Origin of the sequence: Flavobacterium supellecticarium, assembly GCF_004801375.1 — a bacterium.
Classification (GTDB): domain Bacteria; phylum Bacteroidota; class Bacteroidia; order Flavobacteriales; family Flavobacteriaceae; genus Flavobacterium; species Flavobacterium supellecticarium.
In genome coordinates, this window is record NZ_SSNZ01000002.1 from 115343 (window position 1) to 173013 (window position 57671).

At 39.8% G+C, this 57671-nt stretch carries 52 protein-coding genes and 1 tRNA gene (2 of these 53 running past the window's edge); 37 read left to right on the forward strand and 16 right to left on the reverse strand.

Annotated elements, in window-relative coordinates; genetic code table 11:
• The 5 genes from E6C50_RS05270 to E6C50_RS05290 form a co-directional block, all read left to right on the forward strand.
• Positions 1-307 carry the 3' portion of a carboxypeptidase-like regulatory domain-containing protein gene (locus E6C50_RS05270; protein WP_136402170.1) on the forward strand. Its footprint begins 485 nt before the window's first position, so 307 of the gene's 792 nt are visible here — the last part of the coding sequence; the start codon falls outside the window, past its left edge; it ends in the stop codon at positions 305-307.
• Between the two features lie 15 nt (positions 308-322).
• On the forward strand, positions 323-826 hold the full coding sequence (locus E6C50_RS05275) for a DUF6702 family protein (protein ID WP_136402171.1): 504 nt from the start codon (positions 323-325) through the stop codon (positions 824-826).
• A gap of 12 nt (positions 827-838) precedes the next feature.
• Positions 839-3109 carry a M1 family metallopeptidase gene (locus E6C50_RS05280; RefSeq protein WP_136402172.1) on the forward strand — a complete coding sequence of 757 codons (2271 nt, stop codon included), beginning with the start codon at positions 839-841 and terminating at the stop codon, positions 3107-3109.
• A gap of 102 nt (positions 3110-3211) precedes the next feature.
• A complete protein-coding gene (locus E6C50_RS05285) occupies positions 3212-3511 on the forward strand; it encodes a Sec-independent protein translocase subunit TatA/TatB (RefSeq protein ID WP_136402173.1) in 300 nt (99 codons plus the stop codon).
• Positions 3511-4080, forward strand: a complete 570-nt coding sequence (locus tag E6C50_RS05290; protein ID WP_136402174.1) for a phosphatase PAP2 family protein — start codon at positions 3511-3513, stop codon at positions 4078-4080. Before E6C50_RS05285 ends, E6C50_RS05290 begins: the two co-directional genes overlap by 1 nt.
• A gap of 103 nt (positions 4081-4183) precedes the next feature.
• Here E6C50_RS05290 and E6C50_RS05295 read toward each other — a convergent pair whose 3' ends face one another.
• Entirely contained in the window at positions 4184-4825 is a 642-nt protein-coding gene (locus E6C50_RS05295) for an O-methyltransferase (protein WP_136402175.1), read from the reverse strand.
• Between the two features lie 78 nt (positions 4826-4903).
• Between E6C50_RS05295 and rlmN the strand changes: the two genes are divergently transcribed.
• From rlmN to dnaG, 6 genes are all read left to right on the forward strand, one after another.
• The gene (rlmN, locus tag E6C50_RS05300; protein WP_136402176.1) at positions 4904-5953 is read left to right on the forward strand and encodes a 23S rRNA (adenine(2503)-C(2))-methyltransferase RlmN; all 1050 of its coding nucleotides are present in this window, start codon (positions 4904-4906) and stop codon (positions 5951-5953) included.
• Positions 5954-6217: 264 nt separating this feature from the next.
• Positions 6218-7198, forward strand: a complete 981-nt coding sequence (locus E6C50_RS05305; protein ID WP_136402177.1) for a polyprenyl synthetase family protein — start codon at positions 6218-6220, stop codon at positions 7196-7198.
• A 136-nt stretch (positions 7199-7334) separates the two neighbouring features.
• A complete protein-coding gene (locus E6C50_RS05310) occupies positions 7335-7895 on the forward strand; it encodes an RNA polymerase sigma factor (protein ID WP_136402178.1) in 561 nt (186 codons plus the stop codon).
• On the forward strand, positions 7882-8577 hold the full coding sequence (locus E6C50_RS05315) for a hypothetical protein (protein ID WP_136402179.1): 696 nt from the start codon (positions 7882-7884) through the stop codon (positions 8575-8577). The genes E6C50_RS05310 and E6C50_RS05315 overlap by 14 nt, the downstream gene beginning before the upstream one ends.
• A 36-nt stretch (positions 8578-8613) precedes the next feature.
• A complete protein-coding gene (locus E6C50_RS05320; protein WP_136402180.1) occupies positions 8614-9657 on the forward strand; it encodes a hypothetical protein in 1044 nt (347 codons plus the stop codon).
• Positions 9658-9767: 110 nt separating this feature from the next.
• Positions 9768-11750: a DNA primase gene (dnaG, locus tag E6C50_RS05325; protein WP_136402181.1), complete on the forward strand. Its 1983-nt coding sequence runs from the start codon at positions 9768-9770 to the stop codon at positions 11748-11750.
• Here dnaG and E6C50_RS05330 read toward each other — a convergent pair.
• Entirely contained in the window at positions 11747-12376 is a 630-nt protein-coding gene (locus E6C50_RS05330; RefSeq protein WP_136402182.1) for a LuxR C-terminal-related transcriptional regulator, read from the reverse strand. The genes dnaG and E6C50_RS05330 overlap by 4 nt on opposite strands.
• Before the next feature lie 77 nt (positions 12377-12453).
• Positions 12454-13260, reverse strand: a complete 807-nt coding sequence (gene nadE / locus E6C50_RS05335; protein ID WP_136402183.1) for an NAD(+) synthase — start codon at positions 13258-13260, stop codon at positions 12454-12456.
• 148 nt (positions 13261-13408) lie between these two features.
• Between nadE and gldB the strand changes: the two genes are divergently transcribed.
• Complete coding sequence (gene gldB / locus E6C50_RS05340; RefSeq protein ID WP_136402184.1) at positions 13409-14368, forward strand: gliding motility lipoprotein GldB; 960 nt, start codon at positions 13409-13411, stop codon at positions 14366-14368.
• Entirely contained in the window at positions 14368-14706 is a 339-nt protein-coding gene (gene gldC, locus E6C50_RS05345) for a gliding motility protein GldC (RefSeq protein ID WP_136402185.1), read from the forward strand. Before gldB ends, gldC begins: the two co-directional genes overlap by 1 nt.
• Positions 14707-14733: 27 nt before the next feature.
• Here gldC and yihA read toward each other — a convergent pair whose 3' ends face one another.
• Both yihA and E6C50_RS05355 read right to left on the reverse strand, forming a co-directional pair.
• Positions 14734-15351, reverse strand: coding sequence for a ribosome biogenesis GTP-binding protein YihA/YsxC (gene yihA / locus E6C50_RS05350; protein WP_136402186.1), 618 nt, complete (start codon positions 15349-15351; stop codon positions 14734-14736).
• A gap of 69 nt (positions 15352-15420) precedes the next feature.
• Positions 15421-16185 (reverse strand): alpha/beta fold hydrolase, encoded by a 765-nt coding sequence (locus tag E6C50_RS05355; protein ID WP_136402187.1) that lies wholly within the window; start codon positions 16183-16185, stop codon positions 15421-15423.
• A 415-nt stretch (positions 16186-16600) separates the two neighbouring features.
• Here E6C50_RS05355 and mraZ point away from each other — a divergent pair, with 415 nt between their 5' ends.
• The 17 genes from mraZ (at position 16601) to E6C50_RS05440 (ending at position 35296) form a co-directional block, all read left to right on the forward strand.
• Positions 16601-17071 (forward strand): division/cell wall cluster transcriptional repressor MraZ, encoded by a 471-nt coding sequence (gene mraZ, locus E6C50_RS05360; RefSeq protein WP_136402188.1) that lies wholly within the window; start codon positions 16601-16603, stop codon positions 17069-17071.
• Positions 17046-17954 (forward strand): 16S rRNA (cytosine(1402)-N(4))-methyltransferase RsmH, encoded by a 909-nt coding sequence (gene rsmH, locus E6C50_RS05365; protein ID WP_211089519.1) that lies wholly within the window; start codon positions 17046-17048, stop codon positions 17952-17954. The genes mraZ and rsmH overlap by 26 nt, the downstream gene beginning before the upstream one ends.
• A gap of 26 nt (positions 17955-17980) precedes the next feature.
• On the forward strand, positions 17981-18325 hold the full coding sequence (locus tag E6C50_RS05370) for an FtsL-like putative cell division protein (protein WP_136402906.1): 345 nt from the start codon (positions 17981-17983) through the stop codon (positions 18323-18325).
• Positions 18316-20316, forward strand: coding sequence for a penicillin-binding protein (locus E6C50_RS05375; RefSeq protein WP_136402190.1), 2001 nt, complete (start codon positions 18316-18318; stop codon positions 20314-20316). Before E6C50_RS05370 ends, E6C50_RS05375 begins: the two co-directional genes overlap by 10 nt.
• Positions 20313-21776 (forward strand): UDP-N-acetylmuramoyl-L-alanyl-D-glutamate--2,6-diaminopimelate ligase, encoded by a 1464-nt coding sequence (locus tag E6C50_RS05380; RefSeq protein WP_136402191.1) that lies wholly within the window; start codon positions 20313-20315, stop codon positions 21774-21776. The genes E6C50_RS05375 and E6C50_RS05380 overlap by 4 nt, the downstream gene beginning before the upstream one ends.
• A gap of 4 nt (positions 21777-21780) precedes the next feature.
• Positions 21781-23010 carry a phospho-N-acetylmuramoyl-pentapeptide-transferase gene (gene mraY / locus E6C50_RS05385; RefSeq protein WP_136402192.1) on the forward strand — a complete coding sequence of 410 codons (1230 nt, stop codon included), beginning with the start codon at positions 21781-21783 and terminating at the stop codon, positions 23008-23010.
• A 1-nt stretch (position 23011) separates the two neighbouring features.
• Complete coding sequence (gene murD / locus E6C50_RS05390) at positions 23012-24343, forward strand: UDP-N-acetylmuramoyl-L-alanine--D-glutamate ligase (RefSeq protein WP_136402193.1); 1332 nt, start codon at positions 23012-23014, stop codon at positions 24341-24343.
• 19 nt (positions 24344-24362) lie between these two features.
• The gene (locus E6C50_RS05395) at positions 24363-25649 is read left to right on the forward strand and encodes an FtsW/RodA/SpoVE family cell cycle protein (RefSeq protein ID WP_136402194.1); all 1287 of its coding nucleotides are present in this window, start codon (positions 24363-24365) and stop codon (positions 25647-25649) included.
• Positions 25650-25674: 25 nt separating this feature from the next.
• The gene (gene murG, locus E6C50_RS05400; protein ID WP_136402195.1) at positions 25675-26769 is read left to right on the forward strand and encodes an undecaprenyldiphospho-muramoylpentapeptide beta-N-acetylglucosaminyltransferase; all 1095 of its coding nucleotides are present in this window, start codon (positions 25675-25677) and stop codon (positions 26767-26769) included.
• Between the two features lie 24 nt (positions 26770-26793).
• On the forward strand, positions 26794-28149 hold the full coding sequence (gene murC, locus E6C50_RS05405) for a UDP-N-acetylmuramate--L-alanine ligase (RefSeq protein ID WP_136402196.1): 1356 nt from the start codon (positions 26794-26796) through the stop codon (positions 28147-28149).
• Positions 28150-28156: 7 nt separating this feature from the next.
• Complete coding sequence (locus tag E6C50_RS05410; protein ID WP_136402197.1) at positions 28157-28882, forward strand: cell division protein FtsQ/DivIB; 726 nt, start codon at positions 28157-28159, stop codon at positions 28880-28882.
• Between the two features lie 3 nt (positions 28883-28885).
• Positions 28886-30289 (forward strand): cell division protein FtsA, encoded by a 1404-nt coding sequence (gene ftsA, locus E6C50_RS05415; RefSeq protein ID WP_136402198.1) that lies wholly within the window; start codon positions 28886-28888, stop codon positions 30287-30289.
• A gap of 12 nt (positions 30290-30301) precedes the next feature.
• Positions 30302-32257 (forward strand): cell division protein FtsZ, encoded by a 1956-nt coding sequence (gene ftsZ / locus E6C50_RS05420; RefSeq protein ID WP_136402199.1) that lies wholly within the window; start codon positions 30302-30304, stop codon positions 32255-32257.
• A 157-nt stretch (positions 32258-32414) separates the two neighbouring features.
• A complete protein-coding gene (locus tag E6C50_RS05425) occupies positions 32415-32861 on the forward strand; it encodes a GatB/YqeY domain-containing protein (protein WP_136402200.1) in 447 nt (148 codons plus the stop codon).
• Positions 32862-32909: 48 nt separating this feature from the next.
• Positions 32910-32983: transfer RNA gene (locus E6C50_RS05430), tRNA-Arg, on the forward strand.
• 175 nt (positions 32984-33158) lie between these two features.
• The gene (locus tag E6C50_RS05435; RefSeq protein ID WP_136402201.1) at positions 33159-34700 is read left to right on the forward strand and encodes a serine hydrolase; all 1542 of its coding nucleotides are present in this window, start codon (positions 33159-33161) and stop codon (positions 34698-34700) included.
• A gap of 23 nt (positions 34701-34723) precedes the next feature.
• Positions 34724-35296 carry a hypothetical protein gene (locus E6C50_RS05440; RefSeq protein WP_136402202.1) on the forward strand — a complete coding sequence of 191 codons (573 nt, stop codon included), beginning with the start codon at positions 34724-34726 and terminating at the stop codon, positions 35294-35296.
• Between the two features lie 54 nt (positions 35297-35350).
• Here E6C50_RS05440 and E6C50_RS05445 read toward each other — a convergent pair whose 3' ends face one another.
• The gene (locus E6C50_RS05445; RefSeq protein ID WP_136402203.1) at positions 35351-36547 is read right to left on the reverse strand and encodes a porin; all 1197 of its coding nucleotides are present in this window, start codon (positions 36545-36547) and stop codon (positions 35351-35353) included.
• A 17-nt stretch (positions 36548-36564) separates the two neighbouring features.
• A complete protein-coding gene (locus tag E6C50_RS05450; protein WP_136402204.1) occupies positions 36565-37359 on the reverse strand; it encodes a hypothetical protein in 795 nt (264 codons plus the stop codon).
• A gap of 221 nt (positions 37360-37580) precedes the next feature.
• On the opposite strand from E6C50_RS05450, the gene E6C50_RS05455 reads away from it, so the two are divergent.
• The 6 genes from E6C50_RS05455 (at position 37581) to E6C50_RS05480 (ending at position 45679) form a co-directional block, all read left to right on the forward strand.
• On the forward strand, positions 37581-38429 hold the full coding sequence (locus E6C50_RS05455; protein WP_136402205.1) for a zinc-dependent peptidase: 849 nt from the start codon (positions 37581-37583) through the stop codon (positions 38427-38429).
• 176 nt (positions 38430-38605) lie between these two features.
• The gene (locus E6C50_RS05460; RefSeq protein WP_136402206.1) at positions 38606-39664 is read left to right on the forward strand and encodes an efflux RND transporter periplasmic adaptor subunit; all 1059 of its coding nucleotides are present in this window, start codon (positions 38606-38608) and stop codon (positions 39662-39664) included.
• Between the two features lie 31 nt (positions 39665-39695).
• Positions 39696-42773, forward strand: coding sequence for an efflux RND transporter permease subunit (locus E6C50_RS05465; RefSeq protein WP_136402207.1), 3078 nt, complete (start codon positions 39696-39698; stop codon positions 42771-42773).
• 2 nt (positions 42774-42775) lie between these two features.
• Positions 42776-44077: a TolC family protein gene (locus E6C50_RS05470; protein ID WP_136402208.1), complete on the forward strand. Its 1302-nt coding sequence runs from the start codon at positions 42776-42778 to the stop codon at positions 44075-44077.
• A gap of 91 nt (positions 44078-44168) precedes the next feature.
• Positions 44169-44588 (forward strand): CBS domain-containing protein, encoded by a 420-nt coding sequence (locus E6C50_RS05475; RefSeq protein ID WP_136402209.1) that lies wholly within the window; start codon positions 44169-44171, stop codon positions 44586-44588.
• A gap of 71 nt (positions 44589-44659) precedes the next feature.
• The gene (locus E6C50_RS05480) at positions 44660-45679 is read left to right on the forward strand and encodes a T9SS type A sorting domain-containing protein (RefSeq protein ID WP_136402210.1); all 1020 of its coding nucleotides are present in this window, start codon (positions 44660-44662) and stop codon (positions 45677-45679) included.
• Positions 45680-45731: 52 nt separating this feature from the next.
• Here the strand turns inward: E6C50_RS05480 and rpe are convergent, their stop codons facing one another.
• The 3 genes from rpe to E6C50_RS05495 all read right to left on the reverse strand — a co-directional run bounded on the left by rpe (position 45732) and on the right by E6C50_RS05495 (position 48628).
• Positions 45732-46394, reverse strand: coding sequence for a ribulose-phosphate 3-epimerase (gene rpe / locus E6C50_RS05485; RefSeq protein WP_136402211.1), 663 nt, complete (start codon positions 46392-46394; stop codon positions 45732-45734).
• A gap of 229 nt (positions 46395-46623) precedes the next feature.
• On the reverse strand, positions 46624-47487 hold the full coding sequence (locus E6C50_RS05490; protein ID WP_020212501.1) for a sigma-70 family RNA polymerase sigma factor: 864 nt from the start codon (positions 47485-47487) through the stop codon (positions 46624-46626).
• A 181-nt stretch (positions 47488-47668) separates the two neighbouring features.
• Entirely contained in the window at positions 47669-48628 is a 960-nt protein-coding gene (locus tag E6C50_RS05495; RefSeq protein ID WP_136402212.1) for a hypothetical protein, read from the reverse strand.
• Between the two features lie 103 nt (positions 48629-48731).
• Here E6C50_RS05495 and E6C50_RS05500 point away from each other — a divergent pair, with 103 nt between their 5' ends.
• A complete protein-coding gene (locus E6C50_RS05500) occupies positions 48732-49517 on the forward strand; it encodes an LA_2272 family surface repeat-containing protein (RefSeq protein WP_136402213.1) in 786 nt (261 codons plus the stop codon).
• A gap of 44 nt (positions 49518-49561) precedes the next feature.
• On the opposite strand, the gene E6C50_RS18020 is transcribed toward E6C50_RS05500, so the two are convergent.
• The 6 genes from E6C50_RS18020 to E6C50_RS05525 all read right to left on the reverse strand — a co-directional run.
• A complete protein-coding gene (locus E6C50_RS18020) occupies positions 49562-49687 on the reverse strand; it encodes a hypothetical protein (RefSeq protein WP_262712804.1) in 126 nt (41 codons plus the stop codon).
• Between the two features lie 150 nt (positions 49688-49837).
• Complete coding sequence (locus E6C50_RS05505; RefSeq protein ID WP_136402214.1) at positions 49838-51553, reverse strand: hypothetical protein; 1716 nt, start codon at positions 51551-51553, stop codon at positions 49838-49840.
• Positions 51550-52746: a DUF4249 domain-containing protein gene (locus tag E6C50_RS05510; protein WP_136402215.1), complete on the reverse strand. Its 1197-nt coding sequence runs from the start codon at positions 52744-52746 to the stop codon at positions 51550-51552. The genes E6C50_RS05505 and E6C50_RS05510 overlap by 4 nt, the downstream gene beginning before the upstream one ends.
• Positions 52747-52761: 15 nt before the next feature.
• Positions 52762-55539, reverse strand: a complete 2778-nt coding sequence (locus E6C50_RS05515; RefSeq protein WP_136402216.1) for a TonB-dependent receptor — start codon at positions 55537-55539, stop codon at positions 52762-52764.
• Positions 55539-56288, reverse strand: coding sequence for a hypothetical protein (locus E6C50_RS05520; protein ID WP_136402217.1), 750 nt, complete (start codon positions 56286-56288; stop codon positions 55539-55541). The genes E6C50_RS05515 and E6C50_RS05520 overlap by 1 nt, the downstream gene beginning before the upstream one ends.
• A gap of 175 nt (positions 56289-56463) precedes the next feature.
• Positions 56464-57671 carry the 3' portion of a polyribonucleotide nucleotidyltransferase gene (locus E6C50_RS05525; protein ID WP_136402218.1) on the reverse strand. It continues 955 nt past the right edge of the window, so only the last 1208 of its 2163 coding nucleotides appear in the window; the start codon falls outside the window, past its right edge; the stop codon is at positions 56464-56466.

Genomic DNA, 57671 nt, shown 5'->3' on the forward strand with positions numbered 1-57671 from the left:
AATGGGCGTCGACTTTATTAAGGTGGGAGAAATGATGGGACGCCTCTTCAAATCCAAACGCAAAACCGATACCGGAACTGCAACTTTTGTAACCGATAAGATTTTTGCTGATGCGGTACGGGAAAGAGTTTCAACGCCGTTTTTTACCGATGTTTTAAAACTTAAAAAAGACGATATCGGTCCATTTTTAACCTATTGCGATCAGGGTGCACTTACTCGCGAATTATTGGAGCCGCAACACGAATTTGAACTGATCGATTATCTGATCAGTAAAAGTAAAACGTATCAACAGGCGAAAAAGAAATAATACTATCTTTGGAGGATGACAAAGTTGTTGCGATACGGTTTTTTATTCCTGTTATTGTTGAGTCTTAGCGGGGCGGGATTTCATAAATTCTATGTCTCCATTTATCAGGTCAACTATGCGCCGGAAAAAAAAGCCTTGCAGATAACCGCGCGGATTTTTACGGACGATTTGGAAAAAGCCCTGGAACGAAAAGTAAAGAAAAAGATTTATCTGGCCACTACAAAAGAAGCACCGGAAGCAGAAGAACTTTTAAAAAAATACCTGACCGATAAACTGCATATCCGCATTAATAATTCGGAAAAAGCGATCCGGTTTCTAGGGCGGGAAACCGAAGACGATGTTGTAATTTGTTATCTGACTGTGCCGGTAACCGAAAAAATTACATCGGTAGAAGTATACAATACGGCATTGACGGAAATATATCCGGATCAGCAAAATATCATTCATACGAATATAAATAGTAACAAAAAGAGTCTTTTGCTGACCAATAGTAATCCAAAAGAAAAAATTGAATATTAGACTGTTATAAACATGAAAAAATCGGCATCTGTTTTTTCAATACTGGCTTTGGTAATTCCCTTGATGACCATGGGCCAGGATACAAAAAAATCGGGTAAAAGAGAACCCGGACATTACGACACGAACAAGTTTAGCCAGATGTATACCCAGATGGCGACGCCAAACATGTTCCGTACCGCATCCGGTGCACCCGGACCGGCCTACTATCAGCAACAGGCAGATTATAAAATAAAAGTTGAACTCGACGATAAAAATACCCGTCTGAGCGGCGAAGAAACCATCACCTATTATAACAATTCCCCCGATCCGTTGGATTATTTATGGGTGCAATTGGATCAGAATGAAAAGAAACCGGACTCCAAATCGCCATTGGTGGAAAACCAGCGAATGGATGGCGCGATGAAGCCCGATGGATTTACAAAAAAATTCATGCAACAACCGTTTCAGGGTGGTTATAACATTGAATTTGTAAAAGATGCTAAAGGGAATCCGATGAAATATACGATCAATCAGACCATGATGCGTATTGATTTGGATAAAACCCTTAAAAAAGGTGAAAAAATCTCATTTTCAATAAAATGGTGGTACAACATCAATAATTATAGAGTGGACGGAGGTCGTTCCGGATACGAACATTTTGATAAAGACGGAAACAACCTGTATGTAATTGCGCAGTTTTATCCGCGTATGGCCGTTTATAACGACGTAGAAGGATGGCAAAACATGCAGTTTTGGGGCGAAGGAGAATTTGCCTTGCCGTTTGGTAACTTTGAAGTAAGTATAACCGTTCCGGCCGATCACGTAATGGAGGCCACCGGTGAACTGCAAAATCGCAAAGAGGTTTTTACAGCCGAACAGTTAAAACGCTACCAACAGGCCGAAAACTCCTATGAGAACCCGGTTATCGTAGTGACGCAGGCCGAAGCCGAACAACGATCCAAAACCGTTTCGGATCAGAAAAAAACATGGAAATTTAAAGCGACCAACGTACGGGACTTTGCTTTTTCGACGTCGCGAAAATTTATTTACGATGCAATGGCGGTAAAAATTGGCGGTAAAAACGTCATGGCCATTTCCTTATATCCGCCGGAAGCCAACCCGTTATGGGAACAGTATTCTACTCGTGTAGTAGCGCATACACTAAAAAGTTATTCCAGCTATACCTTTGATTATCCGTATCCGAAAGCCGTTTCCATTTCGGCCGAAGATCAGGGAATGGAATACCCGATGATCTGTTGGAATTATGGGCGTCCTGATGAAAAAGGCTTTGTGAGCGACCGATTAAAATACGGAATGATGGGTGTAATTATCCACGAAGTAGGACACAACTTTTTCCCGATGATCGTTAATTCCGACGAACGCCAGTGGACCTGGATGGACGAAGGATTAAACACCTTTCTGGAATACCTTACCGAACAAAGTTGGGATAAAAACTTCCCGTCAAGCAGAGGGCCGGCGGCTAAAATCGTACCGTATATGAGTGGAGATCAACGATTTTTGGAACCGATTATGTCCAATTCGGAAACCATTCATCAGTTTGGTGCCAATGCCTACGCGAAACCGGCTACCGGATTAAATATACTACGCGAAACCATTATGGGGCATGAGTTGTTTGATCATGCATTTAGAACCTATGCCAACCGTTGGAAATTCAAGCATCCGACACCGGAAGATTTTTTCCGTACGATGGAAGACGCCTCGGCTGTTGATCTGGATTGGTTCTGGAGAGGTTGGTTTTATTCGACCGATTATGTAGATATTGGAATCAAAAACGTAAAACAATTCTATGTGTCGGAAGAGCCAACCAAAGAGATGAAAGACTTTGCGGCCAAAAGAGGACGTTTTCTACAAGATAATGGACCATTTGTGTATTTGGTGTCCGATAGTAGTGAAGATTTTAAACCGGGCATGAAAAAACCGTTTGTCATTCAGGATGTAAAACTGTTGCATGATTATGTGGAAACGCTGTCACCGGAAGATCGAAAAAGTCTGAAAACACCGAAATATTTTTATGAAGTCGAATTCGAAAAACCGGGAGGGATGATGATGCCAATCCTTGTGGATTTAGAATTTGAAGACGGAACAATTCAAAATTACGTATTTCCGGTACAAATCTGGCGCAAAGGAAACGAAGTGGTAAAACGCGTTTTTGCGACCGAAAAACCGGTTAAAAAGATACAACTGGATCCAAAACTGCAAACGGCTGATATCGATGTGACCAACAACGTATGGCCTAAAGAAACACCAAAATCGAAGTTTGATCAGTTTGAAAAAAACGAATAGAAGCACTCGAAAGAGTGCTTTTGTGTTAATAAAAGTCAAAAACCGGGAAATAAAACCGGAACTTCGTAAATTTGCTACTTATAACTTTCAAACTTATAGACAATGTTTGGTATCGGAGGCGGAGAAATATTCCTGATTATATTAGTCGTTTTAATGTTATTTGGTTCGGATAAAGTGCCGGAAATCGCGAGAACCCTTGGAAAAGGGATGGCGCAGATTAAGCACGCAACCAACGACATTAAAAACGAAATTCAAAAAAGTGCCGAAGAAAACGGCTTAACCAAAGATTTGGATTTTACCAAAGATTTGGATTTGGATCTCACCGGCGGTATTCGAAAAGAAATCGATAAAGCCAAAGAGGATATTGAAGATATTTCCGGACCGATAAAACGACAAATGTAATCTTGGAGCATTTTATTCAACTCGACAAACAACTACTGGTTTTCTTAAATAGCCTGGGTTCCGAACGTTTTGACGGACTCTGGCTGATCATTACCAAACAAGCCTATTGGACACCAATATTTCTGTATGTATTCTACCTGTTGTATAAAAAACTGGGTTGGAAACATATGCTATTGGTGATTTTGTCGCTAGCGTTATTGATCGCATTTACCGATCAGATGACAAATCTGGTAAAAAACAGCGTACAGCGTTTGCGCCCGTGTAACGATCCGGAAACCAAAGATATTATCCGTCTGGTTAAACAAAGTTCGTCGTTTAGTTATTTTTCGGGACATGCAGCCAACTCACTGGCATCGACTACGTTTATCGTATTGATTCTACGGAAATACTATAAATATGCGTTTTTGTTTTTCCTCTTCCCGTTGATTTTTGCGTATAGCCGTATTTACCTTGGATTGCATTTCCCAGGTGACATTCTTTCCGGTTATATTTTCGGAATGGGAACCGGTTATTTGTTTTCAAAAATATATGAAGTCTATCGGAAAAAATACTTTCCGGATAGTCTATAATTTTAGACCTGACAGGTTTTTTTGCAAACCGCTGAGAAACCTGTCAGGTCTGCTTCGTATCTAACCCGAAAAGGGATTACAAATTTGTAATCCCTTTTCGGTTTTAAAGTACACGACTAACGGTCAATCCGTCGCGGATCGGCAATAAAACCGTTTCGACTCTTGGATCGTCTTTTAGCAGCTGATTGTACTCCAGTAATATTTTAGTACTCTTATCATTGGCTTTTACCGTTTCCAGAATTTTACCGGACCACAATACATTATCCGATAAAATAACACCGCCTTTATTCATTAAAGGAACGATCATCTGGAAATAGTTGATATAGTTTTCTTTATCGGCATCAATAAATACCAAATCAAATTTTTTGTTTAAGGTTGGAATAATTTCCAAAGCATTCCCTAAATGCTGGTGAATCTGATCTTTCCATTCTGATTGATCAAAATATTTGCGCTGGAAATCGAATAACTCCTCGTTGATATCGATAGTATCCAAAGTACCGTTTTCAACCAACCCTTCGGCCAGACATAACGCAGCATAACCGGTATAGGTTCCGATTTCCAGAATAGTCTTCGGGCGAATCAATTTGGAAAGTATACTCAAAACGCGCCCTTGAAAATGACCGCTCAACATACGGGGTTGCAGGATTTTCTGATGGGTTTCCTTATTTAAGGCGGCCAGCAAAGCCGGTTCGTTTTCGGAATGTGCCGCTACATAATCTTCTAAAGTCTCGGAGATAAAATGCATAACGTAAATTTTTTACAAAATTACAAATTACCAAAAGCAGAAACGGCCAATTATACAAATAGTTACTAACTTTGTGCCATGCAAACGGAAAAGAAAGATATTAGAGCGTTAAGTAAAGAGCAGTTACGCAATTTTTTTGTAGCTCAGGGCGACAAAGCATTTCGCGGGAACCAGGTATACGAATGGCTATGGAATAAAGGCGCGCATAAATTTGACGATATGACCAATGTCGCCAAAGCAACGCGGCAGATGTTGGAGGATAATTTTGTGATCAATCATATTAAGGTCGATCAGATGCAACGTAGTGAAGACGGTACGGTAAAAAATGCGGTTCGTTTACACGATGGATTGATAGTGGAAAGTGTTCTGATTCCGACGGAAACGCGAACAACGGCCTGCGTATCCAGTCAGGTGGGATGTAGTCTGGATTGTAACTTCTGTGCTACGGCGCGTTTAAAACGAATGCGAAACCTGAATCCGGATGAGATTTACGATCAGGTTGTGGCAATCGACAACGAAAGCAAACTGTATTTCGACCGTCCGTTGTCGAATATTGTATTTATGGGAATGGGAGAACCCTTGATGAACTACAATAACGTAATAAAAGCGATCGACATGATCACTTCTCCGGAAGGTCTGGGAATGTCGCCAAAACGAATTACCGTTTCGACGTCCGGGATTCCAAAGATGATCAAAAAACTGGCGGATGATGAAGTAAAATTCAAACTGGCGGTTTCATTACACTCGGCTGTCGATGAAATCCGTTCGCAGATTATGCCTTTTTCCGAAAATTTCCCGTTAAAAGATTTACGTGAAAGCTTAGAATACTGGTATTCCAAAACCAAAAGCCGCGTAACCTACGAATATGTGGTTTGGAAAGGAATCAACGATGATAAAAAATCGATCGATGCCTTGGTTAAATTTTGTAAATACGTACCGTGTAAAGTAAACCTGATTGAGTACAATCCAATCGATGATGGTGAATTTCAACAGGCTCCGGCAGCGGCAATCGAAGCCTATATTAGCGCGTTGGAACGAAACGACATTGTAGCAAAAGTGCGAAGAAGTCGCGGAAAAGATATCGATGCCGCTTGCGGTCAGTTGGCCAACAAAGAAGCAGAAGCATAAAAAAAGCCCCTCTAAGGGGCTTTTTCAATGGTAATAACCATGTAATCTAAAGTGATAATCGAAGTTTTTTTTCCGGGATAAAGCTGTTACACCCTATATATTGATCAACATAAAATCATTTCAACAACTGCATCAATCAGGTTGTTTTTCCTGTAAAAAAGAGGAAATGATTTGTTGGTAATTATATACTAACGTAAAAAAATAAAGTTTAGTATAAAAATTATCATTTTTTACTTTCCGCCCAAATTGGTATATTTGGAACCGATGAAAATTGTAGAGCAAATAAAACAGCCGATCGGTACGGAAATGGAACTTTTTGAAAAGAAGTTTCATGAATCGATGTCTTCAAAGGTTGCCTTGCTCAACAGAATTACCTACTACATTGTAAACCGTAAAGGGAAACAAATGCGACCAATGTTTGTTTTCTTAACGGCAAAAATGGTATCCGGTGGCGAAGTAAACGAACGTACGTATCGCGGCGCGTCGGTAATCGAATTAATTCATACGGCTACTTTAGTTCATGACGACGTAGTAGACGACAGTAACCGTCGCCGTGGCTTTTTTTCGATCAATGCTTTGTGGAAAAACAAAATCGCCGTTTTGGTGGGCGATTACCTGTTGTCCAAAGGATTGTTGCTTTCGATTGACAACAATGACTTCGATTTGTTAAAAATCATATCTGTTGCGGTTCGTGAAATGAGTGAAGGCGAATTGCTTCAGATCGAAAAAGCAAGACGACTGGATATTACGGAAGCGATTTATTACGAAATAATCCGACAAAAAACAGCGACGCTTATTGCGGCTTGTTGCGCCCTGGGAGCCTGTGCCGTAAAACCCGAAGATGCGGAAGTGGTAGAGCGGATGCGGAAATTCGGAGAATTGATCGGAATGGCATTCCAGATCAAAGACGATCTTTTCGATTATACCGATGAAGCTATTGGTAAACCGACGGGAATCGACATCAAAGAACAAAAAATGACACTTCCGTTGATTTATGCACTTAACAATTGTACGACCAAAGAAAAAAACTGGTGCATTAATTCCATCAAGAACCATAATAAAGACAAAAAACGCGTTCGCGAAGTCATTGCTTTTGTAAAAGAACGGAACGGACTAATCTACGCCGAACAAAAAATGGTGCAATTCCAACAGGAAGCACTTTCATTACTACAAAATTTCCCGGATTCACCTTATAAAAACGCACTAACGTTAATGGTGAACTACGTGATCGAAAGAAAAAAATAATTTTTTTTAAAAAATAATAGCGCTGTAAACGCTTGTTTTTCTGTGTTTTTTTAAAAAATTTAATTTTTTTGTATATCCCATACAACCATTTGCCAATCAAGCCCGTCTATAGTAATAGAAACATCTGATAATTATTTTGAGAGTAATCAACCTACATCAGGAAGAAAAGGAATTAATCGCTATGGCAGTCGAAAACAATCGGCATGCACAGCATAAGATTTATTCGCTTTTTGCTCCGAAGATGTTAAGTGTTTGCCGACAGTATTTAAAAGATGTTCACCTGGCGGAAGATGTAATGATCACCGCTTTTATGAAAGTGTTTACCAATTTAAAAACATTCGAACATAAAGGCAGTTTTGAAGGATGGATCCGACGGATTATGGTTAACGAATGTATCTCACACATCCGGGTACAAAAACCGGTAAAATTTACCGAAGACGAAAGTTATTTCGAAGAACGTTTTAATGATATCGAAAGCCAATTGTCGGTAGACGATATCCAGTTTCTGATCGATAAATTGCCCGACGGTTACCGTATGGTTTTTAACCTTTATGCGATTGAAGGTTATAAACATCAGGAAATTGGGAAAATGTTGGGAATTAGCGAAGGAACATCGAAATCACAACTTTCGCACGCCCGCAAAATGTTGCAGGATCAAATTAACAAACTAAAAAATTATCAAAATGGAACCGAATAAATTAGAAGAGGATTTCAGAGATAAGTTGAATTCAAGAACGATTCAACCCTCCGAAATGGCATGGGACAGATTGGATGCGATGCTTTCGGTTTCCGAAAAGAAAAAGCCGAAGCGTAGCTACAAATGGTTGTCTATGGCGGCAGTTTTTGTCGGAATGTTGTTCGTAGGAACTTTATTAATGGAACAGCAAAAAGAAGATTTGAAAATAAAGGAAACCATAAAAACGGTTGTCAAACAGCAACAGGATTCAATAACGTCGGAAATAAATACAACGCCTTTGGCAACAGAAGAAGTTGTTTCGGAACCCGTTAAAAAGAGAATGAACAACATTGTAACCGTTGTGAAAACGAATGTAAAAGGAGCAACAAAAGTACAATCTGCTTCCGATATCGGACAACAAACAACAACCGCTCCGGAAACACAAATTGTTGAAGTAGCACCGCCAAAAGAAATTAAAAAGATAACTACTACAGTAGATGTAGAAAGTTTACTGGCATCGGTGGATAAAAATGCTCCAACAAAAAGTACGATTAAAAAAGGGAATGTAAAAGTCGACGCCAATTCCCTTTTAAGTACTGTTGAAGGAGAAATCACTACCGACTACCGCGAAGGTGTATTTCAGACGATCAATCGGAATTTTAAAACCGTAAAATCGGCTGTAGCGAATCGCAATACCGAATAAATCAATCAATAAATCGAATAGTTAAAATTTAGAATTATGCAGAAAATTATTTTTTATGTAGTGGCTTTCGTATGCCTGGTGGTGACGAAAATCCACGCTCAGGAAAACTTTGAAAACCGTGCTAAAGTAATTGCAGCCAATATCGAGAGAATTACCAAAGAGGAAAAAGCCATTCTAAAAAACAAGGTTGACAGTATTAATGCACGTTGGGAGCAAAATCAGATTACCCGTGAAGAAGCCGATACGCAAAAATTAGAAGCCGCCAATTACCACGCCAAGCGAATCGAAGAACGGGTAGCCGTAGAGGAAGCGAACTTAAATCTTTTGGTAAAAGAACAGGTAGATGGTAAAATCAAAGAGCGTGACACAACGAAAACCGATGAAGAAGGTTATTTCGTATTAAAGTATAAAAAAGGGAAAAATAAATTTAAATCCGGCGAAAAAAGAACAACAACACAGTTGGTCGTTGCGGGAGGTGTTAACAATGTGATGACCGATGGTGCTTTGGCAAACTCAAAATTCAGATATTGGGGATCCCATTTTTATGAAGTCGGATTAACGTTGAATACGCGTTTGGCAAAAAATGATAACCTGTTACATTTAAAATACGGATTTTCGGCGGTGTATAACAATCTGAGACCTTCGGATAATCAGCAATTCGTAAAAAGCTACGATCAAACGGATCTTGCGCCTTCATCAGTATGGTTAAAAGAATCCAGATTGCGCAACGTACAACTAATCTTCCCGGTGCATCTGGAATTTGATTTTACACCGGTTAAGACGAACGATAAAGGCGAAAAAGTTTTTAGAACGCATCAAAATTTTCGTGCCGGAATTGGAGGATATATCGGTGCCAATCTGAATACCAAACAGTTTTTGGAATACGAACGCGATGGTTATGATATTGAAGAGACTCAGAATAGCGGTTTTAACACCAACGGTTTTATATACGGTTTGAGTACTTATGTGGGTTATCGTTCGATGTCGCTATACCTGAAATACGATCTGAATCCATTATTTAAAGATAATGCTACCAAGCAAAACAACATTTCATTGGGATTGCGTTTTGACTTCAATTAAAGTTTAGGTTAGTTATACTTTTTTATCAGGTGCTCATAACGGGCACCTTTTGTTTTTTAGCCGATACAAATTTGTAAAAAATAACTCCCGTATCGTATCTTTGCCGGACTATGATTGCACAGAATACTATAGATACCGTTTTCGAAACAGCCCGGGTTGAGGAGGTAATTGGCGATTTTGTCCAGTTAAAACGAGCGGGAAGCAACCTAAAAGGGTTGAGCCCGTTTGTAGACGAAAAATCTCCGTCTTTTATGGTCTCACCGGTTAAGCAGATCTGGAAAGATTTTAGTTCCGGAAAAGGCGGAAATGTAGTGACGTTTCTAATGGAGCACGAACATTTTTCCTATCCGGAAGCTATTCGTTACCTCGCGAGAAAATACAATATTGAGATCGAAGAAACGGAGCAATCCAATGAAGAAAAGGAAGAAGCCAATGAAAAAGAAAGTATGTATCTGGTTTCCGAATTTGCACAGCAATATTTTCACAATATACTGACGCTTTCTGAAGAAGGAAAAGCCATTGGTTATTCATATTTTAAAGAAAGAGGATTTACGGACGAAACAATCAAAAAATTTGGATTGGGATATTCGCCTGAAACCTGGGATGCTTTTACAAAAGAAGCGCTCGGTAAGGGATATCGTTTGGAATATCTGGACAAAACTGGACTTACAATTGTAAAAGACGACAAACAATTTGACCGTTTTAAAGGACGGGTGATGTTTCCGATACAGAGTATGTCGGGGCGTGTATTGGGATTTGGGGGACGTATATTGACCAACGATAAAAAAGCGGCCAAATACCTCAACTCACCCGAAAGTGATATCTATCATAAAAGTAAAGTACTATACGGAATCTTCCATGCCAAACAGGCCATTGCCAAACAGGATAACTGTTATCTGGTGGAAGGGTATACCGATGTGATCCAGTTTAATCAGGCTGGAATCGAAAACGTAGTGGCTTCGTCCGGTACGGCTTTAACACCCGATCAGATTCGATTGGTGAACCGTCTGACCAAAAATATCACGGTTCTTTTTGATGGTGACGCGGCCGGTTTACGTGCCTCTGTTCGCGGGGTGGATCTTATTCTGGAAGCCGGAATGAACGTAAAAGTATGTTCGTTTCCCGATGGAGAAGACCCGGATAGCTTTGCTAAAAAAACGCCATATGACGAATTAGTGCATTATCTGGACGAAAACGCGAAGGATTTTATCCAGTTTAAAGCTTCCCTTTTAATGCGGGAAGCCAATAACGATCCGATTAAAAAAGCCGAGCTGATTCGCGACATGGTTACGAGTATTTCCAAAATTCCGGATCGTATCAAACGCGAAGTATATATACAGGAGTGTTCCCGAATTATGGACATTTCTGAACAGGTTTTGGTCGATACGCTGGCGCAAATGGTGCAAAAAGATGTGGCCGATGCCGGAAAAAAACTAAAACAGGAACAAAAGGAAAAAGTTTTTGAAGTAGTTAAAAATCAGGAGGGAATAGCGGCGTCCAAAGTGGATGTACAGTACGAACTGGAGCGAAAACTGATTGAAATCCTCTTGCTATATGGAAATGCTGTTGAAGAATTCGAAGACGTCATGTTGAAAACGAATGAAGAAGGTGAGATGACGGAAGTGAGTGAAATGAATAATTATAAAGTGTACCACCGAATTTATCTGAGTTTACAGGAAGATGAGGTTGAATTGGCTAACGAATCGTTCCGGGCGATTTATAATCACCTGATCAATTATTACCATCAGAATGAAACCTTCGAAATGGAACAATATTTGATGCGACTGGAGCCGGAACTGGCCCGTGAAGTGACCAATATTTTAATGGAAGAAGAGCGGGAATCCTTACACAATTGGGAAGTACAACAGATCATTGTAAAACAGAAAAACCAAACGATAAGTCAATACGTTTCAGAAACTATACTGACTTTACGTTGGTTTTTAGTAGACCGGATTATCAACGATCTTAAAAACTCCCTTAATAGAGAAGTCACGGCAGATAATTCGGAAATCCTGATGATGGCAGTAGACTACCAAAAATTGATCAATACTTTTTCGAAAAAACTGGGACGCGTCATGTCGCGTTACAGTTAGACGATTTCTAATGTTTTGGCCTTATTGACCAAGTCTACCAGATTCGTTACATGTAATTTGGTTAGTAAACGAAGCTTGTAGGTGCTAATTGTTTTCTCGTTTAAATTCAACAGTTTGGCAATCTCCTTGTTTTTCTTTCCATCGCTTAAATAGCGTAATACTTCGATTTCCCGGGATGATAATTTGCGGTAAAGTCTGTCAGTTTTACGTCCTTTGTTTAGAAGTGCAAGGTTTTTACGAACGGCCTCACTAAAGATAATGTTCCCGACAAAGACGCTTTTTATGGCAAACTCTAATTCTTCCAATTTCGAGTTTTTATGCATATAGGCCGAAACGCCGGCTTTTAATGCATTGGGTGCGTAAATTTGTTCAGCTAAATTTGTAAAAATAACAATCTTAGTGTTCGGGTACTCTTTGGTTAAGGTTTTTACGGTGCTAATGCTGGTTAAACCGTCCAATTCCAAATCTAAAACAACGACATCTACGTTTTTTTTCCGTAGTAATTCCTCAAGGCCATATAAATTACTAACAACTCCGACAAAATTGATCTCCGAATTATCCTTGAAAAAGGATTTCACCCCATACTGAACGACGGGATGATTATCTGCTAAACAAACTTTTATCATCTTCAATAGGTTTTAATAGTAATTATCTGTAAAGTTACTAAAAAAAATATAAACGATTGATAATCAGTGAAAGAAAATTATTTCAAATCTTCGGGGATGTTGCAAACCGGTATTGGGTTCATTTTGTGTTGATTAGCGGTGTTAAGTCTGTGGTAAATTCTCATAACTTCGTGTTCTCTTCCTACAAAATCGTTTTCAGTCTTACCATTTTTGTATGCTAGCATAGCAAATTCCAATTCATCGTAGCTCGCGCCCAACTGATCTTCGTCACTTCGATCGTCTCCAAACAATCCGTCTGTAGGTTTTGCCTGAATAATGCTCTCGGGTACATTGAGGTATTGTGCCAGTAAACGAACTTCCGATTTCATCAGGTCGGCAATCGGACTTATATCGACACCGCCATCACCGTATTTTGTAAAAAAGCCTACACCGAAATCTTCAATCTTATTTCCGGTTCCGGCTACCAAAGCACTGTGTAATCCGGCAAAATAATAAAGGGTAGTCATTCGTAGCCGGGCGCGTGTATTGGCCAGAGTAAGGTTTAAAATGGCTTCGCTATCCGAAGAGGGTACGTGTTGTTTGAAATTTTCGAAAACCGGAGTCAGATCAGAAATCACACTGGAAACATTCTCAAAGCGTTTTTTAAGCTGATCAATATGTTCCTGACCTCTTGAAACCTGACTGGCGGCCTGGTGGATTGGCATCTCTACACATAAGGTCGGTAAACCGGTCTGTGCACATAGTGTAGAGGTCACAGCCGAATCAATCCCACCGGATATGCCTACAACAAAACCTTTAACGCGGGCTTTAGTGGCATAATTTTTTAACCAGTTTACAATATGCAGGTTGATTTTTTCAGCTTGGAAGGAGTTTGTTGGAACCATAGAAATATTATGAAGATTTTATAAAACGGTAATGTTATATTTGCAAAAAAATAATTGCGATAAAAATAACAAAAAATTAGCCGTGATTATCCGAGTGATGTAATCAAATAGGAATAGGGCTAAAACGTAAATATAAATTCACAGAGACATGAAAAAATATTTGACAGGGGTTTTTATGATTTTGGTGCTGATCGCCTGTAAAAAGGAAGATAAAGTGGCAAAGGAGGTGGATAAGATCCCGGTGAAGGTGGAGATCGAACGGTTCGATAAGGTTTTTTACGAATCTCCGGTTTCCGATTTCCCAAAAATCAAGCGGGAATTCCATTATTTTTTTCCGGCTGGAAACCCCGATTCGGTTTGGACCAATAAAATGCAAAACCCGTTATACCGCGAATTATATGCCGAGGTAAAGAAAAAATATCCAAACAACAATGCCTTTGAAGGTGACCTGGTGGATTTGTTTAAGCACATTCAGTACTACTTCCCGCAATATAAAACGCCAAAAGTAGTCACATTGGTGTCGGAAATGGATTATGAGAACAAAGCTATTTTTGCAGATAGTTTAGTGATCATCTCATTAGATATGTATTTGGGAAAAGACAATCGTTTATATGAGTTCCCGCAGTATTACAAACAAAACTTCGAACCGTCTCAAATGATGCCGGATATCGTAGCAAGCTTGGCAACTAAAGAAATAAAGACAACTGACGATCGTTCCTTATTGGCGCAAATGATCTATTTTGGAAAAGAGTTGTACATGAAAGATCTGCTGCTGCCGGATATGTCGGATGCTGATAAAATTGCCTACACCGAAGAACAGCTAAAATGGTGTCAGGAAAACGAATCGGAAATGTGGAAATACCTGGTAAACGAAAAATTGTTGTATGATACCAATCCAAAACTAACACAGCGTTTTATATCGACGGCGCCTTTTTCCAAATTCTATCTGGAAATCGATGCTGAATCGCCTGGAAGAGTAGGAACCTGGTTGGGATGGCAAATTGTGCGCTCGTATATGAAAAACAATCCGGACGTAAGCCTGCAGCAATTACTGGTGAAAGATGCAAAAGAAATATTTGATAACTCAAAATACAAACCCAAAAAATAATGGCAAAGAATATTAAATCCGAAATAAAAATACAAATCGAACTGGACGAAAACCGCGTTCCGGAAAAACTAAAATGGAAAGCAGCAGACGGCGGTGTAGAATCGGCCGAAGCCAAAGCAATGTTGTTGGCCATGTGGGATAGTAAAGTGCAGGAGACTTTACAGATCAACTTGTGGACAAAAGACATGCCGGTAGATGAAATGAAAGTGTTTTTCCATCAGACTTTAGTGGCTATGGCGGATACCTATCACCGTGCTACAGACGATGAGAAAATGACGGATACCATGCGGGACTTCTGCGATTATTTTGCAGAAAAACTCGAATTGGGTAAAAAATAAAAAAAAGCGGTTGAAAAACCGCTTTTTTTATAGATCATTATTTTTAAAAATACCATCGTTCACGCCATCGATAAAATCCAATAGCGGTTCGCGGCCAACAACGTCCAGTGAGGACGTGATAAAATGTTGTGGCATTTCTTCCCAGTTGTTGGCTAATAATGCTTTGCGGTATGCCGCAATATTTTGTTCCACTTTTCCTTTGCTGATTTTGTCGGATTTGGTAAAAACGATACAAAACGGAACTTCAATTTCACCAAGGTAGTTGATAAATTCCAAATCGATTTTCTGGGCTTCCAGTCGGATGTCAATTAAAACAAAAGCACAAACCAATTGTTCTCTTTTCTCGAAATAATCGGTGATAAATTGCTGGAACGTTTCTTTTGCTTTTTTTGAAACACGTGCATAGCCATAACCCGGTAAATCGACTAAAAACCAATTATTATTGATTTTAAAATGGTTAATCAATTGTGTTTTTCCGGGTCTTCCCGAAGTTTTTGCCAGATTCTTATGGTTGGTTAGCATATTGATCAACGAAGATTTTCCCACGTTGGATCGTCCGATAAAAGCGTATTCCGGTAAAGGTTCTTTCGGGCATTTGCTTACTTCGGAATTACTGATCACAAATTCGGCAGTATTAATTTTCATGGTTTCCGGATTTCAGATTTGTATTAAAAAAGCATTCGGTACTTTTTTGGAGTACCGAATGAAAGTATATTATAAGTTGGCTTTTTTGAGCCACTCCAACATGAGTCGGTTAAATTCGTCCGGATGTTCCATCATCGCGGCATGTCCGCATTTGTCAATCCAGTATAAATCGGAATTTGGCAAAAGTCGGTTAAACTCTTCGGCTACATCCGGTGGCGTAACTTTGTCGTTTCGTCCCCAGATAATTCCGGTAGGCGTATCCATTTTTGGAAGATCTTTAGCCATATTATGACGAATCGCACTTTTGGCAATTGCCAGTGTTTTTAAAAGCTTCATTCGGTCGTTAACGGTCGCATACACGTCGTCAACAATTTCTTTAGTAGCAACTTTCGGATCGTAAAAAACATCCTCGGCTTTTTTTCGGATATACTCATAATCGCCGCGTTTCGGATAGCTTTCGCCCATAGCGCTTTCATAAAGTCCGGAACTTCCTGTAATCACTAATCCGGCCATTTTTTCCGGATACATTTTAGTATGATATAAGGCGATATGACCGCCAAGAGAATTTCCTAAAAGGATTACTTTTTCATAACCTTTATACGTAATAAAGTCTTTTACAAACTTTGAAAAAGCCTTCACATTGGTTTTTAAAATACTGTTGGTGTAAAGTGGTAACTCGGGAATAACAACCTTGTAACCTTGTTTTGGAAAAAAATCAGCGACTCCGTCAAAGTTACTCAGTCCACCCATTAGTCCGTGTAAAATAATGATAGGCGTGCCTTCTCCTGCTTCAAAATAACGGTATTTGCCCTCTTTTTTTAACGTATGCTCCATGTATTTATGATACGGTTTCAAATTCTCACAAATATAGGACTTTCTAAAGAAATAAGAAGTTTTGATAGGTAAAATCGAAAATACTTTGCCTTTAAGAAATTGTAACGCGTTTTTGTAACAGTAACCTGTTAATTATCAGCTGTTTTTTAGTAGTAAAAATCAAAAAAAGGTGATTTGTTTTACGTTTTGGCCGATTATTAAAAATGTACATAAAAACAGTACTTTTTTTAAGGATAATGATGTGATTGATGGAAAACAATGCAATATTCTTAATGATTAGAAATGAGAACATTAGTGAAATTTCCTATATTTTAGGTTTTGAGTGTAAAAACTTATCAACAAAGTGGGAAGATGTGGTAAAAAGTGGTAAAAAAATCTGTACTTTTGCTATAAATCAAATCAAAAAGAGCGAATCTTGACCAATATAATCGGGACATATGAGTGTAAAATTGATTCAAAAGGAAGGCTAATGGTGCCGGCTCCTTTGAAGAAACAATTGCCTGCTCCAACCGATGGTTTTGTGTTAAAACGCTCCATTTTTGATCCGTGTGTAGAGTTGTGGCCTAAAGCGGAATGGGATATCATGATGTTGAAAATCAACAAGCTGAACCGTTTTGTGAAAAAGAATAACGACTTTATCCGAAAGTTTATGGCTGGTGTGAAAATGGTGGAGATCGACGATGCCGGACGACTATTGATAACAAAAGATCTGATTGAATATGCGGGAATTTCCAAGGATTTGGTTTTGACCTCAAAGGTAAATATCATCGAGATCTGGGACAAGGATTTGTATGAAAAATCAATATCAGGAGACGATATGGATTTTGCAGACTTGGCCGAAGAAGTAATGGGTAATTTAAATGACGACGAAAATGGAATATCATAATCCGGTATTATTAAAAGAAACGGTTGGTGGGTTGAATATAAAACCGGATGGTATTTATGTGGATGTAACCTTCGGTGGTGGTGGTCATTCACGGGAAATCATGCGTCATCTTGGGCCAAACGGAAAGTTGTTTGCCTTTGATCAGGATGCCGATGCTTTGGCAAATGTGATCGATGATGAGCGATTTACACTGATCAATGAAAACTTTCGCTATATCAAACGGTTTTTGCGTTTTCATGGCGTAAAACAAGTCGACGGAATTTTAGGTGATTTAGGGGTTTCGTCTCATCAGTTTGATGTTCCGGAAAGAGGATTTTCAACCCGATTTGATGCCGAACTGGATATGCGAATGAATCAAAAAGGGGAATTGAGTGCTTTCCATGTCGTAAACGAATACGATGAATCGGATTTAAAACGGATGTTCTTTGATTATGGCGAATTGAAAAATGCCGGAGCGCTTGCGAATACTATTGTAATGGCGCGTAAAGAAAATCCGATCCGCAATACCGAACAATTAAAAAAAGTGTTAAGCCGCTTTTTACCGGCACACAAAAGCAATAAAATTCTGGCACAAATCTATCAGGCGATACGTATAGAGGTAAACCAGGAAATGGATGTGCTAAAAGAATTTTTGGAGCAGTCGCTGGAACTATTAAAGCCGGAAGGGCGTTTGAGTGTGATATCGTATCATTCGCTGGAAGACCGACTGGTAAAACGTTTTATGCGAAACGGAATGTTTGAAGGAGAACCGGAACGCGATTTCTTTGGAAGATTTGAAGTTCCGTTCCAGTTAATAGGAAAACTGATCGTGCCTTCGGAAGAGGAAATTGCAGTAAACAACCGGGCGCGGAGTGCTAAACTAAGGATCGCTGAAAAACGCTGAAACAAACGAAAATACGAAGAATCATGATGAAAGAAGGCGTTTATAGTTTGTTAAAAGCAAAGTTCCTGATTAGCGATGATGCGTTGAAAAATTGGCGCTTTATCGTTTTTCTGATTTTATTGGCTATGATAATGATTGCCAATTCGCACCGATACGAACAGAAAACATTCCGAATTACGGAACTGACAAACGAGGTAAAAGAATTGCGATCGGAGTTTGTAGATCGCAGATCGGAATTGATGGAGCTCAAAATGGAATCCACCATATCAGCCGAAATGGAAGCAAAAGGAATTCAGCCGTCATCGGTTCCGCCGAAAAAGATAAAAGTTAAAGAAGAAGAAAAGAATATTCTAAAAAAAATATGGCAGTAGAAGATAAAAATATCTCTTACCGAATCTATCTGGTGGCCTTCGCGATTTTCGCGATGGCTATTTTCGTTGCTATAAAGCTAACGAATATCCAGTGGGTGGAAGGGGAATATTATCGGAAACTGGCCAAAGAGCGTACGGTAAAAAATTTTGTTATTCCTGCGAATAAAGGAAATGTATATTCAGCAGACGGAAGTTTGCTGGCGACCTCAATTCCGAATTATACGATTCGCTTCGATGCGGTAGCGCCGAAAAAAGAAGATTTTGACAAAAATGTAAAACCGCTGGCGGATTCGCTTTCCGGATTATTAGGAAAACCGTCGAGCTATTTTCAAACCGAACTGCGCAGAGCCCGTGCCAACAAAAACCGCTACTATCTGTTAGCGCGTAAGCTAAGCTATACGCAATATATGAAAATGAAAAGTTTCCCGCTTTTTAATCTGGGAGCGTATAAAGGAGGAATGATCACCGAACAAAAAACGGTAAGGGAGCATCCGATCGGAAAAATTGCCGAGCGAACCATTGGTTATGAGCGTCAGGATGAAGGTGGAAAAGAAACACGAGTGGGAATTGAAGGGGCTTTTGGAGCGTATCTGAATGGAAAAGACGGTCAGCGTTTGATGCAGAAAATTGCCAAAAATCAATGGAAACCGATTAGTGATAATAACGAAATAGAACCACGCGACGGTTACGATATCATTTCAACGATCGACGTGTATATTCAGGATATTGCGCACCATGCCTTATTAAAACAACTGGAATTATACGAAGCCGATCACGGTTGTGTGGTGGTGATGGAAACGAACACCGGAGAGATCAAGGCGATTTCCAACTTAGGAAGAACCAGCGACGGTAGTTATTACGAAACGATCAACTATGCGGTGGCCGAATCGCACGAACCGGGATCAACCTTTAAACTGGTTGACCTGATTGCATTACTGGATGATCGAAAAGTAGATACCAGCAAAGTATACGATTCCAAAGGTGGCGATATTACGTATTACAACCGTCACGTTCGCGATTCCAAAAGAGGTGGATATGGAAAAGTTAGCCTGGCCAAAGGATTTGAAGTATCGTCGAATACAGTAATGGTTCAGGCCGTTTACGACAATTATAAAGACAATCCGCGTCAGTTTGTAAACCGAATCAACAACTTGGGATTGGACCGTCCGTTAGGATTGCCGTTTAAAGGAGAAGGGAGACCGTTTATTCCGCAACCGGGCGAAAAAGGATGGTCGGGAGTGGCCTTACCATGGATGGCTTTTGGTTACGGGGTTTCGATTACGCCTTTACAAACATTAACGTTGTACAATGCGGTGGCGAATAACGGTGAAATGGTAAAACCGCAATTTGTAAAAGAAATCAAAGAATGGAATAAAACCATCAAAAAATATGATAAACAGGTGTTGAATCCAAAAATATGTTCGGATGAGACCCTTAAAAAAGTACATGCCATTCTGGAAAATGTGGTAAAACGCGGAACGGGTTCCAAATTGTATTCCAAAGATTTTTCGATGGCCGGAAAAACAGGTACCGCTCAGGTAGATTACCACAAAGGCGACGGACAAATGTATTATGCCTCATCGTTTGCCGGATATTTCCCGGCCGACAAGCCAAGGTATTCCTGTATTGTAGTCGTACACAAACCGAATACGTCAAAAGGATTGTATTATGGAGCCGATGTAGCCGGACCGGTTTTTAAGCGTATCGCGCAAAAAATATTTACCGATGTGCCATCGACAAACGAAGTGAAAAAATTAAACCGCAAAATCCTGAATCAGGAACAAAGCTATGCGGCTTACTATGATAAAGTACAGAAAAAAGAAAACATCGTGCCGAATGTAAAAGGAATGACCGGAATGGATGCGGTGGCGTTGTTGGAAAATTTCGGACTTAAAGTGAAAATAAAAGGAATAGGAAAAGTAAAACAGCAGTCCATTTTACCGGGACAAGTATTTACGAAAAACCAAGTAATAACATTAGAATTATCGTGACAGCCCTAAAAGACATATTATATAAAGTAGCGATCGAAGCGGTAAAAGGTACGACCGATGTATCGGTTGGCAAAATTGAATTCGATTCCCGAAAGATAGAATCGGACGATGTATTTGTTGCGATCAGAGGAACCGTTTCCGACGGGCATGATTTTATTGAAAAAGCAATCAGCCTGGGTGCGATAGCGGTAGTTTGTGAAGTAGTGCCGCAAACAACCCACGACGGAATTACCTATGTTCAGGTAGCAGATACGAGTTTGGCGTTGGCCTATATGAGTGCCAACTATTACGGCGATCCGTCGGCCAAATTAAAACTGGTTGGTGTTACCGGAACCAATGGGAAAACAACCATCGCGTCCCTGTTATATCAGCTGTTTAAAAAGGCCGGTTATAAAGTAGGATTATTATCAACCGTAAAAATTTTAGTCGACAATAAAGAATACAAAGCCACACATACCACACCGGATTCATTAACCATTAATTACTATATGAATGAAATGGTTGAAGAAGGTTGTGATTATTGTTTTATGGAAGTGAGTTCGCACGGGATTCACCAGAAACGTACCGAAGGTTTGCATTTTACCGGAGGCGTTTTTACCAACCTGTCGCACGACCATTTGGATTACCATCCGACATTTGCGGAATACCGCGATGTTAAAAAATCATTTTTTGACAACCTGCCGAAAACCGCTTTTGCGATCACGAATATCGATGACAAAAACGGCCCGGTGATGTTGCAAAACACCAAAGCTAAAAAACGCACCTACGCACTAAAAACTTACGCCGATTACCGTGCGCAGATCTTAGAAAACCAGCTTTCTGGTTTGCTGTTAAAAGTAAACGAACAGGAAGTGTGGGTTCGCCTGATCGGTTCGTTTAACGCCTATAACCTTTTGGCGATTTATGGTGTGGCCATCGAATTGGGGATCGAAAGTCAGGAAGCATTGCGACTGTTAAGCGAACTGGAAAGTGTTTCCGGGCGTTTTCAGTATATCGTATCGGCGGGAAATATCACCGCTATTGTCGATTATGCCCATACGCCTGATGCCTTAGAAAACGTATTAAAAACGATAGAAGATATCCGTACCAAAAACGAACAACTGATCACGGTTGTGGGATGTGGCGGAGATCGCGATACCACCAAAAGACCTATCATGGCCAATATTGCGTCAACAATGAGCGATAAAGCCATTTTTACGTCAGATAATCCGCGAAGTGAAAAGCCGGAAGCCATTATCGAAGACATGGAAAAAGGTGTGGAACCGCAAAACTATAAAAAAACGGTATCGATTGTGGATCGCAAACAGGCCATCAAAACGGCTTGTCAGCTCGCACAACCCAATGATATCATCCTGATTGCCGGAAAAGGACACGAAACCTACCAGGAAATTCAGGGTGTACGTCACGATTTTGACGATATGAAAACGGTAAAAGAACTATTAGAACAACTTAATAAATAACCAGATGCTGTATTATTTCTTTCAATATTTAGATAAAACCTTAGATATTCCGGGAACTGGAGTGTTCCAGTATATCACGTTTCGATCAGGTTTGGCTATTATTTTGTCGCTAATGATCTCCACGATTTTCGGAAAACGAATCATCAATTTTCTGCGAAAACAACAAATCGGAGAAACCGTTCGTGAATTAGGACTGGAAGGTCAGAAAGAAAAAGCGGGAACGCCAACGATGGGAGGATTGATCATTATCTTCTCCACGTTGATTCCGGTGTTTTTATTAGCAAAACTGGATAATGTCTATGTAATGTTGCTAATCGTAACCACGCTTTGGATGGGAACCATTGGCTTTATCGACGATTATATCAAGATCTTTAAAAAAGATAAAGAAGGATTAAAAGGTAAATTTAAAGTTGTTGGACAGGTTGGATTGGGAATCATCGTAGGTTCGGTATTGTATTTCCATCCGGGTGTTACGGTGCGTACCGACACCGCTACCAGTAATATTTTTCAGACGCCGGGAACGACAACCATTGCTCCGACGCCAACAGAAGAAAAATCAACAGCAACTACGATTCCGTTCTTTAAAAATAACGAATTCGATTATGCCGAATTATTAGCCTGGACTGGTGATGGCTACGAAAAATATGCCTGGTTGATTTTTATTCCGGTTGTGATTTTTATCATCACGGCGGTTTCCAACGGTGCCAATCTTACCGATGGAATCGACGGGCTGGCAGCGGGAACATCGGCCATATCGGTGCTCACGCTCGGGATTTTTGCCTTCGTTTCCGGTAATATCATCTTTTCGAATTACCTGAATATTATGTATATCCCAAATTCCGGGGAAATGACGGTCTATATCGCGGCCTTTGTAGGGTCGCTCATCGGTTTCCTCTGGTACAACACTTATCCGGCAAGCGTATTTATGGGCGATACCGGAAGTTTAACCATCGGAGGGATTATTGCGGTTTTGGCAATCGCGGTACGTAAAGAATTATTGATCCCGGTATTATGCGGAATTTTCCTTGCCGAAAACCTATCCGTAGTAGTACAGGTGGCCTATTTTAAATATACAAAAAAGAAATACGGCGAAGGAAGGCGAATCTTCCTGATGTCGCCTTTACACCACCATTATCAGAAAAAGGGCTATCACGAAAGTAAGATCGTAACCCGTTTTTGGATTGTGGCGATTTTGTTAGCAATTTTCTCATTGGTTTCATTAAAATTAAGATAGTATGAGACTAGTAGTATTAGGAGGCGGAGAAAGCGGTGTTGGCACTGCAATCTTAGGAAAGAAAAAAGGATATGAAGTGTTTCTGTCTGATTTCGGAAAAATTAAAAACAACTATAAAGAAGTGTTGATTCTGAACCAGATTCCCTGGGAAGAAGAAACCCATACGGAGGATTTGATTCTGAATGCCGATGTGGTGATGAAAAGCCCCGGTATTCCCGACAAGTCGCCGATTGTAAAAAAACTAAAGGAAAAAAATATTCCGATTATCTCGGAAATCGAGTTTGCCAACAAATTTACAAATGTCGTAACAGTTGGAATTACCGGAAGTAATGGAAAAACGACTACGACCATGCTCACGCATCACTTGCTAAAACAAGGCGGATTAAATGTAGGTTTGGCCGGAAACATCGGAAAAAGTTACGCCTGGCAGATCGCCGAAAACAAATTTGAAGCCTATGTTTTGGAATTAAGTAGTTTTCAGCTCGACGGCGTTATCGATTACAAACCGCATATTGCTGTAATCACCAACATCAGCCCGGATCATTTGGACCGCTATAATTACGACTACAGTCAGTATATCGAAGCCAAATTCAGGATTACGAAAAACCAGACAGAAGACGATTACCTGATTTATGATGCCGATGATGAAGCCATAACCGACTGGCTGAGCAAAAACAAAATACGAGCAAAAAAAGTTCCTTTTTCACTCACAAAAACATTGGAAGAAGGCGCTTATATTAAAGACGATACGATTTATACCAACATCAACAACGAGACATTTATCATGCCAATAAACGAACTATCATTAGAAGGAAAACATAACGTAAAAAATGCAATGGCAGCAACTACAGTAGCGCAATTGATGCGTATCCGAAAAGCAACAATCCGCGAAAGCCTGTCCGATTTCCAGGGAGTAGAACATCGTTTGGAAAAAGTACTGAAAATACAAAATGTACAGTATGTAAACGATTCCAAAGCGACCAATGTAAATGCAACCTTCTTTGCTTTGGATAGTATGACGACGCCAACCGTATGGATCGTTGGAGGTGTGGACAAAGGAAACGATTATGCTGAATTAATGCCGTTGGTACGCGAAAAAGTAAAAGCAATTGTTTGTTTGGGTGTGGATAATTCCAAAATCATCGAAGCCTTTGGTAACGTAGTGGACGTAATGGTGGAAACGACCAGTATGACCGAAGCGGTGAAGATTGCTCAGAAAATGGCCGAAAAAGGGGATACGGTTTTATTATCACCGGCTTGTGCCAGTTTCGACTTATTTGAAAGTTACGAAGACCGTGGAAAGCAGTTTAAAAACGCCGTACAAAGTCTTTAAAAAATAAAAAAGAATAACAATGAAAGCATTATTAACCAATTTAAAAGGAGATAAAGGGATCTGGGCATTTGTGTCCCTGTTGGCCCTGTTTTCTTTTATGCCGGTTTTTAGTGCCAGTACGAACCTGGTTTATGTGGTGGGAAAAGGTTCAACCATCGGATACCTGATGAAGCACCTGGTGCATATTTTTATCGGTTTCTGCCTGATCTATTTCGTACATAAAACACCCTACCATTATTTTAAGGCGATCTCGAAAGTAGCCTTGCCGATAGTGGTGTTATTACTGGCCTACACAATGGTTCAGGGAACGACCATTGGCGGTGCAAATGCCAGTCGTTGGATTCAGGTTCCGTTTATCGGAGTCAGTTTTCAGACCTCGGCATTGGCGCTCATTGTGCTTATGGTATATGTGGCCCGTTACCTGTCGAAAATCGAAGGAAAAGAATATACATTTCAGTCGTCACTTTTTGAACTTTGGTTACCGGTTTTTTCAGTAATAATATTAATTTTGCCGGCCAATTTTTCCACAGCGGCCTTGATCTTTTCAATGGTGTGTATGTTGGTTTTTGTAGGGAAATACCCAATGAAATACCTCGGAATTATTATCGGTGCGGGATTAGTAGGATTGATCATGTTCGTTCTGGTAGCGAAAGCCTTTCCGGATGCCATGCCCAACCGTGTGGATACCTGGATGAGCCGTATCGAACGATTCAGTTCGGATGAGCCGAATGAAGACGATTATCAGATTGAGAAAGCAAAAATTGCCATCGCTTCCGGGAAAATTTACGGATTGGGACCGGGGAAAAGCGTACAGAAAAACTTTTTACCACAATCGTCGTCCGATTTTATTTTCGCGATTATCGTGGAAGAATATGGACTGTTAGGCGGATTGGCGATTTTGTTTATGTACCTGATGTTGTTCTTTCGTTTTTTGATCACCTCACATAAAGCACCGACCATGTTCGGGAAATTGCTAATCGTAGGCCTCGGCTTTCCGATTATTTTCCAGGCCTTGGTGAATATGGGCGTAGCGGTGGAATTACTACCTACAACCGGTCAGACCTTACCGTTGATCAGTAGCGGGGGAAGTTCGATCTGGATGACCTGTATTGCAATCGGGATCATTTTGAGTGTGACGAAAAAAGAAGAGGAAATCGCTCAGGAAGAAGAAGAAAAACGGCAACGGGAAGAAATTTTGCAGCGCCTTATCGATAAGGAAATGGAGGAGAGCAAAGAAGTGGAAGAAGATTATTCCATCGAAACAGTGGGTGATAACCCGATGAATGCCGTTTTAAATAAAGAATAATAGTTGTAAGCAACACCAAAATAAAATGAAAGAGAACCCTAAATTCATAATTAGCGGAGGCGGAACCGGAGGACATATCTATCCGGCTATTGCTATTGCCAACGAATTGAAAGTTCGCTTTCCGAAAGCAGAAATCCTGTTTGTGGGCGCGAAAGATAAAATGGAGATGCAAAAAGTACCACAGGCTGGTTATCCGATTAAAGGATTGTGGATTGCGGGAATTCAGCGAAAACTGACATTGCAAAACCTGATGTTTCCGTTAAAACTGATATCGAGTTTAACCAAATCACGCGGGATTTTAAAACAATTTAAACCCGATGTGGTTATCGGAACCGGAGGTTTTGCCAGCGGAGCCGTATTAAAAGTCGCTGCCGGAATGAATATTCCAACCGTGATTCAGGAACAAAATTCCTTTCCGGGAATCACCAATAAATTGTTGGGAAAAAAAGCCAATGCGATATGTGTGGCTTACGAAAATCTGGAGCGGTTTTTTCCAAAAGATAAAATCCGGTTAACCGGAAATCCGGTGCGTCAGGATCTGATTTCGGTAGCCGAAAAAAGAGAGGAAGCTATTACGTATTTTAAACTCGATCCAACCAAAAAAACACTATTGGTGTTAGGAGGAAGTTTGGGTGCCAGACGAATCAACCAGTTAATCGCAAAAGAGATCGATTGGTTGCTGGAACAAGGAGTTCAGATCATCTGGCAATGCGGAAAACTTTATTTTGAAGAATACAAACACTTTTCTGAAAAAGAAAATGTACAGGTTTTGGCTTTTATTGATCGTATGGATTTGGTATATGCGGCGGCCGATATGGTGATTTCCCGTTCGGGGGCGTCATCGGTTTCGGAGCTTTGCATCGTGGGGAAACCGGTTGTTTTTATTCCGTCGCCCAATGTAGCCGAAGACCATCAGACCAAAAATGCCAAAGCGATTGTCGATAAAAAAGGAGCCTTGTTGCTAAAAGAATCCGAACTGGACAATCATTTTGAGAACACGTTTAAAGGCTTGCTGGAAAACGAAGAACAAAGAAAACAATTAAGTGACACGATTAAACAATTGGCTTTACCCAATGCAACAAAGCAAATTGTGGATGAGATTGTCCGATTGATACGATAACCAAAAGAAATTGATCGCAGGAGCATGAATTTACCGCAAATACATAACGTCTATTTTATCGGAATTGGAGGCATCGGAATGAGTGCTTTGGCCCGTTATTTTAAAAACATCGGGAAAAATGTAGCCGGATATGATAAGACACCGACGCACCTTACGGCCGAATTGGAAGAAAGTGGTATTGCGATCCATTTTGAGGATAATGTGTCTTTGATTGACGAAGCTTTCCGAAATAAAGAAAATACGCTGGTGGTGATTACGCCGGCAGTTCCAAAACAGCATGCGGAATGGAATTATTTTCTGGATAACGGATTTGTGGTTAAAAAAAGAGCGGAAGTATTGGGAATCATTACCAAAGATACCTTTTGCTTTGCGGTAGCCGGTACACATGGAAAAACCACAACCTCCAGTATTTTGGGACATGTGTTGTATGAAAGCGGCGTCGATATGACAGCCTTTTTAGGTGGAATTGTGGAAAACTATAATTCCAACCTGATTGGAAACGGAAAAACGGTAACCGTAGTGGAAGCCGATGAGTTTGATCGTTCGTTTTTGCATTTACATCCGGATATCGCTTGTGTGACGTCGATGGATGCGGATCATTTGGATATCTATGGCGACAAAGCTTCGATTGAAGCTTCTTTCGTGGAATTTGCGAATAAAGTAGCCGATAAAAAACAACTGTTCGTGACCAATGGACTGCCAATCGAAGCGATAACGGTAGGAATTGAGGACGACGCACAGTTTACGGCAAAAAATATACGAATTGTAGACGGTTGGTATGTGTTTGATGTAGATACGCCTACCGGTGCAATAAAAGATGTGAAGTTCGGATTACCCGGCCGACACAATCTGACGAATGCTTTGTTGGCATTGGCGATGGCAAAAACCTACGGGGTTTCCGATAGCAATATCGCCAAAGCCCTGTTGAGTTTTAAAGGTGTGCGAAGACGTTTTTCGTTCCAGATTCGCAAACCGGAGTTTGTGTATATCGACGATTATGCGCACCATCCGACCGAAATCAATGCGGTACATCAGGCGGTTCGCGAATTGTATCCGGGGAAAAAAGTACTGGCGGTGTTTCAGCCGCATTTGTACAGTAGAACCCGCGATTTTGCAGATGATTTTGCCAAAAGTCTGTCGCAATTTGATGAAATCCTGTTATTGGATATTTATCCGGCGCGGGAATTGCCAATGGAAGGAATTACCTCCGAATGGTTATTAGGGAAAATCGAAAACAGTACCAAAAAACTGATTTCAAAAGAAGTCCTGATTCCGGCACTCGAAAACAGCGATGCACCGGTAATTGTAACGATAGGAGCAGGTGATGTGGGGGAAATGGTACCCGATATTCGAAAAGCATTAGAAGTAGTAAAAAAATAACAAAACGATGAAAAAAATAAAATGGACAGATGTAAGATTGGTACTCATGATTGGAGTAGTGATTTTCCTGTACTCATTTTCATCGAAGCGAAATGAAACCCGTTATCTGCAAAAAACAGAGGTTCGGTTTAAAGGTGAAAACAACCTTTTTATCACGCCGGAAACGGTTGATAACTTGTTAATACAAAATTTTAACAAAGTTACGAGCATACGGAAAGATAAGCTAGATTTGAATAGATTGGAGCATATTCTCGACAGTAATGAAATGATAGCCAAAGCAGAGGTCTTCGCCACTATTGACGGGACTTTAGAGGCAGTCGTAACACAGAAAACACCGGTAGCACGGGTCGATGACGGAGAGCGTTCTTATTATATTGACTATGAGGGAAATCAGATGCCGTTGTCGGATAATTTTGCAGCACGGGTTCCGTTAGTTTCTGGTGAAATAAACACCGAAAACAAAGGCAAACTGACCGAAGTACTCCGGAAAATTTATGACGATGATTTTTTGAAAAAAAACATCACCGGGATACAAATTTTGCCCACAGGAAGTCTGATAATGACCAACCGGAATTACAATTATCAGATCCTTTTCGGAAGAACGATAAATGTTGACAAGAAGTTTGACAACTATAAGGCCTTTTTTCAACATGCGATAAAAGACACCCTTATCGGGAATTATAAAACAATTAATCTGAAGTTTACACAACAAGTAGTGTGCACCAAATATTAGAGTATGGAAAAAGAAAGTATTGCAGTAGGTTTGGATATTGGGACAACCAAAATTGTCGCCATGATCGGCAAGAAAAATGAGTACGGCAAATTAGAAATTTTAGGGGTTGGAAAATCCAAAAGCCTTGGTGTGGCGCGCGGAGTTGTAAACAATATTACGCAGACAATTCAATCCATTCAGCAGGCCGTTTTGGATGCAGAGACGGATTCGGGATATAAAATCAACGATGTGGTAGTAGGCATTGCCGGTCAGCACATTCGCAGCATTCAGCACAGCGACTATATCAGTCGTCACAATCCGGAAGAAGTGATTGGCGATGCGGATATTGACTTATTGATCAATCAGGTGCACAAACTGGCCATGTTGCCGGGAGAGGAAATCATCCACGTGTTACCACAGGAATTTAAAATCGACGGACAATCGGAAATCAAAGAACCTATCGGGATGTATGGTGGCCGACTGGAAGCGAGTTTCCACGTGGTAGTGGGACAGGCATCTTCGATCCGTAACGTGGGACGATGTATTAAAAGTTCCGGTTTGGATTTGTCCGGTTTAACATTGGAACCATTGGCATCGGCTGATGCGGTGTTAAGTCAGGAGGAAAAAGAAGCCGGTGTAGCGTTGATTGATATCGGAGGCGGGACAACCGATCTGGCCATTTTTAAAGACGGTATCATTCGCCATACGGCAGTAATCCCATTTGGAGGAAATGTGATCACCGACGATATTAAAGAAGGTTGTTCGATTATTGAAAAACAAGCCGAGTTATTAAAAGTAAAATTCGGATCCGCCTGGCCGGGTGAAAACAAAGACAACGAAATTGTTTCGATACCGGGATTACGAGGACGCGAACCGAAAGAGATATCGTTAAAAAACCTTTCGAAAATCATTCACGCCAGAGTGGTGGAAATTGTAGAGCAGGTTTTCGCGGAGATCAAAGCCTACGGGCATGAAGATCCGAGAAAAAAACTGATCGCCGGAATTGTATTAACAGGAGGCGGTGCTCAGTTAAAACACATCAAACAATTGGTGGAATATATCACCGGAATGGACACCCGGATCGGTTATCCGAACGAGCATCTGGCTGGAAATTCCGACGAAGAAATCTCCAGTCCGTTATATGCCACGGCAGTGGGATTGGTGATGAACAGTATCCGGAATAATACGAAAAGTGCAACGCCACTGGCCGAGATTAAAAAGGAACAACCAAAAGTGGAAAGCAAACCACAACCAGTGCGAATCGAACCGGAGCCGGAAGTGATAGAAGAAGAAATAGCAGCAGCACCGATAAAGCCAATTAATGTAAGAAATGACGTAGATTCAGAATCTACCAAAGAAAAGATCAAAAGAGGCTTTTTTGACAAGTATATAGATAAGATTAAGGAATTTTTAGATAACGCAGAATAAAACCGATACGATATGAACAGCAACTCAGAATTTGGAAGTATTGCATTTGATTTGCCAAAAAACCAATCAAATGTGATTAAAGTTATTGGTGTAGGTGGCGGTGGTAGTAATGCCATTAACCACATGTTTAAACAAGGGATTAAAGGAGTAGATTTCGTGGTTTGTAATACCGATTCACAGGCATTGCAAAGCAGTTCGGTTCCGAATAAAATACAACTTGGCGTTAACTTAACAGAAGGGCTTGGCGCCGGAGCGAATCCGGAAGTAGGACAACAGTCGGCTTTGGAAAGTATCGAGGAAATTGAAAAAATGTTGGACGTAAATACCAAAATGGTATTTATTACGGCTGGTATGGGTGGTGGAACCGGAACAGGAGCCGCACCGGTAATCGCACAATTGTCCAAAGAAAGAGATATCCTGACCGTAGGGATTGTAACGATTCCATTCCAGTTTGAAGGGAAAGTACGTCAGGAACAAGCCTTATTGGGAGTAGAAAGACTTCGCAAACAGGTGGATTCATTAATCGTTATCAACAACAATAAATTAAGAGAAGTATACGGTAACTTAGGATTCAAGGCTGGATTCTCCAAAGCGGATGAAGTATTGGCAACCGCTTCACGAGGAATCGCCGAAGTAATTACGCACCACTATACGCAGAATATCGACTTAAAAGATGCGAAAACCGTATTGTCCAACAGTGGAACCGCTATTATGGGATCGGCTGTTGCAAATGGTGAAAACAGAGCAAAAGATGCGATTGTGGATGCATTGGATTCTCCGTTGTTAAACGACAATAAAATTACCGGTGCTAAAAACGTATTGTTATTGATTGTATCCGGAACCAACGAAATCACGATTGACGAGATCGGAGAAATCAACGACCATATCCAGGAAGAAGCGGGGCACAATGCCAACATCATCATGGGGGTTGGTGAAGACGAATCGTTAGGGGATGCTATCGCAGTAACCATCATTGCTACGGGATTTAACGTAGAGCAACAGGCGGAAATCGTAAATACAGAGCCAAAAAAAATTATTCACACCTTAGAGGGTGAACAAAAATTGGTTCAGGATTTATCGGCAACCGGATTTGTACCGTCATTTGACTTCTCAACTCCGGTTGAAAAAGCAACCGCACAAGCGATGATCAACGATATTATTGCTGAACAACCGGAAGAAAAAATCGTTTTCGCTTTAGAAGAAGTGGAAGAAGAAGTATACGAAAAAAAACAACCGGAAGCAGTAATTGAAGACGAATTGCCATCGGCTGATTTTATCAATAACCTGGATGTATTTTTCGAAATCGTTTCACCGGTAAAAGAGGAAGCTCCGGCTCCGGTTATGAGAGATGTACGCGAAATTGAGGTGATCGAGCCGCAATATGTGTTGCCAAAAGTTGAAGAGCAAATCGCCTTTTCATTCGACTTACCGGTAACAGCAGCTCAGGACAGAGTTGTTTTCGATCTTAGCAATGAAACCAAAGACATCAAAGTAAACCAACCGGTACAGGTGGTTCCGGTAACGGAAGTAAACCAGTCGGGAGTGGTGAAATACTCTTTGGAAGATTATATGGAGAAAGAAAACGAATTATTAGCTTCCAAAGCGGTTGAACCGGTAAAAGAAGAACCGGTTGCTGAAGAGTTAAACTTTACGATGCGAAAAGTGGAGCCGGCTCAGGTACAATCCAGCTTTGACGAGATTTCTCCGGTTGAGATGACCATCGAGGAAACCTTGCGAATGAGAGCCGAAGAGCGTAAAAGAAAAATGAAAGAGTTCAACTACAAATTCAATAACAGTGCATCACGCGTTAATGAATTGGAAAAAGAACCGGCATATAAAAGAATGGGAGTTGATTTAAACGCCACTTCTGTCGATAATAGTAAATCGCGTATGTCATTGGGAATGGATAGTAACGACGACTTACAGTTGCGTTCGAACAACTCTTTTCTACATGACAACGTAGACTAACTAACCTATATTTGAGAAACCTTTAACCCGAAATCAAACCCGATTTCGGGTTATTTTTTATATCTTCGCAAAGCATACCGGAATAGCGAATGTCATACAAATGGCATTCGCGAAATCACTTTTCCGGATAAATAAACGAAAATTAAACCATTAAAATATGAGCTTACAGACTAAGATCATGGACGAAATGAAAACGGCCATGAAAGCTAAAGATACCGTAGCGCTAGAAGCCTTACGTGCCATAAAATCAGAAATCTTATTAGCACAGACTTCCGGAGCGGGTCAGGAATTAAAAGAAGAAGACGAAATAAAAATATTACAAAAACTGGTAAAACAACGAAAAGACAGTGCGGCTATTTTTAGCGAGCAGGGTCGTGCGGATTTAGCAGAGCCGGAATTGGCTCAGGTTGCCGTGATCGAAAAGTTTTTACCGGTGCAATTGTCTGAAGCAGAAGTAGAAACAATTATAGCAAAAATTATTGCCGACGGTGGATTTTCCGGAATGGGAAGCATGGGACAGGTAATGGGCGCAGCCTCTAAAGAATTGGCGGGTAAAGCCGACGGAAAAACAATTTCAACAATTGTAAAAAAGCTGCTGACATAATTTGCAAAAATCAAATCAGATTGTTTTCTTTGCAATCGGATTAATAATGGCCGCGTAGTTCAACTGGATAGAATATCAGATTTCGGCTCTGAGGGTTGGGGGTTCGAACCCCTCCGTGGTCACAAAAAAGCCTGCAAAATTTTTGCAGGCTTTTTTGTTGGACAAAATCAACGGCAAATTTATAGGTGAAATCTTGTTTTTATGGCACTATTGTTTACATATTCTATACTGTAATTCCTTGAAAAATAGTTTTTTAAACGCGAAAAAAAGTGTAGTTTTGGGAAAACATAAAGCCTTATGAAGTTTTCGTTAGCCTGCCTTTTTAGTTTGCTTATTTCTCTTTCCGGACTTGCTCAAGTTCAAAAAGCAAGTCAGAATAGTGATCCATTTTTCCATATTGATTCCGTATTAACAAGTGTTTTAAAAGACCAGCATATTGCCGGTTTTGCGGTAGCGGTGGTAAAAGGTGATCAAGTGATTTACAGCAAAGGTTTTGGCTATCGCGATGTCGAAAACAAAAAACCGGTCACAACCAACACCCTTTTTGCGATCGGTTCCAGTAGTAAGGCTTTTACGGCTTCCTTATTAGGGCTTCTTAGAAAAGAAGGCAAGTTGACATTCGAAGATAAGGCCGTCGATGTGCTACCGCAGTTGCAATTTTATAATGATGAAATGAATAATCAGATTACTCTAAGGGACCTGATGGCGCATCGATCAGGATTGTCCCGGTATGATTCGTCGTGGTTTCTATTTAATACCAAAGATAGAGACAGCATTATTGCACGTGTCAAATATATGCAACCTAAGGTGGGCGTACGCGAAAAATGGTTCTACAACAATTTTATGTACCTGGCGCAAGGGATGATTGCAGAACGATTTAGTGGCAAGACATGGGAACAAAATATTCAGGAAAAGTTTTTTACCCCATTGGAAATGACCCGTTCGAATACCGATATTAAAACGTTTCAGAATGATAGCGATGCCGCTTTGCCCTATACGCTAGAAAAAGATAATACGATTAAAAAGATCGATTATTACAACATTAACGGAATGGGACCGGCAGGAAGTATCAACAGTAGTGTAAACGACATGGCCAACTGGTTAAAGGTTTGGATTAACGACGGATCTTTTAAAGGAAAAGAAATCGTACCAAAAAACTACATCACCGAAGCGATGAGTTCTCAAATGGTTATGAGTGCTGATCTGCCGGATAAGCATAGCGATATTTTTTTAGCCAATTATGGTTTGGGTTGGATGATCGGTTCCTATAGAGGACACTACCTAGTAGAACATGGCGGAAATATTAACGGGTTTTCGGCGAATGTTGCCTTTTTTCCTTCGGATAAGTTAGGGATCGTTGTCCTGACAAATCAAAATGTATCGAAAGTTCCGATGATAGTTTGTAATTCTATTGCCGATAGAATGCTCAATTTAAAACCGGAAGACTGGAATGGCGAAGTAAAAGCTGCTGCGGCAGAAAAAGCACTTCAGGTAAAAAAGGAAACTAAAAAGATGCCCGCCCCAAATACAAAACCATCCCATCCTTTAAAAGAGTATACTGGTTCTTACACGAATCGGGCCTACGGAACCATTAAAATAACCTTTAACGGTAAGGATTTGTACACCAGGTTAAAAGGCGAAAAAATCATATTCAAACACTTTCATTATGATGTTTTTGATCCAAGAGCGATCGATAAAAATGGGAAAGTGGATACCGATCAAAGTGATTTGATGTTTAATTTTACTACAAATGTAGAAGGTAAAATCCAGGGGATCGAACTTTTTCTGGATGGTAACGAAAAACCGGTGCTATTTGATCGGGATGCCGACAAAAAATAAAAAGCTAATTAGTTGCTGAAATTATGTCAGAACACTACAAAAAGACAGTCATAACCCTGAGCGTTTTTCTAATCCAATTACTTGTTTTTGGGCAGGAAAAGCAGATAAAAGATATGGATAACGACGGTGTAAAGGATACGATTAAGTTTAATAGAGCCGAATTAACAATAGTTTGTAAGCTATCGACCCATAATTTCAAACCGTTGTTAAGTAAGCAAATTAAGACTATAGGCATGAGTTATTCAGCGGGTATAGAAACGACCCGGAACGGCTTTACGTTTTATATTGATTATGAGAATGGAGGATTTAAAAATCGATTTCGATACAACCCCAAAACAAAAAAAGTCCAACTGATAGGGATAAGTCTGTATGAACATGAAAAAGACAAAAAGCAGGTTGAGGCGAAATCAAACGTAAATTTACTTACAGGAGACTTTATAGGGAATACAACTTTTTACGGAGTTGAGAATTTGCGAACGATTAAAGCAAAAATGCATTTCAAGACAATTAATCTGGGAGATTTTAGCGACAAAACATTTTTTGATTACAGTGAAAGATGTAGGGAATTATATGAAAAGACAAAGACTATTAATTAAAATAAAATGATACAAAAAGTAGTCAAAATACGTGTTATAAAGTACCTTGTTTTATTACAAACCAAACTTCTTTTTAAAATCGGTAGCAAGGTCAATTTTCATACCTAAGGTAAAAACACTGTTTTCGCGTATTCCGGAAGCGATGCTACCGGTCGAAATCCGTTGTTCGCTATAAAATTGAACGAATGGTACCGGTTGGTAGGTAATCCCGGCAATAAAATCGTTTCGTTTAAAGCCTCTTTCAACAGGAAGCTGACCGTTCAAAATCGGAATATGGGAAGTTATCGGGGCATAATGGTTGTAACCTGCCAAAATTGCCAGTTTGCTAAATTTATATTTTCCAAAGATTTCAAGACCTTTTGCGTCGAAAACAATCGTAGGTGTTATCGTATTTCCTTGAAGATCGGTGTAATTACCTTGCGTGAAATCCCCGTTTTTTTGAAGTACTCCTACGATACTGAAATCCACTTTTGATCCGATAAATTTACTTCCTATGGCCATATAAATGGGTTGTCCGTTTAGCCCTACGATTGTTCCGCTGTTGATTAGATTTTCGCTTACATACGCTTTGTTAAAGGCCGCACCTATAAAAAAATCGGATGCAATTTCCAATTGTGCTGATAACCCAAAACCATCCACAAAAGAAGTATTGTTTTGGCCGCGCGCCTGAATTTGTCCGCCAAACCGAAAAGAGCCTATTTGATTCCGGTAAATTATCGATTGATCCGCACGACCCGTTCCGTTTTCACCACCATCGGTTCCACCGATAAATGTAGCCGATGCCCGCGCGCCAAAAACACTAAACCGGTCGGTATAAGCCGTGATATCGCGATACACACTCCATTGTTTTCCAATGGTAATCGTACCAAATTTGTTCAGATCGAGACCTAAATAGCCCAAACGATTTCCGAACACCTGTTTGGTTTGTACCGATTGGACGTTTTGATAGCCACCGGTAAGACCACCGTCGGCACTAAAAGAAGTATTGCCGTGAAACAGATTTACCTGTACTTCGACACCGGCAATAAAAGCAATCGTTTCCTTTTTTATTTTTATCTCGGCACCTATTCGGGAGGCATTCTCCTGAAGTTCCATTTTGTTGTTATAAATAGCTGTATGCCCCCTAAGACTTGTATACGGTCGGAACGCTATTTCGATGGAATCTTTTGATTGCTCTTGCGCATAGAGCGGTTCCATAAAAGCGAATGCGATTAAAAACAGTAGTATAGGATTGATTTTAGTGATTTGCATTTTAAAGAGGAACGGTTTTAATTAAAAAAGGCTCTTAGTCTTTGAAACAGATTTTTATTGGACTCGGTTTTGGGAGCATGAGCTTCATGGACAGCATCACTTTTTTCGGGACTTTTAGCATTTTTATCTTTCTGTAAACTTTCGGAAATAGCCGCTGCGTTTTGCTGATAATAGTCTGAAAAACACTGATTCAGCTCGTGAATTAATGGATTTTCGTCCTGATATTTCTGAACAATTGTATGTATGGACTGGAGTCCGGTAAGCCAATTTTGATATTTTTTCCGGATATACGCTTCGGAATCGGCAATGTTCTGTGGAACAAAATAAAAACTGGCCGGATGATTTGTAAGCGTTTGTTTGAAAAAGATATTCATAAGCTCCGTAAAACTACCGGTACGGATAGCGAGATTTTCACCCTTTTCAGTATCATCCCAGTATTCACTCATAATCCAGACCTTTGGATTGTCGCCTTCGGCATAAATTAGAGAGATATAATCATTGCGACGTTCGGAAATAACGAAAAAATCCTCTTTTGGAGGCCTCGCATTATTTTCGAATACTTCGTTTGCAAAGTTGTTGATATAATCCAAATCCTCAAAAGCCATGTTTTCAGCATCCATAAATTCAAACAAAAACTTTTTTCCAAGGCTTCTCAGATAGGCTTCATAAGCCAAAGGAATTGGCCCTTTTTCACTTCTAAGGGTATTGATTTCGGCTTCACTACAGCCAACAATTCCGCTACGGGAATCGATTGCTAATAACACTAAATATTTTTTTAAGGTTTCAAAATAGTCATGGTAGATTTTTGTCATCGCAATAATGAGAAGATTATATTAATATTTGAAAGAGATACTTACAAATATATTGAAAAGCGAAATACCTTGTGATATCGGATAGGACTATAACGGGAAGAATAAATTTTGTTTTACGGGAATGAAACGGTAAAGGGAGCGCGCCCTTGATAGAAACAAATAAAAATCATTTCTTTGTAAGAATCCGTAACATACCCTTTTAATCTCCTGAAACGATTGCTATGATAGCACTTTATTTTTTAGTGGCGACATCCACAGAAGAAGCCGATTTGCGCGCAATGTGGAGTGTGATGGCAATTGTGCTGATGATCCTGTTATTTTATGGGATCCGATTGTTAGAACTAGTGTATGCTTACTTTTGTAAAAAGCCTTTTTACGTTCATTTGTATCTTTTTCCAAAGCGATTAACGAATGAACAATTATTTGTATTGCAAACGCAATTTCCGTTTTATCAGAAATTGACACCCAGGTACCAGGCCTATTTTGAACATCGGGTAAGGCGTTTTATTTTAAAATACCGGTTTATCGGTCAACAAGGACAACCAATTACGGATGAAGTCAAAGTGTTGATTGCCGCCACGTCGGTGATGCTCACTTTTGGAATGCGCAACTACCTGTATACCGTTTTTACTAAGATTGTCGTCTTTCCGTCAAAATACTATTCGGCAGCCACTCAGGCGTATCATATTGGGGAATTTAACCCGGCATTAAAAACAATCGCTTTTTCCTGGGAAGATTTTGTAGCCGGTTATCAGGATGCGCACGACAACCGCAATCTGGGATTGCATGAGTTTAGCCATGCACTGCATTTTCAGTGTGCTAAAAGCCATCATGTGAGTGCGATACTATTTGAAAAAATGTTTGTAAAAATCTTACAGGAATTAAAAAATCCGGAGTATAGTGAGCAACTCCGGGAATCGGGTTATTTTAGGGCATACGCTTTTGAAAACCGGTATGAATTTCTGGCCGTATTGCTGGAACACTTTTTTGAAACCCCGGAAACATTCCGAAACCATTTCCTGGTTTTATATGATCATATTCAAAAGATGATTAATTTTAGAGATCGTTAAACGTGAATTGAAAAAACAACAAAAAGATGCGGAAATGTTGTGACTACATTATCAGATATTTAAAATTCTAAAAATAGTGTTAAATTAAATTTAATGTAGTGACGAATACAGTATTTAAAAATTAGCTTTGTTGTTTATACAAATAAAGCAATACAAAAAAACTACATTACGATACTATGAAAGGTAAACATATTGTATATCTCGTTCTGATTATAGTGTTGGGCGGAATGATATTCTATCGCGTTTCGGCTAATAAAGAAAAAGGGGATGGCGGTAAAAAAGGCGAAGGTAAAAACGCTACAAAAGTCTCCGGAATTGTGTTGAAACCACAGGTGTTTTCCGATAATTTATCCTTGTCGGGTTCCATTGAGGCCAACGAACAGGTGGAAATCAGAAGTGAAGTTTCCGGAATCGTGGAAAGTATCAATTTTAACGAAGGAACTCCGGTAACTCAGGGACAGGTGTTGTTTAAAATTAACGATAGCGAACTGCGGGCGCAACTGGCGCAGGCCAAAACCCAACAGGCATTGGCTGCCGAAAACGAAAGAAGAGCCCGCTTGTTATTGCAAAAAGAAGCCATCAGTCAGGAAGAATACGATACGGCCAACGCCACACTGCGTTCTACTCAGGCGCAAACCCAGCTGATTCAGGCGCAATTGGCCAAAACCAGTGTAAAAGCTCCTTTCTCCGGAAAAATAGGACTACGGGCGATTTCAAAAGGAACCTATGTCACGCCAACAACCGTAGTGGCAAACCTGGTCAACATGAATCAGGTAAAAATCACCTTTTCAATACCGGAAAAATACGCAACCCAAATGAAAAAGGATGCGACGATTTCGTTTACGATAGCCGGATCAAAAGACGTCTTTAAAGCCAAAATATATGCCATTGAGCCGGGTGTGGATGTTGCGACCCGAACGCTTCAGATGCGCGCACTGGCACAAAATCCGGATGGGAAATTACTGCCGGGAACCTATGCCGATGTGGCACTTCCGCTGGAAAGCATCAACGATGCCTTGTTAGTGCCAACCGAAGCGCTGATTCCAATTCAGAACGGTAAAAAAATATTTATAGCCGAAAAAGGTAAAGCCAAAGAAGTTGTTGTAGAAACCGGACCGCGTACGGCCAAAGATATCCTGATCACATCGGGCTTAAAAGTGGGCGACACGGTACTAACCAGTGGAGTGATGACTCTTAAGAATGATATGCCGGTTAAAGTCGCGATCAAAAACTAATGCGAAGCCTCACCTCTTAAAGCACTGAAACATGAGTTTATCTACGACAAGTATCAAAAGACCGGTTTTAACGATCGTAATCAACCTGATGTTGATTTTGTTCGGAATCATCGGATATACCTATCTGGGTGTACGGGAATTCCCGTCGATAGACCCGGCACAGATATCCGTTCGAACCAGTTATACCGGAGCCAATGCTGATATCATCGAATCGCAAATTACCGAACCGCTCGAAAAAGCGATCAACTCGATCGACGGGATTCGAAATATCACTTCCTCCAGTAATCAGGGAAGTAGTAATATCACGATTGAGTTCAACCTTGATAAAAATCTTGAAGAAGCCGCAAATGACGTACGGGACAAAGTATCCCAGGCGGTACGAAGCTTGCCACAGGACATCGATGCGCCGCCGGTAGTTTCGAAAGCCGATGCCGATTCGGATCCGATCATTACCATGACGGTTCAGAGTGATAATAAAAACGTACTCGAACTAAGTGATTATGCAGACAATGTTATTGCACAACGGTTACAAACCATTCCGGGGGTAAGTAGTGTACAGATTTGGGGACAACGAAAATATGCGATGCGTTTGTGGATCGATCCGGTAAAACTGGCGTCCTATGGTTGTACGGTTTCCGATGTGCGCGATGCACTAAACAAACAAAATGTAGAACTCCCTTCAGGGAAACTAACCGGAGATAATACCGAACTTACGGTAAAAACGATCGGAAATTTATCGACCGAAGAAGAATTTAATAAAATTATCATTCGTGCCAATGGTGATAACATCGTTCGTTTGAGCGACGTTGGAAAAGCCTCTCTGGAAGCCGAAAACCTGGAAACTAAACTGAGCGATTCCGGTCAGCCGATGGTTGGTTTGGCGATTATTCCACAGCCGGGAACGAATTATCTGGACATTGCCGAAAAATTTTATGTGCAATACGACCAGCTCAAAAAAGACTTACCGAAAGATTTTAAACTGAATATCGCCATCGATAATACAGTTTTTGTAAAAAAAGCGATTTTGGAAGTAGCCGAAACCCTGTTGTTATCGGTTATTCTTGTAGTATTGATCATCTATGTGTTTTTCCGGGATTGGGCGATTGCCTTCCGACCGTTGATTGATATTCCGGTATCGCTGGTCGCGACCTTCTTTATCATGTATATTTTCGGATTCTCGGTTAATGTATTAACCCTGTTAGCGATCGTTCTGGCAACCGGATTGGTAGTTGATGACGGTATCGTAGTAACCGAAAATATCTTTAAAAAAGTAGAAGAAGGAATGTCGCCGATTGAAGCGGCTGTAAAAGGTTCCAACGAAATCTTTTTTGCTGTGATCTCGATTTCGATTACGCTGGCCGCGGTATTTTTACCGGTAATTTTCCTCGAAGGATTCGTAGGACGTTTGTTCCGGGAATTTGGAGTGGTGATCGGTGCGGCGGTATTGATATCGGCCTTTGTATCGTTAACGTTAACCCCAATGTTAAATGCCTACCTGATGAAAGGAGGCGAACAGAAAAAAACAAAATTCTATAAGCTGACGGAGCCGTACTTTGAAAAAATGAACAAAGGTTACGCTGCGTCACTGGTAAGCTTTCTAAAACGCAAATGGTTGAGTTTTCCAATTTTGATCGGATGTATCGGATTGATTGTGCTGTTCTTTAAAACTTTACAAAAAGAAACGGCACCGTATGACGATCGTAGTTATATCACCATGCGGGTAACCGCACCGGAAGGAGCGACCTACGATTATATGGATCGTTTTATGAGTGAATTAACCGATTTGATTAATGACTCTGTACCGGAGAAAAAAGTTAGTTTGATCATCACATCACCCGGATTTGGATCGGCTTCTGTAAATAGTGGTGTGGCGCGTTTGTCATTGGTAGAACCGGATCAGCGAAAACGATCCCAAAAAGAAATCACCGACGATTTATCGAAATGGACCCGACAGTATTCCGAAGCCAAAGTAGCGGTTTCCGAATCGCCTACAATTGCTGTAAACCGTAGAGGAGGACTTCCGATACAATATATTATTCAGGCACCAAACTTTAAAAAACTGGAAGAAAAAATTCCGGAATTTATGGACGAAGTGGCCAAAGATCCGACGTTCTCGATTACGGATGTAAACCTGAAATTCAACAAACCGGAGATTTATGTGAGTATCGATCGTGAAAAAGCGGAGAGTATGGGGATTTCGGTTATTGATGTAGCACAGACCTTACAACTTTCATTAAGTGGTCAGCGTTTTGGTTATTTTATGATGAATGGAAAACAATACCAGGTAATGGGGCAATTCGACAAAAAAGATCGTAGTGCGCCAATGGATCTGACATCGATGTTTGTACGTAACAAAGACGGAAAGCTAATTCAGTTGGATAACGTAGTGAAAATTGAAGAGCAAAGCAGTCCGCCACAGCTTTACCATAACAACCGCTATATGTCGGCTACCGTTTCGGCGGGATTAGCACCGGGTAAAAGTCTTGGTGATGGTATCGAAGCGATGGAACGGGTAAAAGCAAAAGTGCTGGACGATACTTTTACAACCGATTTGGGTGGAGAATCCCGTGACTTTGTGGAAAGTAGTTCGAATACATCATTTGCTTTCGGACTAGCTTTATTACTGATTTTCCTGATTCTTGCCGCGCAGTTCGAAAGTTTTATCGACCCGTTTATTATTATATTAACCGTTCCGATGGCGGTTGCCGGAGCCTTATTTTCGTTATGGCTATTTGGTCAGACGTGGAATATATTTAGTCAGATTGGTACGATTATGCTAATCGGACTGGTAACGAAAAATGGTATCCTGATTGTCGAATTTGCGAACCAACTCCGGGAACAGGGTAAGAGTAAATACGATGCGATTGTTGAAGCCGCCGAATCCCGTTTACGTCCGATTTTAATGACCAGTTTGGCCATTGCATTAGGTGCGTTGCCGATTGCGTTATCGTTGGGAGCTGCTTCGCAGAGCCGTATGGGAATGGGAGTGGTTATTGTGGGAGGGACCATCTTTTCGTTAATATTGACATTATTTGTGATTCCGGCGATTTACCTGATGTGGTCGAGAGCGCGTAAACACCGCCCGGAGTTTGATACTATTAAAGACTAATTATGAAACAGTATCTGTTCGTTATATTTGCAATTGCAACGACAAATCTGGTACAGGCACAGGAAATGCTTACAGCCAAAGAAGCCGTTGAGATCGCGTTAAAAAACAATTACGACATTCTGATCGCGACAAATCAGGCGAAGATCAGTGAGAAAAATGTAGGGATTGCCAATGCCGGAATGTTGCCAAGGTTGGATGCGACGTTGACCAAAAATAACAACCTGCAAAATTCAACGCAAACACAGGCCGATGGTACACAAAGAGAACTGAATAATGCTAAAAACAACAGCTTGAACTATGGTGTTACTTTGGGTTGGACCATATTCGATGGTTTACGCATGTTTGCACGCTATGATCAATTAAAAGAACTTGAAAAACAAGGAGAAACACAATTAAAATCGGCTATTGTAACCAAAGTGGCCGATGTGTTGTCAACCTACTATGATTTGGTACAACAACAACAAATGCTGGCTACGTTGGATACTGCCGTTGTGATTTCGAAACAACGATTGCAAACAGCCGATAATCGTTATAAAATTGGAAAAGCATCCAAATTGGAAGTTTTAAATGCTCAGGTCGATCTCAATACCGACGTAACGAATCTGGTTAAGCAAAAGCAATTGTATGCCAATACTATAACCCAGTTAAACGAATTACTCGTTCGCGACCGAACCACGACGTACCGAGTTGAAGAAACCGTTCACATTGATAGCAAACTGGAATTAAAAAACCTGATGCGTTTGGCAGAAAAGCAAAATCCGGATATTCAGTTGGCTATTATTAATAAAAGAGTCGCCGAACTGGATTTGAAACAGGTGAAGGCTAATAGGTATCCTGTGATCAAATTAAATACGGGTTATAATTTTGCCGAAACGGAATCCAGTCTTGGTTTCGTTACCCAATCTTCTTCCAAAGGATTTAACTATGGATTAAGTGCGACTCTGAACATTTTTAACGGGTTTCTGCAACACCGAAACGAAAAAATTGCAAACCTTCAGGTTGAGAATACACAATTTCTTTTGGACAAACAAAAACAAATCCTGAATACACAATTAACGACCGTATTTCAATCCTATCTGACCAATTTGGAGTTAAAGGAACTGGAGGCAAAAAATGAAGATATAGCGCGCCAAAATCTGGATATTACCCTGGAAAAATTCAGAATAGGAACGATTACTACAATAGAATTCCGAAACGCCCAATTAAACTACATTACTGCCCGAACCCGTCATAATGCGGCGCGTTATCAGGCGAAAATTTCAGAAGTAGCTTTAAAAGAACTAACCGGATCAGTAACATTTTAATGAATATATAAAAGATTACAGAATATGATTTTTGTCAATGTTTTTGTAAATTTATAAGGTTAAATTAGCTCATAATCAAAAACATATAGTTATGAAACATCGTGTTCCTGTATCGTCTATTATGACTAAAAATGTGGTTAAACTCAATCTTACTGATGATTTGACCAAAGCCGAAATGCTCTTTAAAAAAAATAACATCAGACATATACCGGTGGTGAATGGAAATAACATCATTGGAATGCTGAGTTATACCGACTTGTTACGTATTTCGTTTGCCGACGCTGTAGACGATGACGAAGAAATTATTGATACTACGGTGTATAATATGTTTACAATCGAACAGGTAATGGCTAAAAGACTGATTACCATTGCTCCCGAAACGACCATTAAAGAAGCGGCCGAAATATTGGCAACAAAAGAGTTTCATGCTTTGCCGGTTGTTGAAGGGGATTTGTTGGTTGGAATTGTGACAACTACTGATTTAATTAAATATTTGATACAACAGTATTAATTTTAATAAAATACGGAATAATATTCAAAATAATTGTTAATTTTAATTAATCAAACAATTAATTGGATATTATGAAAAAAACTACTCAAAAGAATTTTTTGGCCGTGTTAACACTGGCTTTACTGGGACTGACAGCTTCTGCGCAGGGGTTTTATACAAATGGTGGACTCACTACGGGAACGACAACCGCTAACGGTTCGACTACATCACCGGCGGGTTATACCTGGAGTGAATTGCAATCGGTAGGAGGTTCGACAAATACTAATTTAGGGTTTGGGGCTATTTTTAATACTGCCGCTACCACGAATTTACGTATTGCAGATAATTTTACAGTAACATCTACCATGAATCTGACAACAGTGGATTTGTTCTGTTATCAGACAGGTTCTACAGGAACAACACCTCCGATTGATCAGATGCGTGTTCAAATCTGGAACGGAGACCCGTCTTCAGGAACGGCTACCGTAGTAGCGGGTAATATGACTGCTAATATCTACAATGCTGCCGGTAGTGGTGAGGCCAATATGTACCGTATAGGGAACAATACACCGGGTACTACCCGTAAAATATGGCGCATTAGCGGAAACCTTACTGCGACATTGGCTCCGGGAACTTACTGGGTCGATTTCCAGGTGCATGCGACAAATGATGGCTCTATCTTTTTCCCGGCTGTAACCATTCCAGGTGCGCTTACAGTTGCAGGCTCGAATGCAAAACAGTATAGTGGTACGGCTTGGGCTGGAATTGTAGATGCCGGATCGACTCAGGCGATGGATATGCCTTTTATTCTGAACTATCAGGCTTTCTTAGGAACTGAAAGCTTTATAACGAATAATAAAATGCTGTTATATCCGAACCCGGCTACAAATGTGTTACATCTTAAAGTAAATTATAATGCGACTCAGGCAGTTCCGGGGCGTGTTGAAATTTATGATTTGAAAGGGGCAAAAGTACTGGATCAGAAATTGGTTCTGGCGGAAGCAGATAATTACCCTGTAAATGTTGAGTCATTAAACAGAGGAGTGTATCTTGTGAAGACTTTTGATGTCGATAATAACGAAATCGTAAAAACAAAACTGGTAAAAGAGTAATTGTTTTAATATGATCAAATAAAAAAGCAGCCTTTTCGGGCTGCTTTTGTTTTTATAATGCGGTGATCTTTTTTAAATCGGCAATCGTTGCAATGGGATCGGAAGCTTTAAAAACGTAGCTGCCGGCTACCAGTACATCGGCTCCGGCTTCAATAAGCTGTCGGGCGTTTTGATTGGTTACACCGCCATCGATTTCGATTAAGGTTGAAGCATTGTTGCGGGTAATGATTTCTTTTAGCTGTTTTATCTTTTTATAGGTATTCTCAATAAATGACTGACCGCCAAATCCGGGATTAACACTCATCAGGCATACCATATCGATGTCGTTGATCACATCTTCCAGTAAAGCGACATTCGTATGAGGGTTTAAAGCAACACCGGCTTTCATGCCTTCAGCTTTTATGGCTTGTAACGTACGGTGTAAATGGGTACAGGCTTCGTAATGAACTGTAAGAATATCGGAGCCAAGATCTTTAAAGGTTTTAATATAACGGTCCGGATCGACAATCATCAGGTGAACGTCTATTGTTTTACGGGCATGTTTGGTGATGGCGTCTAAAACCGGCATTCCAAAAGAGATATTAGGGACAAAAACGCCGTCCATAATATCAATATGAAACCAGTCGGCCTCACTGTTGTTGATCATTTCGATGTCGCGTTGCAGATTGGCAAAATCGGCTGCAAGGACAGAAGGGGCAATTATGTTATGTTTCATTGTGTTGTGTTTGTTTGCAAAGATAACGAAATGTTGGATTATGATTGTTGGAGAACGAAAGAATTGCTAAAGAAGAAAAAGGGTGAAAAAACAAAACTCCGGTAATCAGCCGGAGTTTCAATCATCAATCAAAAAACGAACAGTTATTGAAACTGTTGTTGCGTTCAATATTTTTAGTACGAATGTTCAATTTTATAAAGATAATAAACATTCTGTTTTTTCCTAATTTTTATCCTAAATATGTTTTTAGGATTTTACTTCTGGATGTATGTTTTAATCTGCGGATCGCTTTTTCTTTAATCTGACGTACACGTTCACGAGTCAGGTCAAAAGTTTCGCCGATTTCTTCCAGTGTCATTGGGTGTTGATCACCTAAACCGAAGTAGAGACGAACCACATCAGCTTCACGAGGTGTTAAGGTTTCTAACGCTCTTTCGATTTCAGTACGTAGCGATTCGTGAATCAATTCCCGATCCGGGTTTGGTGATTCACCGGAACGCAATACGTCGTAAAGGTTAGAGTCTTCTCCTTCAACTAACGGAGCATCCATCGACAGGTGACGACCGGAGTTTTTCATACTCTCCTTAACGTCATTAACGGTCATGTCCAGTTCTTTTGCGATTTCCTCTGCAGAAGGAGCGCGCTCGTTAGACTGCTCTAACAAAGCATACATTTTGTTGATCTTATTGATCGAACCAATTTTGTTTAAAGGAAGCCTTACTATACGGGATTGCTCCGCTAAAGCTTGTAAGATCGACTGACGAATCCACCAAACGGCATAGGAAATGAATTTGAAACCACGTGTTTCATCAAAACGTTGTGCCGCTTTAATTAACCCCAAGTTACCTTCGTTGATCAAATCGGGTAAAGTCAAACCTTGATTTTGATATTGTTTAGCAACCGAAACCACGAAACGTAAGTTAGCCTTGGTTAATTTTTCTAAGGCTCTCTGGTCTCCGGCTTTAATTCTTTGTGCTAATTCTACCTCTTCATCAGCGGTAATCAAGTCAACTTTTCCAATTTCTTGTAGGTACTTGTCTAAGGAAGCAGTTTCACGGTTAGTAACCTGCTTGGTAATTTTAAGTTGTCTCATTTAAGAATCTCCTCTTTTTAAGTATTCAGTAATTATACGTAACCGGTTGTGAAAAAGTTACACAATTTTTAAAAATATTTTAAAATAGCGTAAATTCTGTGTAAAGTGCTTATTTTTAGTAGGTTGGTTTTGGTGTTTGCAGCATTTGACTACCACTTATCAGACAAATATTGGTAGCCTTTTAAAAATCGATGGTGATCTCGTTTTTTAAACGCTCGATGTAGAAATCAATTTTGTGTAGTGATTTGTTGAAAAATTGTTTGCGGTCTTTGGTGCCGGATACATTCAGCGACTTGGAATTTTTAATCTGATTTAAAAAGAACCGTAATGTTCCGGAACAGGTTTCGGAATCGTCGGTTATAAAATAACCCAACATAGTATATGGAATGAACAACGATTGTCTCTTATTGTCTGTTAGTAATACATTGTTATTTAAAATTAATAATTCGTTATAATAGATAGTGTACAACGGATCGTTCAGGCATTTTTTTTCTGCTTTGTATATAATGGCTTTTAAATCGTCGTATAATGCAATTGCATTTTGTAAGTTAACCAGTCCGGCTTCGAAGAAATACAGGATTTGTTGTAGTGTACTATTGATAGTGGTATCGTTCCAGATTTCATGAACTTCAACGGATTCATATACCTTTTTTAACGCTTGTGTATATTCGGATAACTGACCGTCGATTGAAAATTTCTCGAACGATTCCTGATTTTGATCCCCATTTAGAAGATTCATCCATACATATAGTTTGAATTTGGACAATAAGGTACCATCGGCGGTATAAAAAAGCGGGATGTCTTTGGCCGAATAATACATTTTGGTTTCGGAAAGAGACGTGAATAACTGTAATTTTTCGGACGAATGTTTGAAATACGCAATCATATCGGTCATGGAATGGATCTCCTTTGTTTTTTCCACAATTACTTTCCGATCCTGAAAAAACAATTTATCCATAGAGATTTTATAATGCCTGCAAAGGCTAACGGTTTCCTCGATGGTAAATTTACTTTTCTGAGAAATACGACGATGTGCGGCATCATAACTGATATTCAAAACAGCGGCGAGCTCACTGATAAGTGAAGCCTGATCTGGAAACTGCTTCCGAATGGCTCTTAAAAGGATTTCCTGTTCTTTCATGTTTTGCGATAATCACAAATTTAAAACTTTTAATTAGTATTAATTACAATTTTATATGTGAAAATTGCAATAGGTTTGACTGTCAATTGTAAACCCTAAAATTATGAAACTACAATTTATTGCTTTTTTTATCCTGTTGCTTTCCAACACGGTTTTGTCACAGGATACGATCAAGGTTACCACCGAAAATACGAGAATGAAAGCGGTTGGTGTGGTACAAAGAAACGTACATTTGAAAAGCCAATCTGAAAATAAAAACCCGCGAGACAGTGTTCGGATATTTAGTTTTTCACCCATTCATAGTAGTGTAACTAAAGTAAACGGACTAACGTTAGGTGTGGGACATTATAGAAATAGAAAAATAAAATTTCAGGAAGTAAACGGTTTGAATGTCGAAGCAAGTCCAATAGCCGCTGCGCTAGTTACATTTGGGCTTGGTATTACCCTTGAAAGTTTTTTTATAGCAGCGAGAAAAGAACCTTTTGAAAGCTTTTCGTTAACCAGAACGTTTTTAAAACGGGATGATGACAGTTTAAAAACCCGGATTAACGGATTAAATATAAGCTCAGGTGGATTCCTGGACGGAGCAGCGGTTAATGGTTTAAACATTTGTGTGGTCTCGTCGATGAATAAGATGAATGGCGTTTCGCTTACCGGGGCGATTTTGAGTACCGGAAGGATGAATGGTATTTCTATTTGCGGAATTGCGAACATAGCCGAAGTAGGAAACGGTTTGCAAGTGGCCATTTCGAATGTGGCAAGAGATTACCGCGGATTACAAATCGGGTTGTTTAATAATGCTAAAAATCTGAGAGGCCTTCAATTTGGCTTATGGAATACTAACGGGAAAAGAAGACTTCCTTTGGTAAACTGGCAATTTAAAGGTTAGTACAAAAATTTTTAGAATCCGAATGGATATACAAAAGGCTATTATCATGGTAATAGTCTTGTCAGTTTTGTGCAAATTTCGGTTTTGATTTTATACGGATCGGTACAGTTGGTTAGTCCGGTACCGATAAGTATCAGGAATATCAGTTGGTTTAAAAATTTCGTTTTCATAACGTAATGGTGTCATTAAATGGTGAAATATAGGGAATAGAGGAGCCCCGACATTCCGAAAACGGAACATCAATTATGATTTACGCTATAGATAAGATAAGCCGGTTTATATGGCCGGCTTATCTGTAAGATTGAAATTCTAAGAGAATATTATGGTACTTCGATATACTCTTTGGTATAAACCGGTTCTCCTTTTTCGGTAAAACCTTCCAGTATGATTTCGAAAGTACCTTTTATATCAGAACTATAAAAAGAAACAGTCGTCGGTTCTTGACCAATGTTCAGGTTCGGGAACCAGGCCAGTTGGTAGCGATAATCCGGAATTCGGTCCAGATTTTGTGTGCCGTCGTATTTCGGACTGTAATAGGTTTTCTTTTTCTGAGGTCGGTTGATTTCAGTCTTTTTAATAAAATCACCGGAAGCTTTTGTCTGGTAATCAAAATTTTTAGTAATGATATTTACAACACCACTATACATAATTGGCCCATAGATGTATGCCTTATTGATAAGGGATATTTTATGAATATTATTGGTGTTGTACTGAAATAATTCATCACTATTCTGAATCAACAATCCATCAACCATGATCAAAGGATTATCAATCGAACCATCGTTAGTAGCAGAATTTCGCAGGTGTAGGGAATACTTACCTTTATTTTCGCGGAAGAAGAGTTCCGGTATGACTTCGGTTACTGTTTCTTTAAAAGAAGAAAAACGGGTATAATCGTCCAGGAAATAATCCTTTTGCAACGGATGGTAAAAAGGCTGCGTACGCGGTGCTATTTCGAGACTATCTCTTTTTTTGGAATAATAGGCATTTTCAATCTGATTGGCTGTAGAACGTTCTTCGATGGCAGCCCGATACGCCGGATTCAGCGTAAAAGCTTCCGGAAAACGCAACTGCGACAGGTCTACATTTTGCATATCGGTTAGCACAACGCTGTAGTCATCATGTTCGGCGTCGACCACTTGTATTACTGCGTTATTGGTATTTGGATAACGATCCAGTGCAAAAAAGAAATTTCCGTCTTTATCGGTAACCGTCATTTTCATCTCGAACGATTTCCCCGGTAAGGATAGCGCTATGTTTTTGTTTTGTACTTCCTGACCACTTTTCGACATGATTTTCCCGGAAAGTAATTCACCTCTCAGTTCCGGAATATGCATTGTACCGCCGGTCAAAGGTGTGTTATTCGCATTCGAAATAAAAGATTGCGGAGTTGTTACGGATGGGTTTGTAAGCAGATCTACTTTTCGTACAGAAAGGGAATAAACACCTTTGCTACCATTGGTCAGAGGATTAATAGTAAGATTGATTTTTTCGCGATTTCCATAGCTTTTTTTGTCGGTATTCAGTGCCATAAAATTGCTGGTAACCTTGTCGTTGGTATTTTTAACCACCAGACTTTCTTTGGAAACCGGATTTTTTCCTGTCAGAAATGGATTGATCACCACCAGATCCAGTTGGAAAAATGCAGCTGCATTATTGTTGAGCATCCAGTTGGTATAGGCAATTAGCTTATAGTTCCCGGTTTTTAAGGTGGTAGGGATAAAGAAATCGCCCTGAGCCACACCATTGTCCAAATGTATTTTTTGTTTTAAAACACTTTTTTTGTCGGCATCGATTACTTCGATATAGGCGATTTTACTAATCGTACTGCTCGTGTTATTACCGGCATTAAGGCAATACAGATTATAAAAGCAGGATTCGCCGGATAAAAGCATGGTAGTATTAGCGTGCACATAGATGCGCTCCAAAGCGGCAACTGTCAGGTTGCTTTTTTGGGAACTGCCTTGTGCGATACTGTTATGACAAAAGAAGCAGCTTGCTCCTATTAAAATCAGGGGTAAAATATTTTTTCTCATTCCCAGAATGAAGGTATTACGTTAGACGAAAAAGTGGTGCAATCACCGCAGGGTGCTGGTGTTAAAATATAAATAGGAGCTTCATCGAATTTATAGATCACCATGACGTTGGTATTGATGTAACCTACAACCGAAGGACCATTACAGGAGGGATCTAAAGTAGAGAAACAATATTTTTGTGACAGCTCAGTGCAGTTTACTTTGTAAGGAGGCAAAGGTTTATCCGGAAACAGATCGGCATAATTAAAGAAAATTCGTTTGGATGAAACCGGTGAAACATCAAAGAACCCGATTACTTTTTCACTGGAATTGTTTACCGATTTTATATTTCCGATAAGGAACCCCGGTTGATTAGGAGACAGGATATTCCCTCCGGAACCCGCTAGTTTTTTTAAGGCTTTGTAATAATTATAGGCATGTGCATTTTGTACATATTGACGTACCAGAATGCTATAGCGATGACTCATGATATAATTCTGGTTACTTATAAAACGTACCGGGAAATCGACACGGTCTTCTGCGGTTTCATTAGTGTTTAGCTGTATAATTTCTAATGATTTATCCGTGCTGTAACAGGTTCTGGCTTCTTCCGTACGCGGTAACATGGTTAATATGGGCTGATTGGGATTTGGCCCGGAAAAGAAAGCTTTTGTGGTAATCCATTTCGGAGCTACAATTTTATAGGTTTCTTCATATTCGAAACGATAATATTGAGAACTACCGTTAGGATTGTAGCTTTTTGCCCGGATTTCAACACCAGTAACGTTATCGATGGTTGCTACGTTGGCGGTTACCTCTTCCAACGGACTGTCTGTTGGGAGAATCTCCTTAGTTGAAGTGTATTTTTTACCATCGCTTGTAATTACCGTTAGTTGGTATTGCTTACCCGGTACCGCCTGAAATTCATTAACCGATGTATACACATTATTGCTTTGTACAAAAGGATATTCAATGCCATCACTGTCGGTTACAAAAACATCGGCATTTTCTTCAAAAGTAGGGCCGAAATCTTCAAAACGGTAGGTTCTGGAAACTTTTATGGTTTGTTTTTGAAGGATGTTTGTAATAGTTGCTTCCACAACTAAGGCATCTTCAAAGGTATTGGTTTCCATTTTATACGGATCGGTACAGTTGGTTAAACCGATACAAATCAGGAATAGCAATGTTAGTCTGGTTAAAAATATTTTTTTCATAACGTATTCGTCTCGTTAAAATCTGAAATTATAAGTAATAGTTGGAACAGGGATCGAGAAGATAGAAGTTTTATATCCTTTAACCTGTCCGTTTTCTGTTACAAAGTATACGGAATATGGGTTGTTACGTCCCAAAACGTTATAAACCGAGATATTCCAGAAACTGTGTGCCAGTTTTTTAATTTTATGGTTGCCTTCAATATTGATTCCAATATCCATTCGATAATAGTCTGGAATTCGGAATGCATTTCGATCACTATACAGCGTATATTCTGCATTTCCAAACTGGTACTTTCCTACAGGATAGGTAATGGGTCTACCGGTCTGATAAATGAAATTCATGGATAAACTGTAGCGTTTTGTAAATTTATAATTTAAAACGGCACTAAAATCATGTGGTTTGTCAAAATTTGCAGCAAAGAAAGCGCCGTTGTTTACTTTTTCGACATCAAATGGACTGTCTAGTTTGATCAAGGTTCTGGAATAGGTATATCCAATCCAACCGTTAAGTTTTCCGGCCGTCTTTTTTAGTAACAATTCCACACCATAAGCTTTTCCTTCACCTTGTAATAATTCGGTTTCGATGTTTTTGTTTAGCATGATTTCGGCTCCTACTTTATAATCCAGTATGTTGTTCATACGTTTGTAGTAACCTTCTAAACTCACTTCGTACATTTCGTCTTTAAATGTCTTGTAAGCACCCAAAGAGATTTGTTGCGCATCCTGCGGTTTTACATTGATATCAGATAATTTCCATACATCGGTTGGCGATTGTGTGGTGTTGCTCGATAACAAGTGCATGTACTGGTAGGTTTTATCATAACCGGCTTTGATGGAGAAATCGTCGGTAAAAGCATACTTAATTGCTAATCTCGGTTCAAATCCTCCATAGGTTTTTACGACTTCATTGTTGCCAAACGTTTGGATTTCGGCAACGGTTTCATTGCTTTTTGGTAATCCGTCTTCGTAAATACGTTGGTTGGACGCGCCCAAAGCTGCAAATACAGAATAACGCAATCCGATATTAAAGGATAGCTTGTCGTTAAATTTAAAGTTGTCAGCAATATAGAGCGCCGATTCCAGTCCTTTCTGTTTGTCAAGTGCAACAGAAACTAATTTTGAATTTTCGCCGATAGGATCCAGGAAGCCAGGATTTACACCGTATAGTTTACTGGAGATACCATAATTGAACGTATGTTTTTTATTGTAGTCATAGTTAAACTTCAACTGTGCTTGTGTTTCGTCAATTTTATAACCATAGTTAAACGCTCTCTGGCTTTCGGCTTTATCAAAATCAATATTGAATTTATATTCCGAATTCGTCAGGATTAAAGCCCCTTTGTGTTTTTCATTAAAATTGTGATTCCATCTCAAAGTTGCTAATCGGTTGCTGTATTTATAAAGGGAATCCGAAGTGATACTAAAAGCATCACGGCTGTAATAGAACGTTGCCTGAATATCGTTATTGTCGTTAATTTTATGATTGTATTTTGTAATAATATCAAAGAAATTCGCCTGACTGTTTTTTAAGGATGGCTCATTAAGCGATTTTAAAATCCAATCGGAATAGGTCGCACGACCACCTACCAATAAACTTGATTTTTCTTTTACAATCGGAGTGGTCACCATTAAATTACTGGTCACAGGTCCAATACCACCTTCTCCGGAGAATTTGGTCGTATTTCCTTTTTTTGTAGAAATATCGAAAACCGACGATAATCTTCCTCCAAATTCTGCAGGGATACTCCCTTTATAGATATCGGCTTTGTCGATGGTATACGGATTGATAGCGGAGAACAAACCGAAAAAGTGCGCCGGATTGTATAGCGTGGCATTGTCTAAAAGGAAAAGGTTTTGATCCTCTTTACCACCACGTACGTTTACTCCTGAAGAACCTTCACCAGCCGATTTAATACCCGGAATGGTAGTGGCGATTTTTAGAATATCGCGTTCTCCTAATACGGTAGGAACGTTTTTAAGATCTTTTATATCGATAGAAGTAACTCCGGCAATAGCCGCTTTCGCTCCTTCACGTTTTTTACCACGTACGTTCACTTCTTCCAATAAGGTAATGTTTTCGGTGATATTTAAATTAAGAGTACCATTGTTGTACATCATAATTTTACGTGTCACCTTTTTATGGGTAAACGATTCTACTTCCACCACATTTAAACCCGACGGAAGTTGTATACTATAGTGTCCGGTATCATCGGTCATCGCTGTAGCTTCGTTGTTTGGGGTTTTTATGATCACATTGGCAATGGGCTCTCCGTTTTTGGTGTTTTTGATATAGCCTGAAAGTTCAAACGTTTTTCTTCCGCTTACTTTCGCTTCTTTTCCGATTAAGGAAACGGAATTGTTTTTAGAATCGCCACTGGTAGCGTCGTCATATTGTTGGTAAAATACAGGATCACCCTGAATCACCACTTCGTCACTTTTACGCGTAGTGGTTTCACCGAAATAATTGTCGGCCAGTTTGGAATAAATAATACTATTGTTGGTAAGAATCACAGTATTCTTATCTACAAAAAAATTAAGGTCGGTATTGCTAAAAATTTCAGTCAGAATCTCATCAAGAGAAGCCTGATTAAAGTTTTTGGTGATACGAATGTTTTTATAATTCTCCAGCCAGGAGTTGTCGAAATAGAATTTATAGCCTGAGGTAGCTTCTATTTTGTTCAAGGCAGTCGGGACATCAGAATTGTTCAGTTCCAGGGATAATTTTTGTTTTTCCTGAGAAAAGGCAGCCTGACTGTACGCGAGGATGAACAGAGCAAGTAAAATTTTCTTCATTACGGATGGTTAGTTTCAAGTAGGGAATTGATTTTGTGGATTAGGTCATCATAGAAAAGATATTTGTTTTCCTTCTCCAAAGACTTGTTTTGACTGTACAAGTCGTTAATTTTCTTTTTCAGATCGGGAAACAAAGCGACAAGATCGCTTTTGGAAGCTATTTTATAGTAGGTGTCATTACGATAGATATAGTAGTCATTATTATCTTCAAACTCATTATAGGTACGGGTGCCATTGACAATCTCCCGTCTGTCTTTATGATGTTTGATATAAAAACTAAAGTTGTTGCCTTTTAGATTTTCTTCATAATAGCCTTTTATAAAAGTGATCATTGGAGAAACTTTTTTTCCAAGGTTGACAAACTTTTTGTTGTTGATTGTAAACGCATCTACATTTTGCTGAATAAGTTCGATTCCTACATTTCCGGATTCGGCCGATGGTTTGTAAACTAAATTATCCTGATATAGATCGTATTTGATATCTATATCGTAATAATATTGATTTTCATATAAAACGGATGCTTTAATGGGGCTGTCAGAGGAATAATAGCGATGTTTTCCGTTTTGAATCGGATAAGGATTCGTGTGATAATAACCATTATTGATGGCTAAGCCTTGCTTACCAACAAGACTGTCGTGCATTTTTGTAATATACCGTTCTTCCGATTGAGCCTGAGTTTTATAAAAGCCAAAAAATAAGGTATAAATTATTATAATGCATAATTGTTTGGGAGGGTTTTTGAGGATCATTTATAAAATAAAAGTTTTGATTGATAATATAGCAGAATGCCAAAAGTAGGAATAATATCGGATCAAAAAATTATTTTGAAAACTTTAACATTTTTTTCTCGCAAAAGAGAAATAAAGTAAAAGCCCTGATTCAGTTAAGGATCAGGGCTTTCTATGAATTAATTTTTATAAAAAATTAACCTTGTTGCTTCGTGTCTTTCTTTTCCTCCGGTTTGTTTTCTCTTGGAGGTCTTGGTAATAAAGCTTTTTTAGAAACTTTAGCTTTTTTGGTTTTCGGATCGATACCCATGTATTTAACGTCAAAAACATCTCCGATTTTAATAACATCGGCTACATTTTCTACGCGTTTCCAATCTAACTCCGAAACGTGAAGTAAGGTTTCTTTTCCTGGTACAAATTCAACAACTGCTCCGAATTCAAGAACTTTAACCACTTTTACAGTGTAGGTTTCGCCTTCTACAGGAGCGAAAATTGTATTCTGGATCGAGCTGATAGCTTTTTCCATACCGGCAGCATTAACGCCAAGGATTTCGATGATGCCCAGATTACCTTCTTCGTTGATAACGATAGTCGTTTCGGTTTCAGCTTGTAAAGCCTGGATGTTTTTACCACCTGGTCCGATAACGGCACCGATGAAATCTTTAGGGATTTCAATTTTGATGATTTTCGGAGCTTTCGGTTTAACGGTAGGGTTAGGCTGTGCAATTGTTTCGGTAATTTTCCCTAAAATATGCAGACGTCCGTCGCGAGCCTGTTCAAGGGCTTTCTCCATGATGTCGTAGGCCAGTCCTTCGATTTTGATATCCATCTGACAAGCCGTGATACCATCGGCAGTTCCGGTAACTTTAAAGTCCATATCCCCTAAATGATCTTCATCACCCAGGATGTCGGATAATACAGCCCAACGACCTGTTTTATCGTCTGAGATAAGTCCCATAGCAATACCCGAAACCGGCTTGCTGATTTGAATACCGGCATCCATCAACGAAAGGGTTCCGGCGCAAACCGTAGCCATCGAAGAGGAACCGTTCGATTCCAGTACTTCTGATACCACGCGGATCGTGTAAGGACAATCGGCAGGAATCATATTTTTTAAAGCACGTTGTGCCAGGTTTCCGTGACCTACTTCTCGACGGGAAGTTCCTCGTAAAGGCTTTGCTTCACCGGTTGAGAATGGTGGGAAATTATAGTGAAGATAGAATCTTTCTTCTCCTTGTTCAGAAGGTAAATCAATAATATTCGCTTCTCTTGAAGTTCCAAGAGTAACGGTAGCTAATGCTTGTGTTTCACCTCTGGTAAATACAGCCGATCCGTGTGTTGATGGTAGATAATCTACTTCACACCAGATAGGACGGATTTCAGTTGTTTTTCTTCCGTCAAGAC

Bases quoted from the DNA above. Each gene is read 5' to 3' on its own strand.
- E6C50_RS05275 (WP_136402171.1), top strand. From the start codon at position 323: ATGACAAAGTTGTTGCGATACGGTTTTTTATTCCTGTTATTGTTGAGT.
- E6C50_RS05280 (WP_136402172.1), top strand. From the start codon at position 839: ATGAAAAAATCGGCATCTGTTTTTTCAATACTGGCTTTGGTAATTCCC.
- E6C50_RS05285 (WP_136402173.1), top strand. From the start codon at position 3,212: ATGTTTGGTATCGGAGGCGGAGAAATATTCCTGATTATATTAGTCGTT.
- E6C50_RS05295 (WP_136402175.1), bottom strand. From the start codon at position 4,825: ATGCATTTTATCTCCGAGACTTTAGAAGATTATGTAGCGGCACATTCC.
- rlmN (WP_136402176.1), top strand. From the start codon at position 4,904: ATGCAAACGGAAAAGAAAGATATTAGAGCGTTAAGTAAAGAGCAGTTA.
- E6C50_RS05305 (WP_136402177.1), top strand. From the start codon at position 6,218: ATGAAAATTGTAGAGCAAATAAAACAGCCGATCGGTACGGAAATGGAA.
- E6C50_RS05315 (WP_136402179.1), top strand. From the start codon at position 7,882: ATGGAACCGAATAAATTAGAAGAGGATTTCAGAGATAAGTTGAATTCA.
- E6C50_RS05320 (WP_136402180.1), top strand. From the start codon at position 8,614: ATGCAGAAAATTATTTTTTATGTAGTGGCTTTCGTATGCCTGGTGGTG.
- dnaG (WP_136402181.1), top strand. From the start codon at position 9,768: ATGATTGCACAGAATACTATAGATACCGTTTTCGAAACAGCCCGGGTT.
- E6C50_RS05330 (WP_136402182.1), bottom strand. From the start codon at position 12,376: ATGATAAAAGTTTGTTTAGCAGATAATCATCCCGTCGTTCAGTATGGG.
- nadE (WP_136402183.1), bottom strand. From the start codon at position 13,260: ATGGTTCCAACAAACTCCTTCCAAGCTGAAAAAATCAACCTGCATATT.
- gldB (WP_136402184.1), top strand. From the start codon at position 13,409: ATGAAAAAATATTTGACAGGGGTTTTTATGATTTTGGTGCTGATCGCC.
- gldC (WP_136402185.1), top strand. From the start codon at position 14,368: ATGGCAAAGAATATTAAATCCGAAATAAAAATACAAATCGAACTGGAC.
- yihA (WP_136402186.1), bottom strand. From the start codon at position 15,351: ATGAAAATTAATACTGCCGAATTTGTGATCAGTAATTCCGAAGTAAGC.
- E6C50_RS05355 (WP_136402187.1), bottom strand. From the start codon at position 16,185: ATGGAGCATACGTTAAAAAAAGAGGGCAAATACCGTTATTTTGAAGCA.
- rsmH (WP_211089519.1), top strand. From the start codon at position 17,046: ATGACGACGAAAATGGAATATCATAATCCGGTATTATTAAAAGAAACG.
- E6C50_RS05370 (WP_136402906.1), top strand. From the start codon at position 17,981: ATGAAAGAAGGCGTTTATAGTTTGTTAAAAGCAAAGTTCCTGATTAGC.
- E6C50_RS05375 (WP_136402190.1), top strand. From the start codon at position 18,316: ATGGCAGTAGAAGATAAAAATATCTCTTACCGAATCTATCTGGTGGCC.
- mraY (WP_136402192.1), top strand. From the start codon at position 21,781: ATGCTGTATTATTTCTTTCAATATTTAGATAAAACCTTAGATATTCCG.
- murD (WP_136402193.1), top strand. From the start codon at position 23,012: ATGAGACTAGTAGTATTAGGAGGCGGAGAAAGCGGTGTTGGCACTGCA.
- E6C50_RS05395 (WP_136402194.1), top strand. From the start codon at position 24,363: ATGAAAGCATTATTAACCAATTTAAAAGGAGATAAAGGGATCTGGGCA.
- murG (WP_136402195.1), top strand. From the start codon at position 25,675: ATGAAAGAGAACCCTAAATTCATAATTAGCGGAGGCGGAACCGGAGGA.
- murC (WP_136402196.1), top strand. From the start codon at position 26,794: ATGAATTTACCGCAAATACATAACGTCTATTTTATCGGAATTGGAGGC.
- E6C50_RS05410 (WP_136402197.1), top strand. From the start codon at position 28,157: ATGAAAAAAATAAAATGGACAGATGTAAGATTGGTACTCATGATTGGA.
- ftsA (WP_136402198.1), top strand. From the start codon at position 28,886: ATGGAAAAAGAAAGTATTGCAGTAGGTTTGGATATTGGGACAACCAAA.
- ftsZ (WP_136402199.1), top strand. From the start codon at position 30,302: ATGAACAGCAACTCAGAATTTGGAAGTATTGCATTTGATTTGCCAAAA.
- E6C50_RS05425 (WP_136402200.1), top strand. From the start codon at position 32,415: ATGAGCTTACAGACTAAGATCATGGACGAAATGAAAACGGCCATGAAA.
- E6C50_RS05435 (WP_136402201.1), top strand. From the start codon at position 33,159: ATGAAGTTTTCGTTAGCCTGCCTTTTTAGTTTGCTTATTTCTCTTTCC.
- E6C50_RS05440 (WP_136402202.1), top strand. From the start codon at position 34,724: ATGTCAGAACACTACAAAAAGACAGTCATAACCCTGAGCGTTTTTCTA.
- E6C50_RS05445 (WP_136402203.1), bottom strand. From the start codon at position 36,547: ATGCAAATCACTAAAATCAATCCTATACTACTGTTTTTAATCGCATTC.
- E6C50_RS05450 (WP_136402204.1), bottom strand. From the start codon at position 37,359: ATGACAAAAATCTACCATGACTATTTTGAAACCTTAAAAAAATATTTA.
- E6C50_RS05455 (WP_136402205.1), top strand. From the start codon at position 37,581: ATGATAGCACTTTATTTTTTAGTGGCGACATCCACAGAAGAAGCCGAT.
- E6C50_RS05460 (WP_136402206.1), top strand. From the start codon at position 38,606: ATGAAAGGTAAACATATTGTATATCTCGTTCTGATTATAGTGTTGGGC.
- E6C50_RS05465 (WP_136402207.1), top strand. From the start codon at position 39,696: ATGAGTTTATCTACGACAAGTATCAAAAGACCGGTTTTAACGATCGTA.
- E6C50_RS05470 (WP_136402208.1), top strand. From the start codon at position 42,776: ATGAAACAGTATCTGTTCGTTATATTTGCAATTGCAACGACAAATCTG.
- E6C50_RS05475 (WP_136402209.1), top strand. From the start codon at position 44,169: ATGAAACATCGTGTTCCTGTATCGTCTATTATGACTAAAAATGTGGTT.
- E6C50_RS05480 (WP_136402210.1), top strand. From the start codon at position 44,660: ATGAAAAAAACTACTCAAAAGAATTTTTTGGCCGTGTTAACACTGGCT.
- rpe (WP_136402211.1), bottom strand. From the start codon at position 46,394: ATGAAACATAACATAATTGCCCCTTCTGTCCTTGCAGCCGATTTTGCC.
- E6C50_RS05490 (WP_020212501.1), bottom strand. From the start codon at position 47,487: ATGAGACAACTTAAAATTACCAAGCAGGTTACTAACCGTGAAACTGCT.
- E6C50_RS05495 (WP_136402212.1), bottom strand. From the start codon at position 48,628: ATGAAAGAACAGGAAATCCTTTTAAGAGCCATTCGGAAGCAGTTTCCA.
- E6C50_RS05500 (WP_136402213.1), top strand. From the start codon at position 48,732: ATGAAACTACAATTTATTGCTTTTTTTATCCTGTTGCTTTCCAACACG.
- E6C50_RS18020 (WP_262712804.1), bottom strand. From the start codon at position 49,687: ATGAAAACGAAATTTTTAAACCAACTGATATTCCTGATACTTATCGGT.
- E6C50_RS05505 (WP_136402214.1), bottom strand. From the start codon at position 51,553: ATGAGAAAAAATATTTTACCCCTGATTTTAATAGGAGCAAGCTGCTTC.
- E6C50_RS05510 (WP_136402215.1), bottom strand. From the start codon at position 52,746: ATGAAAAAAATATTTTTAACCAGACTAACATTGCTATTCCTGATTTGT.
- E6C50_RS05515 (WP_136402216.1), bottom strand. From the start codon at position 55,539: ATGAAGAAAATTTTACTTGCTCTGTTCATCCTCGCGTACAGTCAGGCT.
- E6C50_RS05520 (WP_136402217.1), bottom strand. From the start codon at position 56,288: ATGATCCTCAAAAACCCTCCCAAACAATTATGCATTATAATAATTTAT.